The organism is Pseudomonas costantinii (assembly GCF_001870435.1).
In the GTDB taxonomy this organism is placed as follows: Bacteria; Pseudomonadota; Gammaproteobacteria; order Pseudomonadales; family Pseudomonadaceae; genus Aquipseudomonas; species Aquipseudomonas costantinii.
Window position 1 is genome coordinate 1 of sequence record NZ_MDDR01000015.1, and the last position, 56,944, is coordinate 56,944.

General features: G+C 59.0%; 52 protein-coding genes and 2 pseudogenes (1 of these 54 cut by a window edge). 21 read left to right on the plus strand and 33 right to left on the minus strand.

Annotated elements, in window-relative coordinates:
- Both BFL40_RS07985 and BFL40_RS07990 read left to right on the plus strand, forming a co-directional pair.
- On the plus strand, window positions 1-1,668 hold a 1,668-nt coding region (locus BFL40_RS07985; RefSeq protein ID WP_256254395.1), incomplete at its 5' end, for an RHS repeat domain-containing protein.
- A gap of 1 nt (window position 1,669) precedes the next feature.
- Entirely contained in the window at window positions 1,670-1,984 is a 315-nt protein-coding gene (locus BFL40_RS07990) for a hypothetical protein (protein ID WP_071483452.1), read from the plus strand.
- A gap of 111 nt (window positions 1,985-2,095) precedes the next feature.
- Here BFL40_RS07990 and hemB read toward each other — a convergent pair whose 3' ends face one another.
- From hemB to BFL40_RS08005, 3 genes are all read right to left on the minus strand, one after another.
- Window positions 2,096-3,070: a porphobilinogen synthase gene (gene hemB / locus BFL40_RS07995; protein ID WP_071483453.1), complete on the minus strand. Its 975-nt coding sequence runs from the start codon at window positions 3,068-3,070 to the stop codon at window positions 2,096-2,098.
- A gap of 130 nt (window positions 3,071-3,200) precedes the next feature.
- A complete protein-coding gene (locus BFL40_RS08000; protein ID WP_071483454.1) occupies window positions 3,201-4,043 on the minus strand; it encodes a PhzF family phenazine biosynthesis protein in 843 nt (280 codons plus the stop codon).
- 3 nt (window positions 4,044-4,046) lie between these two features.
- On the minus strand, window positions 4,047-4,745 hold the full coding sequence (locus tag BFL40_RS08005) for a glutathione S-transferase N-terminal domain-containing protein (RefSeq protein WP_071483455.1): 699 nt from the start codon (window positions 4,743-4,745) through the stop codon (window positions 4,047-4,049).
- Between the two features lie 253 nt (window positions 4,746-4,998).
- Here BFL40_RS08005 and BFL40_RS08010 point away from each other — a divergent pair, with 253 nt between their 5' ends.
- Window positions 4,999-5,700, plus strand: coding sequence for a histidine phosphatase family protein (locus BFL40_RS08010; RefSeq protein ID WP_071483456.1), 702 nt, complete (start codon window positions 4,999-5,001; stop codon window positions 5,698-5,700).
- A gap of 58 nt (window positions 5,701-5,758) precedes the next feature.
- Complete coding sequence (locus BFL40_RS08015; RefSeq protein WP_071483457.1) at window positions 5,759-6,814, plus strand: permease; 1,056 nt, start codon at window positions 5,759-5,761, stop codon at window positions 6,812-6,814.
- A 64-nt stretch (window positions 6,815-6,878) separates the two neighbouring features.
- On the opposite strand, the gene mnmH is transcribed toward BFL40_RS08015, so the two are convergent.
- The 4 genes from mnmH to BFL40_RS08035 all read right to left on the minus strand — a co-directional run bounded on the left by mnmH (window position 6,879) and on the right by BFL40_RS08035 (window position 10,144).
- Complete coding sequence (mnmH, locus tag BFL40_RS08020; protein ID WP_071483458.1) at window positions 6,879-7,982, minus strand: tRNA 2-selenouridine(34) synthase MnmH; 1,104 nt, start codon at window positions 7,980-7,982, stop codon at window positions 6,879-6,881.
- Window positions 7,982-9,016 (minus strand): selenide, water dikinase SelD, encoded by a 1,035-nt coding sequence (selD, locus tag BFL40_RS08025; protein WP_071483459.1) that lies wholly within the window; start codon window positions 9,014-9,016, stop codon window positions 7,982-7,984. Before selD ends, mnmH begins: the two co-directional genes overlap by 1 nt.
- A 94-nt stretch (window positions 9,017-9,110) precedes the next feature.
- Window positions 9,111-9,860, minus strand: a complete 750-nt coding sequence (locus BFL40_RS08030) for a TerC family protein (RefSeq protein WP_071483460.1) — start codon at window positions 9,858-9,860, stop codon at window positions 9,111-9,113.
- A gap of 32 nt (window positions 9,861-9,892) precedes the next feature.
- A complete protein-coding gene (locus BFL40_RS08035) occupies window positions 9,893-10,144 on the minus strand; it encodes a hypothetical protein (protein WP_071483461.1) in 252 nt (83 codons plus the stop codon).
- 134 nt (window positions 10,145-10,278) lie between these two features.
- Here BFL40_RS08035 and nhaR point away from each other — a divergent pair, with 134 nt between their 5' ends.
- A complete protein-coding gene (gene nhaR, locus BFL40_RS08040) occupies window positions 10,279-11,181 on the plus strand; it encodes a transcriptional activator NhaR (RefSeq protein ID WP_071483462.1) in 903 nt (300 codons plus the stop codon).
- Window positions 11,182-11,185: 4 nt separating this feature from the next.
- Here the strand turns inward: nhaR and BFL40_RS08045 are convergent, their stop codons facing one another.
- Window positions 11,186-12,343, minus strand: coding sequence for an MFS transporter (locus BFL40_RS08045; RefSeq protein WP_071483463.1), 1,158 nt, complete (start codon window positions 12,341-12,343; stop codon window positions 11,186-11,188).
- A gap of 238 nt (window positions 12,344-12,581) precedes the next feature.
- Between BFL40_RS08045 and sstT the strand changes: the two genes are divergently transcribed.
- Window positions 12,582-13,802 (plus strand): serine/threonine transporter SstT, encoded by a 1,221-nt coding sequence (sstT, locus tag BFL40_RS08050; RefSeq protein ID WP_071483464.1) that lies wholly within the window; start codon window positions 12,582-12,584, stop codon window positions 13,800-13,802.
- Between the two features lie 64 nt (window positions 13,803-13,866).
- Here the strand turns inward: sstT and BFL40_RS08055 are convergent, their stop codons facing one another.
- Complete coding sequence (locus BFL40_RS08055) at window positions 13,867-17,088, minus strand: hypothetical protein (RefSeq protein ID WP_235864755.1); 3,222 nt, start codon at window positions 17,086-17,088, stop codon at window positions 13,867-13,869.
- Window positions 17,089-17,253: 165 nt separating this feature from the next.
- Window positions 17,254-17,763 carry a DUF1993 domain-containing protein gene (locus BFL40_RS08065; protein ID WP_071483466.1) on the minus strand — a complete coding sequence of 170 codons (510 nt, stop codon included), beginning with the start codon at window positions 17,761-17,763 and terminating at the stop codon, window positions 17,254-17,256.
- A gap of 124 nt (window positions 17,764-17,887) precedes the next feature.
- Between BFL40_RS08065 and BFL40_RS08070 the strand changes: the two genes are divergently transcribed.
- On the plus strand, window positions 17,888-18,535 hold the full coding sequence (locus BFL40_RS08070) for a YceH family protein (RefSeq protein WP_071483467.1): 648 nt from the start codon (window positions 17,888-17,890) through the stop codon (window positions 18,533-18,535).
- A 71-nt stretch (window positions 18,536-18,606) separates the two neighbouring features.
- On the opposite strand, the gene BFL40_RS08075 is transcribed toward BFL40_RS08070, so the two are convergent.
- Entirely contained in the window at window positions 18,607-19,425 is an 819-nt protein-coding gene (locus BFL40_RS08075) for a shikimate 5-dehydrogenase (protein WP_071483468.1), read from the minus strand.
- A 156-nt stretch (window positions 19,426-19,581) separates the two neighbouring features.
- Between BFL40_RS08075 and BFL40_RS08080 the strand changes: the two genes are divergently transcribed.
- The 4 genes from BFL40_RS08080 to trhP all read left to right on the plus strand — a co-directional run bounded on the left by BFL40_RS08080 (window position 19,582) and on the right by trhP (window position 22,121).
- Window positions 19,582-19,935, plus strand: coding sequence for a hypothetical protein (locus BFL40_RS08080; RefSeq protein ID WP_053255424.1), 354 nt, complete (start codon window positions 19,582-19,584; stop codon window positions 19,933-19,935).
- Between the two features lie 234 nt (window positions 19,936-20,169).
- Window positions 20,170-20,364 carry a hypothetical protein gene (locus BFL40_RS08085; RefSeq protein ID WP_071483469.1) on the plus strand — a complete coding sequence of 65 codons (195 nt, stop codon included), beginning with the start codon at window positions 20,170-20,172 and terminating at the stop codon, window positions 20,362-20,364.
- 94 nt (window positions 20,365-20,458) lie between these two features.
- Complete coding sequence (locus tag BFL40_RS08090) at window positions 20,459-20,641, plus strand: hypothetical protein (protein WP_071483470.1); 183 nt, start codon at window positions 20,459-20,461, stop codon at window positions 20,639-20,641.
- 160 nt (window positions 20,642-20,801) lie between these two features.
- Entirely contained in the window at window positions 20,802-22,121 is a 1,320-nt protein-coding gene (gene trhP / locus BFL40_RS08095) for a prephenate-dependent tRNA uridine(34) hydroxylase TrhP (protein WP_071483471.1), read from the plus strand.
- On the opposite strand, the gene BFL40_RS08100 is transcribed toward trhP, so the two are convergent.
- The 5 genes from BFL40_RS08100 to BFL40_RS08120 form a co-directional block, all read right to left on the minus strand.
- Window positions 22,118-23,326: a pyridoxal phosphate-dependent aminotransferase gene (locus tag BFL40_RS08100; protein WP_071483472.1), complete on the minus strand. Its 1,209-nt coding sequence runs from the start codon at window positions 23,324-23,326 to the stop codon at window positions 22,118-22,120. The genes trhP and BFL40_RS08100 overlap by 4 nt on opposite strands.
- The gene (locus BFL40_RS08105) at window positions 23,323-23,988 is read right to left on the minus strand and encodes an RraA family protein (RefSeq protein ID WP_071483473.1); all 666 of its coding nucleotides are present in this window, start codon (window positions 23,986-23,988) and stop codon (window positions 23,323-23,325) included. The genes BFL40_RS08100 and BFL40_RS08105 overlap by 4 nt, the downstream gene beginning before the upstream one ends.
- The gene (locus BFL40_RS08110; RefSeq protein WP_071483474.1) at window positions 23,985-24,653 is read right to left on the minus strand and encodes an RraA family protein; all 669 of its coding nucleotides are present in this window, start codon (window positions 24,651-24,653) and stop codon (window positions 23,985-23,987) included. The genes BFL40_RS08105 and BFL40_RS08110 overlap by 4 nt, the downstream gene beginning before the upstream one ends.
- A 103-nt stretch (window positions 24,654-24,756) precedes the next feature.
- Complete coding sequence (gene ctpM, locus BFL40_RS34700; protein WP_071483475.1) at window positions 24,757-26,436, minus strand: methyl-accepting chemotaxis protein CtpM; 1,680 nt, start codon at window positions 26,434-26,436, stop codon at window positions 24,757-24,759.
- Between the two features lie 100 nt (window positions 26,437-26,536).
- Complete coding sequence (locus tag BFL40_RS08120; RefSeq protein WP_162493893.1) at window positions 26,537-27,856, minus strand: Na+/H+ antiporter family protein; 1,320 nt, start codon at window positions 27,854-27,856, stop codon at window positions 26,537-26,539.
- 460 nt (window positions 27,857-28,316) lie between these two features.
- On the opposite strand from BFL40_RS08120, the pseudogene BFL40_RS34570 reads away from it, so the two are divergent.
- Window positions 28,317-29,387: pseudogene (locus BFL40_RS34570) on the plus strand (PDC sensor domain-containing protein); the annotation flags it as partial.
- Between the two features lie 348 nt (window positions 29,388-29,735).
- Window positions 29,736-30,245, plus strand: a pseudogene (locus tag BFL40_RS34575) (methyl-accepting chemotaxis protein); the annotation flags it as partial.
- 111 nt (window positions 30,246-30,356) lie between these two features.
- Here the strand turns inward: BFL40_RS34575 and BFL40_RS08130 are convergent.
- The 4 genes from BFL40_RS08130 to BFL40_RS08145 are packed head-to-tail and all read right to left on the minus strand — an operon-like array spanning window position 30,357 to window position 32,957.
- The gene (locus BFL40_RS08130) at window positions 30,357-31,676 is read right to left on the minus strand and encodes a sensor histidine kinase (RefSeq protein ID WP_071483478.1); all 1,320 of its coding nucleotides are present in this window, start codon (window positions 31,674-31,676) and stop codon (window positions 30,357-30,359) included.
- Window positions 31,673-32,341: a response regulator transcription factor gene (locus BFL40_RS08135; protein WP_071483479.1), complete on the minus strand. Its 669-nt coding sequence runs from the start codon at window positions 32,339-32,341 to the stop codon at window positions 31,673-31,675. Before BFL40_RS08135 ends, BFL40_RS08130 begins: the two co-directional genes overlap by 4 nt.
- The gene (locus BFL40_RS08140; RefSeq protein ID WP_071483480.1) at window positions 32,341-32,655 is read right to left on the minus strand and encodes a PepSY domain-containing protein; all 315 of its coding nucleotides are present in this window, start codon (window positions 32,653-32,655) and stop codon (window positions 32,341-32,343) included. The genes BFL40_RS08135 and BFL40_RS08140 overlap by 1 nt, the downstream gene beginning before the upstream one ends.
- Entirely contained in the window at window positions 32,655-32,957 is a 303-nt protein-coding gene (locus BFL40_RS08145; protein ID WP_071483481.1) for a PepSY domain-containing protein, read from the minus strand. Before BFL40_RS08145 ends, BFL40_RS08140 begins: the two co-directional genes overlap by 1 nt.
- Window positions 32,958-33,117: 160 nt before the next feature.
- Between BFL40_RS08145 and BFL40_RS08150 the strand changes: the two genes are divergently transcribed.
- The 6 genes from BFL40_RS08150 to codA all read left to right on the plus strand — a co-directional run bounded on the left by BFL40_RS08150 (window position 33,118) and on the right by codA (window position 39,310).
- Window positions 33,118-34,197 (plus strand): patatin-like phospholipase domain-containing protein, encoded by a 1,080-nt coding sequence (locus BFL40_RS08150; protein WP_071483482.1) that lies wholly within the window; start codon window positions 33,118-33,120, stop codon window positions 34,195-34,197.
- Between the two features lie 97 nt (window positions 34,198-34,294).
- Window positions 34,295-34,651, plus strand: coding sequence for a 6-carboxytetrahydropterin synthase QueD (gene queD, locus BFL40_RS08155; protein WP_003190259.1), 357 nt, complete (start codon window positions 34,295-34,297; stop codon window positions 34,649-34,651).
- A 98-nt stretch (window positions 34,652-34,749) separates the two neighbouring features.
- The gene (locus tag BFL40_RS08160) at window positions 34,750-35,373 is read left to right on the plus strand and encodes an NUDIX hydrolase (RefSeq protein ID WP_071483483.1); all 624 of its coding nucleotides are present in this window, start codon (window positions 34,750-34,752) and stop codon (window positions 35,371-35,373) included.
- Window positions 35,374-35,564: 191 nt separating this feature from the next.
- Entirely contained in the window at window positions 35,565-36,833 is a 1,269-nt protein-coding gene (gene codB, locus BFL40_RS08165) for a cytosine permease (RefSeq protein WP_071483484.1), read from the plus strand.
- A complete protein-coding gene (locus tag BFL40_RS08170; protein ID WP_071483485.1) occupies window positions 36,830-38,047 on the plus strand; it encodes a PucR family transcriptional regulator in 1,218 nt (405 codons plus the stop codon). The genes codB and BFL40_RS08170 overlap by 4 nt, the downstream gene beginning before the upstream one ends.
- Window positions 38,048-38,074: 27 nt before the next feature.
- Entirely contained in the window at window positions 38,075-39,310 is a 1,236-nt protein-coding gene (codA, locus tag BFL40_RS08175; RefSeq protein ID WP_071483486.1) for a cytosine deaminase, read from the plus strand.
- 9 nt (window positions 39,311-39,319) lie between these two features.
- On the opposite strand, the gene BFL40_RS08180 is transcribed toward codA, so the two are convergent.
- The 5 genes from BFL40_RS08180 to BFL40_RS08200 all read right to left on the minus strand — a co-directional run bounded on the left by BFL40_RS08180 (window position 39,320) and on the right by BFL40_RS08200 (window position 46,405).
- Complete coding sequence (locus tag BFL40_RS08180) at window positions 39,320-41,476, minus strand: lipase family protein (RefSeq protein ID WP_071483487.1); 2,157 nt, start codon at window positions 41,474-41,476, stop codon at window positions 39,320-39,322.
- Window positions 41,477-41,490: 14 nt separating this feature from the next.
- Complete coding sequence (locus BFL40_RS08185) at window positions 41,491-42,270, minus strand: hypothetical protein (RefSeq protein WP_071483488.1); 780 nt, start codon at window positions 42,268-42,270, stop codon at window positions 41,491-41,493.
- The gene (locus BFL40_RS08190; RefSeq protein ID WP_071483489.1) at window positions 42,263-43,099 is read right to left on the minus strand and encodes a DUF4123 domain-containing protein; all 837 of its coding nucleotides are present in this window, start codon (window positions 43,097-43,099) and stop codon (window positions 42,263-42,265) included. Before BFL40_RS08190 ends, BFL40_RS08185 begins: the two co-directional genes overlap by 8 nt.
- Window positions 43,099-45,117: a type VI secretion system Vgr family protein gene (locus BFL40_RS08195; protein ID WP_071483490.1), complete on the minus strand. Its 2,019-nt coding sequence runs from the start codon at window positions 45,115-45,117 to the stop codon at window positions 43,099-43,101. The genes BFL40_RS08190 and BFL40_RS08195 overlap by 1 nt, the downstream gene beginning before the upstream one ends.
- A 301-nt stretch (window positions 45,118-45,418) precedes the next feature.
- Window positions 45,419-46,405 carry a hypothetical protein gene (locus BFL40_RS08200; protein ID WP_071483491.1) on the minus strand — a complete coding sequence of 329 codons (987 nt, stop codon included), beginning with the start codon at window positions 46,403-46,405 and terminating at the stop codon, window positions 45,419-45,421.
- Between the two features lie 343 nt (window positions 46,406-46,748).
- Here BFL40_RS08200 and BFL40_RS08205 point away from each other — a divergent pair, with 343 nt between their 5' ends.
- Window positions 46,749-47,900 carry an MFS transporter gene (locus BFL40_RS08205; RefSeq protein ID WP_071483492.1) on the plus strand — a complete coding sequence of 384 codons (1,152 nt, stop codon included), beginning with the start codon at window positions 46,749-46,751 and terminating at the stop codon, window positions 47,898-47,900.
- Between the two features lie 27 nt (window positions 47,901-47,927).
- Here BFL40_RS08205 and BFL40_RS08210 read toward each other — a convergent pair whose 3' ends face one another.
- The 8 genes from BFL40_RS08210 to BFL40_RS08250 form a co-directional block, all read right to left on the minus strand.
- Entirely contained in the window at window positions 47,928-48,464 is a 537-nt protein-coding gene (locus BFL40_RS08210) for a type III secretion effector protein (protein ID WP_218170212.1), read from the minus strand.
- Between the two features lie 13 nt (window positions 48,465-48,477).
- The gene (locus tag BFL40_RS08215; RefSeq protein ID WP_071483494.1) at window positions 48,478-48,840 is read right to left on the minus strand and encodes a hypothetical protein; all 363 of its coding nucleotides are present in this window, start codon (window positions 48,838-48,840) and stop codon (window positions 48,478-48,480) included.
- An 811-nt stretch (window positions 48,841-49,651) separates the two neighbouring features.
- Window positions 49,652-50,497, minus strand: coding sequence for a type III secretion effector protein (locus tag BFL40_RS34045; RefSeq protein ID WP_235864753.1), 846 nt, complete (start codon window positions 50,495-50,497; stop codon window positions 49,652-49,654).
- Window positions 50,498-50,693: 196 nt separating this feature from the next.
- A complete protein-coding gene (locus tag BFL40_RS08230) occupies window positions 50,694-53,099 on the minus strand; it encodes a TonB-dependent siderophore receptor (protein WP_071483495.1) in 2,406 nt (801 codons plus the stop codon).
- 97 nt (window positions 53,100-53,196) lie between these two features.
- Entirely contained in the window at window positions 53,197-54,150 is a 954-nt protein-coding gene (locus BFL40_RS08235; RefSeq protein ID WP_139213536.1) for a FecR family protein, read from the minus strand.
- A gap of 23 nt (window positions 54,151-54,173) precedes the next feature.
- A complete protein-coding gene (locus BFL40_RS08240) occupies window positions 54,174-54,674 on the minus strand; it encodes a sigma-70 family RNA polymerase sigma factor (RefSeq protein ID WP_071483496.1) in 501 nt (166 codons plus the stop codon).
- A 113-nt stretch (window positions 54,675-54,787) separates the two neighbouring features.
- Window positions 54,788-55,414 carry a hypothetical protein gene (locus BFL40_RS08245; RefSeq protein ID WP_139213535.1) on the minus strand — a complete coding sequence of 209 codons (627 nt, stop codon included), beginning with the start codon at window positions 55,412-55,414 and terminating at the stop codon, window positions 54,788-54,790.
- A complete protein-coding gene (locus tag BFL40_RS08250) occupies window positions 55,362-56,333 on the minus strand; it encodes an alpha/beta hydrolase (RefSeq protein ID WP_071483498.1) in 972 nt (323 codons plus the stop codon). The genes BFL40_RS08245 and BFL40_RS08250 overlap by 53 nt, the downstream gene beginning before the upstream one ends.
- A gap of 82 nt (window positions 56,334-56,415) precedes the next feature.
- Between BFL40_RS08250 and BFL40_RS08255 the strand changes: the two genes are divergently transcribed.
- Window positions 56,416-56,944, plus strand: partial view of a LysR family transcriptional regulator gene (locus BFL40_RS08255; RefSeq protein ID WP_071483526.1) — the 5' portion only. Its footprint extends 374 nt past the window's final position; 529 of the gene's 903 nt are visible here — the first part of the coding sequence; its start codon is at window positions 56,416-56,418; the stop codon falls past the right edge of the window.

Below are 56,944 nucleotides of genomic sequence, written 5' to 3' on the forward strand. Positions count from 1 at the left end.
AAAATCGTCGATTACACCTACGACCGCCGAGGCAACCTCCTGGGCGTCGAAGACGGCCACTGGGCGCTGGCCTACGAATACGACAGCCAAAACCGCCTCACCGCCGAACACCAAGGTTGGGGCACCCTGCGCTACGGCTATGACGCCTGCGGCCATCTTAAAAACCTACGCCTGCCGGACAACAACCGCCTCACGTTCAATCATGGAAAAGGCGGCCATCTCGCCACCGTCGAACTGAACGGTGACACCCTCACCTCCCATCTATTCAAGGCAGGCCGCGAACGCCAGCGCCAACAAGGCCAATTGGTCAGCCACTACCAGTACGACGAACAAAACCGCTTGCACGCCCATGTCGTCAGCCAACAAAAACATGACCTCTACCAACGCCAATACGACTACGACAAAACCGGCAACCTCAGCCGAATCCTCGACACCCGCAAAGGCGAACACCACTACCAGTACGACCCCCTCGCCCGCCTGACCCGCGTCGATCACTCGCAAGACGTGCAAGAACGCTTCGGCCACGACCCCGCTGGCAACCTGTTGATGCAAGACCGCCCTGGCCCGGACATCGTCGCGGGTAACCGCCTGATGATCCAGGGCGATCACCATTACGACTATGACGCCTTCGGCAATCTGATTCGTGAACGGCGTGGCAAAGGCCATCAACTCGTCACCGAATACCGCTACGACTGCCAACACCGGCTGATCGGCATTACCCAACCCAACGGCCAAACCGCCAGCTATCGCTACGACCCATTTGGTCGGCGCATCAGCAAAACCGTCGACAGCAAAACCACGGAGTTTTTCTGGCAAGGCGACAAGCTGATTGCCGAGCACCACGCCGATCGCCACCGCAGCTACCTCTACGAGCCGGACAGCTTCCGCCCGTTAGCTCTGCTGGAAGGTTTTGGTCCAAAAGACACCCAGCCCTTCCACTATCAACTCGACCACCTCGGCACCCCACAAGAGCTGACCGACCGAGACGGCGAAATCGTCTGGTCCGCGCACTACCGCGCCTACGGTGAAATTGCTCGCCTAGACATCAATAAAATCGACAACCCGCTGCGTTTCCAGGGCCAATACTTCGACCCCGAAAGCGGTCTGCACTACAACCGCCATCGCTACTACAATCCGGATATTGGTCGTTACCTGACGCCTGATCCGGTGAAACTGGCGGGTGGGATCAACGCATACCAGTACGTTCCAAACCCTACGGGATGGGTAGACCCCCTAGGATTGAGCGCGTGTCCGGGTAGCGAAGGATGCAAGTCATCACTCGGAATTGATGATCCAGCACGACAACACCGGTTTGAAGAGGGCGCACCGCCTCTACCAGATGCGCACCACCGTTTCCCAAATGACCCGAATGACTTAACAAAAGTCTTAGGTGTAGCCCCTAAAATCTCCAAGACGAAGCACGATACTCAGAGAGTGGAATGGAGGCCAAACAGCGATACTCGAATAAGGTTTGAAAGCCATCCGGGAGACAAAGGCCCCCATGTACCAAGACATCACGGAGAGCATTACCACATAGAACTCAAACCAAATAAGTTGAGTTGGAATCAGGCAGAAAAACAGAAGCTGCTAATGAAGGTAAAACCCGAAAACTATGAGCCCGGTCATGGAACCGGCTTCTTGCCGGGCGAACGACACCCAGGTACCTGACATGACAAAATTCCCCGTTTCTGACGGAACAATTGAAAAAGTAACCTGCTGCCGAAACACATTGTTAATGGAGTTCACAGACTGGCAAGAAAAATCATGGGTGATAACTTTTGAAGGTCTCATCGCATTTCAAGGCATAAGCGCGGTTGGCGCCGAAATATGCGACATGTACGAAGAGGAAAACTCCCCGCTCGCTAAAGAGGCAGAAAGGTTGGAGATAGGCGAAACAGGAACAAGCTATTGCTTCACATCAAGCAACGGTGGAGAGGTTATCTTTGTAGTGGTTGCCGGTAGCTACAGAGCTGAAGAAACGTAAACAAAAAGCGTCCGGAGCCCATCCGGACTCTTTGGACTTCGCATTGCCGTTTCAACAGGCCAGCAAACCTGTGACGAGCAAGTCCGCTCGCCACAGAATTACGAGTGTCTATCAAATCCCCGCCAACGCCAAATCCATTGCAAAGTACGTAAAAATCAAATCCGCCCCAGCACGCTTGATAGACCCCAACGTCTCACGCACCACGCGATCCTCATCAATCGCCCCAGCCTGAGCACCAAACTTGATCATCGCGTACTCACCACTGACCTGGTACGCCGCCACCGGCAAACGCGAGGCTTCGCGGATGTCGCGAATGATGTCGAGGTAAGCACCCGCCGGCTTGACCATCAGCGCGTCCGCGCCTTCCTGTTCGTCCAGCAAGGATTCGCGCACGGCTTCGCGGCGGTTCATTGGGTTCATCTGGTAGCTTTTGCGGTCGCCCTTGAGGGCGCTGCCGCCAGCTTCGCGGAACGGGCCATAGAGGGCCGAGGCGAATTTGGTGGAGTAGGCCATGATCGGGATATGGGTGAAACCGGCGTCATCCAGGGCACGGCGAATCGCCTGGACCTGGCCGTCCATTGCCGCCGACGGCGCGATTACGTCAGCACCGGCGCGGGCTGCGGCCACAGCTTGTTTACCGAGGTTGACCAGAGTGGCGTCGTTGTCGACATGGGCACCGTGCATCACGCCGCAGTGGCCGTGGTCGGTGTATTCGCAGAAGCAGGTGTCGGACATTACGATCATTTCCGGCACAGCGTCCTTGATGATCGAGGACATGCGCGAAACCAGGCCACGTTCTTTCCAGGTATCGCTGCCGCTGGCGTCCAGATGGTGGGACACGCCAAAGGTCATCACCGACTTGATCCCGGCGCGGGCATAACGCTCGATCTCACCGGCCAGTTTCTTCTCTGGGATACGCTGCACCCCCGGCATGCTGGTGATCGGGACGAAGTCGTCGATTTCTTCTTCGACGAAAATCGGCAACACCAGGTCGTTGAGGGTGAATTCGGTTTCCTGGAACAAGCCACGCAGCTCCGGCGAGCGGCGCAGGCGGCGTGGGCGGGTTTGGGGGAACTGGCTGGTCATGGTTTTCCTGACTGGATTCTAAAACAGTAGAGGCGGAAATCTTTGGGGCGAAAGCTTATGCCCACGGCATAAGCAGTACAAACGCCAAGGGGCCAACAGTGTATTGCGAGGCCCGTAACAATTCATTGACCTAGAGCTGTAGACGCCCTTCGATGCACACCGCGACTGCACCGCCGATCCAGATTTCATCACCCTCGCGCTCTACGCGAATACGCCCCGCGCGCCCCATGGCCGTACCTTGGCTGACCATGTAGCGGTCGGGCGCAAAGCCCTCACCCAGCAGCCATTGGGCAACGCCGGCATTCAGGCTGCCGGTGGCCGGATCTTCCGGGGCTCCGTCGCCGGCGATAAAACCGCGCACTTCGAAATGTGTGTCTACATCGTCGCGTGTAGGGTCGCAGGGCGCGATTACGCCCACAGCCAAACCGTGCAGCTGCGAATAGTCCGGCTGCAAGCTCAGCACTTGGTCGCGATCGGCCAGCATCACCGCCAGCCAGCCCGCGCCATTATCGACCCACTGGCTGCGCACAATGGCCCCCGGAGCCAAGCTCAGCGCCAAACGCACGCGCTCCAACAAGGGAGCCTCCACTGAACCCGAACGCAATAACGGCGGAGCAATAAACGCCAACTCATTTCCTTGGCGACGGATACGCACCAAGCCGATTTCGCACTCCTGGATAATCTCCTGGCCTTTCGGGATGCCCCCCGCTTGCAGCCACGCGTGGCAACTGCCCAGCGTCGGGTGCCCGGCAAACGGCAACTCTTCGAGCGTGGTGAAAATTCTTACCCGATAGTCAGCCTGCGGATCGCGCGGCGTCAGCAAAAACGTGGTTTCGCTGAGGTTGGTCCAGTTGGCGAAGTCGGCCATTTGCTGGTCGGTGAGGCTGTCAGCGCCCAGTACTACCGCCAGTGGGTTGCCTTTGAGCGAGACGCTGCTGAATACATCCAGTTGCTTGAAATCGAAAGTCGGCATGCTTTAGCTCGGAATACTCAGGCCACGGATCACCGCCGGACGTGCGACAAAGCCGTCCAGCACGCGCAACACATTAGGGAAATCGGCGATGCCCACCAGGTCGCCGGATTCGTAAAAACCTATCAGGTTGCGAATCCACGGGAAGGTCGCGATGTCGGCGATGCTGTAGTCGTCGCCCATGATCCAGGTACGGCCCAGCAGGCGTTTTTCCAGGACGTCCAGCAAACGCCGGGACTCCGCAGCGTAACGATCACGCGGACGTTTATCTTCGTAGGTCTTACCGGCAAATTTGTTGAAGAACCCCACCTGACCGAACATCGGGCCGATACCGGCCATCTGGAACATCAGCCATTGAATGGTTTCGTAGCGAGTGGCCGGGTCTTCAGAGAGTAATTGGCTGGTTTTTTCCGCCAGGTAAATCAAGATTGCGCCGGACTCGAACAACGCCAACGGCTGACCGCTCGGGCCATTAGGATCGATGATAGCGGGGATCTTGTTGTTGGGGTTCAGGGACAAGAACTCGGGGGACAACTGGTCCTGGGTCTCGAAACTGACCTTGTGTGCTTCATAGGGCAGGCCCAGCTCTTCAAGCATGATCGACACTTTGACGCCATTAGGCGTGGGCAACGAATACAGCTGCAAGCGTTCCGGGTGTTGGGCGGGCCATTTGCTGTTGATCGGGAAAGCGGCGAGTGCGTTCATCGGGAAATCCCTGGACAGAAAGTCCCCATAATAGTCATCTGCCCACCGTCCTGCATGGATCATCATTGCGCAACATAGCCATGCTAGGCTCACGCGCAGGCGAACCAAAGCGCCGGCAGGCACTCTTACGTGCGCCAACACGGTGAAAGAACCCACCTTTTAGCAACGACAGGGAATAACCGCAGGGCGCCGAGCGCGTCACTGGGGCCAGGCTTTTACGCCTTAATCCGAAGCACGAAGACTCGAAACTACAATGACAATCAAGCCTCTGTGCCTTGCGCAACGACTCAAACGCTACACCTACATCCTGCCGTCGCTGCTGTTACTGGGCGGCGCGATCGGTTTGGTCCTCGAATCCCCGCTCAGTAGCGCCGAACCGGTAGACGGTGTGCAAACCCTGGTATTTCTGCGTCACGGCGAAAAACCCGCCGGCGGCCTGGGCCAGCTCAATTGCCAGGGCCTGAACCGCGCGATGAACCTGGCGACGGTGCTGCCGGAAAAATTCGGCAAGGCCAACTACGTGTTTGCCGCCAACCCAACGCGCAACGTTGAAGAAGGTGAGCATGACAATTCTTACAGCTACATTCGGCCGCTGATGACCATCGGCCCCAGCGCCATCAAACTCGGCCTGCCGGTGAACATCAATTTTTCAGCCAACGACACCAATGCCCTCGCCGACGAACTGGTGGAAGACAAGTACCACAACGCGGTCATTTACACCGCCTGGTCCCATGGCTACTTACCGGAGCTGATCAACAAAGTGGCCAGTGAAGCCTCAGGTGAAAAGCACACCCTCACCGAGGACTGGTCCGGCAGCGACTACGACTCGCTGTATGTGCTGACGTTGACCTGGCACAACGGCAAAGCATCGCTGCTGAGTCGCAACTACAAGCAGGGCCTGAACAACGGCCAACAGACTTGCCCGGATGCAACTCAGGTCAGCGCGGATATCTGAAGCCTGAGCGACACAGGCGTATGATGCCCCGCTATTGAACCCTCTGCGGATCTGCACCATGCCCAACCTCATCTCCACCCAGCCCAACCGGGGCTGGTCATTCTGGTGGAAGCCAGCACTGTTCGTGCTGGTTGCCTGCATCGGCCTCTACTACGTGAAGTGGTCGCCCTACTACCTCAAGGCATTTGTCGCCGCTGATAACCACAGCATCGGCGCTTCTATTCTCAACGATCAGCAAAGTTCGCCACTGGCCGCGGCGCTGGCCTATGCCCAAGTGTATTTCCTGGCGATCTGGAAGGCGGCTGTGCTGGCGGTGATTCTGGGTTCGCTGCTGCAAGTGTTGATCCCCCGCGACTGGCTACTGCGCCTGTTTGGCCGTGCCGGGCTGGGTTCGACCGTGCGCGGCGGGCTGTTCGCCTTGCCGGGGATGATGTGCAGTTGCTGCGCAGCACCGGTGGCAGCCGGCATGCGCCGTCAGCAGGTGTCAGTGGGTGCTGCGCTGGCGTTCTGGATTGCCAACCCAGTGTTGAACCCGGCAACGCTGGTGTTCATGGGGTTTGTGCTGGGTTGGGGCTTTACCGCGCTGCGACTGGTCGCGGGGGTTGTGCTGGTGGTGGGCGTGTCGCTGGTGGCGCAGCGAGTTGCCCGCCCTGACCAAGTACCCGAAGCTGCGCTGGACGCGGTGGCCGATGTCAGCCAGACCGAGTCGCAAGCGTTTCTGAGCCGTTGGTTGCGTACCCTTTGGCAGCTGTTCTGGAGCACGATCCCAATCTATATCGTCGCCGTGCTGGCATTGGGCGCGGCGCGGGTGTGGCTGTTCCCCCATGTCGACGGGGCCATGGCCAACAGCTTGGTGTGGCTGGTACCGCTGGCGATCGTCGGAACACTGTTCGTGATTCCTACAGCAGCCGAGATTCCTATCGTACAAACCATGATGACCTTGGGCATGGGCACCGGCCCGGCCGTGGCCTTGCTGATGACCCTGCCCAGCGTGAGCCTGCCGTCACTGCTGATGCTGCGTAAGGATTTCGACGCGCGGGTGCTGGTGACAGTGGCCGGGCTGACGATGCTGGTGGGTGTGGTGTGTGGCTTGATCGGGGCGGTGATTCTTTAGTTTTGGGTAAGGTTGATGCCCCTTTCGCGAGCAAGCCTGCGAAGGGGCTCTTATATCCACCCCATTATTCCCGTCTGGCAGTCCGCTCGCGCAGGTACTCAACCACTGCGCCCTGCTCCCCCGCAAACTCGATCCGTGTGCCTTTGCTTTCACGCTGGAAGGCGTACATCGGGTCGTAATACTCGCGCAGCAACCCTTCAATCCACTCCCGATGCAGGTCCACCGCTGCGCTGCGCGCCTGTTCCGCCAGAGCATCCTGCAAAATTGCCTGCAGCCGCTGGAAGCGCTCGCCGCCCAAACGCTTGTGGATATTGGCCAGGCTCTGGGTCAGGCGCTCGGCGAACAAGCCCTGACCGGTTTCGCCAAATACCGCGATAAACTCGGCGCAGAGGTCGACCACGTAATCACGCAGGATCCGTTCGACCCGGCTTTCAACACTGTCTTGCAGCCACACCATCGGGGACGTCTGCATGCCCTTGTGCAGCGGCAATGGCAGCGCGCAGCTTCCAATCATGCGACTTTCGTCTTCGATGACAAACTGCTCGATACCGCCCGCGCGTTTTTTCAGCAGGTCCACCGCCAGGCGGTTTTCGAAGTCGATGTTGGACGGTTGCGCCGTGGCGCGCTTGCCGAAGCTGGAGCCCCGGTGATTGGCATGGCCTTCAAGGTCCAGGGCGTTGCGCAACTGGCCCAGCACCTCAGTTTTGCCGGTGCCGGTCATGCCTCCAAGCAATACGAAGTCACACTCGACAGTCGCTTGCTCCACGGTGTCCAACAGAAAGGTACGCATGGCCTTGTAGCCACCGCCGACACGGGGATAGTCGATGCCCGCCTCGGTCTTCAACCACTGCTGCACAATCTGCGAACGCAGCCCGCCGCGAAAGCAGTACAGGTAACCGCCAGGATTGGCTTGGGCGAACCGCGCCCACTGCTCGATACGATCTGCCTTGATCGCCCCCGACACCAGTTCATGCCCGAGCACGATGGCGGCTTGCTGACCCTGCTGCTTATAGCAGGTCCCGACCCGCTGGCGTTCGTCGTCGGTCATCAGCGGCAGGTTGATCACCCCGGGAAACGCGCCCTTGGTGAACTCGATCGGTGCACGGGTATCCATCATCGGCCGATCGTTGAGGAAGATGTCGCGGTAGTCGGTGATATCAATTGCCATCAGAACACCTCTACCGCGTAAGTCTGTCGCTCAACCAGTTCGCCGATCGGCTCAAGGCTCAGGCCCAGTTCGGCGGCCACCGTGTGGAATTCGGCGTCGCCGTCCGGGGTGACGGCGATCAGCAGGCCACCGCTGGTCTGCGGGTCACACAGCACGCGTTTGTGCAGTTCCTGCAGGCGCCCGAGCTTGCTCGAATAGCTGTCGAAGTTGCGCAAGGTGCCACCGGGCATGCAGCCCTGGTCCAGGTAGTCCTCGATCCCCGCCAGGCGCGGGACCTTCTGGTATTCGATACGCGCAGTAAGCCCACTGCCGTCAGCCATTTCCACCAGATGGCCCAACAGGCCGAAGCCGGTGACATCCGTCATGGCCGTCACGCCCGGCAATTTGCCGAAACGGCTACCGGGCTTATTGAGCGTGCACATCCAGTCGCGGGCCAGACCGATATCCGCCTCGCGCAATTTGCCCTTTTTTTCGGCAGTGGTGAGGATGCCAATGCCCAGCGGTTTGGTCAGGTACAACTTGCAGCCGGCGGTGGCCGTGTCGTTACGTTTCATATGGCGCTTTTGCACGATGCCGGTCACGGCCAAGCCGAAGATCGGCTCCGGCGCGTCGATGGAGTGCCCGCCCGCCAGCGGGATACCAGCGGCGTCGCACACCGAGCGGCCGCCACGGATGACTTCGCGAGCCACTTCGGGTGCCAGTACATTCACCGGCCAGCCCAGTATGGCGATGGCCATCAACGGATCACCGCCCATGGCATAGATGTCGCTGATCGCGTTGGTGGCGGCAATACGGCCGAAGTCGAACGGATCATCGACAATCGGCATGAAAAAATCGGTGGTGGAGACCACACCACGCTCGTCGTCAATGGCGTACACCGCCGCATCGTCACGCGAGGCGTTGCCCACCCACAGGTTGGGGTCGAGGTTCTGTGCGCCGCTGCCGGCGAGGATCACTTCCAGCACCTGGGGCGAAATCTTGCAGCCGCAACCCGCGCCGTGGCTGTACTGGGTGAGGCGAATCGGCTCGTTCATGGTGGACCTCAAGGTAACAAGTGGGCGGATTCTATCAGACGAAAAAAAGCCGGCTGGGCTCTTTAGAGCGCAGCCGGCCTTTGGGTTTCAGCCGTTATTGCCGGGCAGCGAGCAATCGCTTGTGGCGGTTACGCCGCGCGATATTCAGGCATTCGATCACCGCGGAGAACGCCATGGCCGCGTACACATAGCCTTTTGGCACGTGAGCGCCGAAGCCTTCGGCAATCAACGTCATACCGATCATGATCAAGAAGCCCAGGGCCAACATCACCACAGTCGGGTTGTCGTTGATGAACTTGGCCAGCGGTTCAGCCGCCACCAGCATCACGATCACCGAGGTCACCACGGCAATGATCATGATCGGCAGGTGCTCGGTCATGCCCACGGCAGTGATGATGCTGTCGATGGAGAACACCAGGTCGAGCAACAAGATCTGGCCAATCGCCGCAGCAAAGCCGATAGACACAACAGCACCGGTGCTGGCCTTCTCCTCAGGTTCCGGGTCCATGCTGTGATGGATTTCGGTCGTGGCCTTCCACACCAGGAACAGACCACCGGCGATCAGGATCATGTCTTTCCACGAAAACGCCTGGCCGAATATTTCGAACACCGGCGCCGTCAATTGCACGATAAACGCGATGGTGCTCAACAGGCCCAAGCGCAATACCAACGCCATGCTGATACCGATGCGCCGCGCCTTGGCCCGGTGCTTCTCCGGCAATTTGTTGGTGAGGATCGAGATAAAGATCAGGTTATCAATGCCCAGCACGATTTCCATGACGATCAAAGTGGCCAGTGCGACCCAGGCAGTGGGGCTGGCGGCCAGTTGTAAAAGGTAATCCATAGGTCAGTCCTGACGTGGTGATGCTGGGGGAGTTAGGTTTCTTTGCTATCGGAATCAGAAGCTTTTTCTTCATCTTTTTCTTGTTTGCCAGGCTTTATCAAGCCCTGGGTCGCCTCACTCAGCGCCTGTTCGGCGGCCTTGTGGGTGTCATCAATCGCTTGCTTGGCAGATTCGGTGGCTTTGCCCATCACTTGCTGCGCGCTCTTTTCAACCTGATCACAGCCGCTGACCATCACCAATGAAAGCGCAAGCAACGATGCCGCGCCCAGGGAATTGAGTTTCATGATGTATTCCTCGTTAGAACCATTGGGTCCAAATAGTGGCCCCTCGATAGCGAGGCATTCTATGCAGATGAATACTTCAGAAAAATTCGTATTTTCCTCGCGTATACTTCGATTTTTACGAAGTGTAGGCCATCATGCTGAATTATCGACAACTGCACTACTTCTGGGTGGTGGCCAAGACCGGCAGCATCGTGCGCGCCTGCGAGCAATTGAACCTCACCCCCCAGACTATCAGCGGGCAGATCAGCCTGCTGGAGCAAACCTTCGGTATCGCGTTGTTTCAGCGAGTCGGCCGCCAGTTGGAACTCACCGAAGCCGGGCGACAGGCCCTGCCCTACGCCGAACAGATGTTCCAGACAGGCAATGAACTGGAGGCCATGTTGCGCGCCCAGCCCGATGAGCAGCAGATCCTGTTTCGGGTCGGGGTGGCGGACGTGGTGCCAAAATCCATCGTCTATCGGCTGATTGCTCCGACCATGGAGTTAAGCGAATCAATCCGCATCACTTGCCGTGAGGACAAACTCGAACGCTTATTGGCCGATCTGGCGATCCAACGCCTGGACCTGGTGATCTCCGACAGCCCCATGCCCACACACCTGGACATCAAGGGCTACAGCCAAAAACTGGGGGAATGCGGCATCAGTTTTTTCGCCACCCAGGCATTGGCTGACAGGTACGCTGGCGATTTCCCGCAATGTTTGCAGGGCGCACCGCTATTAATCCCAGGCGCGGAGACCGTGGTGCGTAGCCGTTTGCAGCGTTGGTTCGCCGAGCAGCAGATTCAACCGAAGATCATCGGCGAGTTCGACGACAGCGCCTTAATGCAGGCATTTGGTCAATCCGGCAGCGGGATTTTCATCGCCCCCAGCGTGATCGCCGAGGAAGTGGCGCGCCAGTACGGCGTAGCGCTGATCGGCCAGACCGATGCGGTCACCGAGTCGTTCTACGCGATCTCGGTGGAACGTAAGGTCAAGCACCCCGGCATCGTGGCGATTACCGAAGGTGCAAGGCGCGAGCTGTTTACCGCCCTGCCCTGACCGCTCAGGCGCTGGCGGCGACGGGTTGTTTGGCAGTCATCAGCCACAGAGCCAGCAGGATCGACACCAAAATAAACCCGGAAGCGGCAAAGCCCAGGCTGCCAAGGCCCAGGGTGTCGATCACATGCCCACCGACCATCGCCCCCAGACCAATCCCCAGATTGCCCCCGGCAATATTCAAGGACGCTGCAAACGCTGGCGCATGGGGCGCGGCCTTCATCAGCCGCACATGGCTGACCAGGAACATCGCAGCCTGGGTCACGCCCCATACGGCCATCGCCGCCGCCAGGCCAACCGTGGAGTGAATCGCCGGGACCAATGCCACCATGCCCGCGATCATAAAGCCGCAGAACACCATTGAAGCGATCAACGGGTGGCGATCCACAGCGCGCCCGCCAAGGGAGTTGCCGATCAGGCCGACTGCGCCAAAGCCCATCAGGCACCAGCCCACCAGCGTACCGTCGAACCCGGCCAGGCGCTCAAGGATGTCCGCCAGGTAGGTATAGGCGGTGAACATGCCGCTGAACACCAGGACCGATAACAGGATATGGCCCTGCATCAACGGGTTGCGCAGGATCTTGAACTGCGAGCGCAGCGTCACCTGATCGTTCTTCGGCGCTGTCACCGGCAGGTAGATGAACAGCAGCAAGGCCTTGGCCAACGCCACCACTGCGAGGACGGCAAATGCGGTGCGCCAGCCGAACATGTCAGAAATCAAGGTCCCCACGGGAATGCCGAACACCGTGGCGCAAACGATCCCGAAGCCGATTTTCTCGATAGCGCGCCCGGCGTATTCCGGGCCGACGATGTCCACCGCGGTTTCACTGGCCAAGGCCCAGAACACCGGCAAGCCCAACGCGGGGATCAAGCGAGCCAAGGCCATCACCCAGATATTCGGCGCCAGCGCCGCCACGGTATTGGCCACGGCGAACAGGATCAGGATGGTGATAAACAGGCGCTTACGCGGGAACCGTGCAAAGTACGCCGTCAGGAAAGGACCGAACGCCGCCACGGTAAAGGCGAACAACGTCACCAGCAGCCCAGCCTGAGACACGCTGACATTCAGGTCCCGGGCAATGGACGGCAACAGCCCGACGATAACGAATTCTGTGGTCAGCACGGTAAAGCCGGCGGCCGACAGCAGCAGGATGGGAAACAGCATGAAAACTCCAGAAACGACGACATCAACGACAGCCCGAAGGGCCCGCTGACGGAGAGGAAAGATGAGAGGAGAGAATCTTAACAGAGTATGTCTGGATTTGGCGAAAGCCCACAGTCGCGGGTGACGCAATGACGCACCGCCAGGGACGTCGACAACAGCATGCTAGACTTCGCGACCCGCGTCCTACAGCCCTTTCTGCATGCGCCGCTGTGCCTTCAAAAAATAGAGACAAGTGTTTATGACTGCTGCTCCTTCCCTCCTGCAACGACTGGCGCGTGTCAGCCTGGTTACGCAAATTATCCTCGGCCTGGTTGCCGGCATTCTCTTGGCGCTGCTTGCTCCCGAGGCGGCCAAGGCCAGCGGGTTTATCGGCAAGGTATTTGTCGCCGCACTCAAGGGCGTGGCGCCAATCCTGGTGTTTGTGCTGGTGATGGCGTCGATCGCCAACCATAAACATGGCCAGCAAACCCATATCAAGCCGATCCTGTTCCTGTACCTGCTAGGCACCTTTGCCGCCGCCGTGGTCGCCGTGATTGCCAGCGCGTTATTTCCCTCGACGCTGGTGCTCGCCACCCATGACGCCAGCGTCAGCGCCCCCGGCGGTATCGGCGAGGTCCTGCAAAGCCTGCTGCTCAGCGTGGTGGATAACCCCGTCAGCGCCCTGATGAATGCCAACTTTATCGGCATTCTGGCCTGGGCCATCGGTATGGGCATTGCCATTCGCCATGCCAGCGAAACCACCCGGATGGTGCTCGACGACCTGTCCAACGGCGTGACGCTGATCGTGCGCGTGGTCATCCGCTTTGCGCCCCTGGGCATCTTCGGCCTGGTCGCCTCGACCCTCGCCACCTCCGGCTTTGGTGCACTGCTCGGCTACGCCCACCTGCTGGTGGTGCTGATCGGCTGCATGCTGTTCGTGGCGCTGGTGGTCAACCCGGCCATCGTGTTCTGGACGCTGCGTCGCAACCCCTACCCACTGGTGCTGATGTGCCTGCGCGAAAGCGGCATCACCGCATTTTTCACCCGCAGCTCGGCGGCAAACATCCCGGTGAACCTGGCGTTGAGCAAGCGCCTGGGCCTGCATGAAGACACCTACTCGGTGTCGATCCCGCTGGGCGCCACCATCAATATGGCCGGTGCCGCGATCACCATCACCGTGCTGACCCTGGCGGCCGTGCACACCTTGGGCATCGCCGTGGACCTGCCCACTGCCGTGCTGCTCAGCGTGGTCGCGGCCATCTGCGCGTGCGGTGCTTCAGGAGTGGCCGGTGGTTCACTGCTGTTGATTCCCCTGGCGTGCAGCCTGTTTGGGATTCCCAGCGAGATCGCCATGCAGGTGGTGGCGGTAGGCTTCATCATCGGTGTGCTACAAGATTCGGCCGAAACGGCGCTGAACTCGTCCACCGATGTGCTGTTTACCGCGGCGGCCTGCCTGGGCAAAGAAGAACAGACAGCCTGAACCCTATGCAATAAGCCCGTCTCTCGCGAGCCGGGCTTTCTTAGGTGCCTGAACTTACATTCTCTCAAGTGGCAGCGTTTTGGACCTCAAAGCCATCAAGCGGCGTGCCATATCGCTTGTTGGTTTTGTAGTCATATCGGTACCATTTTTCGGTGACCGGATCCTGTTGAGCGATGACATTCACCTCACCGGTACCACCCTCGGTGCCAGCAACAATGTCCTTTGGTTTGCCCTGATAAACCCGGTCAACACTGCGATTAGTTGAAATGATCTTCCAGGAAAAAGTCCCTTTGCCCAATGCTGAAATGTGCAGAGGCAAGCCTCTGGTCACGATGGCCTTGCCCCCTGCAAATGGGTTGGCGGCGCTGAGCAACCCCCGAGCCAGTCTGCCCGCCTTTCCACCGACCGAACCACCTACTTTCACCACCTTCGAGATTCTATTGAGTGCTCCCACACCGCCCACTACAAAACCGAATATGTCGAACGCCAGGAAAATGAGCCCCTGACCGATCTTCCCCTTTTGGAAACTGTCGATGGCCGACGCAAAAGGTATCAACGCACGGGTCACGGCCTGAATCTGTTCGAACACCGTCACTTCAGTATCGAAGGTTGTGACCCCGCGAGCGGCTTCGATCAAGTTTTCACGTTCACTGCGCGTGAACATTTGATTAGCGACTGTATCCGCAATGTACTGCGTTCTAGGGGAGTTGAACGTTGGTACAGGCGATGAAGAATCACGCTTCGCTCGCCGCTTGGCCTTGTCCTCTGTACCCTCGGCTTGAACTTCAGTAATCATTACGTTGGACTTAGATTCGAATGCCCCTGTTGATAACGGTAAACCCTGCCATGTACCTAACCCCGTTTTCACCCCCTCCGCCAGGTCCTCTTGTAAACGGAGGGTACCCTCTTGGGTACTGACCTCGTAGACTCTCTTCTTGCCCTTGTAGGTCGTTTCTATCAGCACAGATTTGCCATTAGGTTCATCGGCTTCAGAGGTATAAAAATCCAGAGTTTCGCCATGAAGTGTCGTAGTCCGGGTGAACGCTTCCTTGGTGTAGAACTTCAACTCACCGTTTTCCAGCGCCGCCCTATCGTCCGCGGGCAATGTCGATATCAGTTGTCTGACAGAAACGTCCAACGCCCCCTTGAACCCGTCTGCAAAGTCAGTAACGTTTTTCTCAAACAGTTCATTAACCGGAGGCAGTGAACGAAGTGTATGAGATAACGACCCAACATTGATGGAGGGATCATTGGATTCCCATACGGTGTGCTGCTGGGGATTCAGATAGATATCCAGTATCGAATACGGGCCTTTCAAGTCCCGTTCTGCTACCGAAGGCATCAGGAATTTTTTCTCGAGATCGATGTTCCCAAGCGTTTTCGACAAATGCTCTTTCAGCAGGCTGAGCGCCAACTCCTTGCGGCTGGGAACAGAGGCACGCTGCGCCTGTGAGGCGTTCATCAGGGTATCGAAACGTTCATTGGCTAGGACGCCAGCACGTTCAACCTCGTCATCCGTGTAGTTGTTATCCGATCGCTTTGCAATGGCGCCATCCGCCACCGCCCAATGAATCAAGCCCTCCCGCCCTGCCTGCGCCTCAACTTCCTTTTCCGCCGCAGTAATGGGTTTGAGATCCTCGTTCAGCAACTGCTCATAGGTTTTGGCCACGGCCAGGCCCGGTGCGCGCATCTCGGCTTTGGCGACGATGGATTTCAGGCTGACCCAAGCGGGCGAACCGTAGGTCACACTATCCGGTATATCGTTGACCAGCAGCTCTGGGGCGTGGTGCGACAATAGCAGGTAGGCCGCAACCGGCGCGTTATCGCCATACGTCTTGCGCAGATGCTCGGTCAACCCCTTGACGACTGAAGACAGCGGTTTCCCCCAATTTTCGCGCGCCGACAGATCATAGCCGGCCACCTTGTTCTTTTCGTGAGGCTTCAACAGAGCATGATAGTCAAGGCCTATCTGGAGAGCCGAAAGCGCCCAGTCATCGCCGCTGCCCGTCCCTTCAAATTCGTTACGCAGGGCTTCACCCAGGGCTTTTGCAGCAGGGCTGTTCAGGAGATGCAAGGCAGCTTGGCGCGGGTTCTTCAGTTCATCTTCAGTCCATTTCACGGTTTGAGTCAGGTAACCAAAGGCATCCTGGCTCAGTTTCAATTTGTCGAACCCGGGCACTTTTAATGAGTTATAGGCAACGGCGTTGTAGATGTCCTGTTGCATCTGCGCATCAAGAGGGACGGGCCACGATAACCCACCACCGAAATCACCATGACGTTGCCGGGGCTCCACAGAACGGAACAGCTCCCTACACAGGTTATCAAGTTCGTCTTCATTGGCCGGGTGCTCCCAGCCATTGCCGGTCATGAACTGCAACAGGTTTACGGACTTGCCGGCCATTGGCTGATTATTCAGGTGAAAGCCAGAGTCAGGATCCAGCCTGATCTGTTGCGATTGCAGAAAGGACTGCAATCCTGCATCAACATCGTATGAAGGCGGATTCGGCACATTGAGATAGCGGTAAGCATGCAAACTCGCCTGTTCCTTCAGATAATCCGGTGCATCCACCAAAGCGTTGACCAGGGTCTCTCTGAAGATGAGCAAATCTCGCTTGCTGCCAAGCTGAGCTTTTTGAGCCACCAACGCCGCTTCAGATCGCTCGTTACCTACGCCAACCGTCGCAAATGCGTTGCTCCTGCGCACCTCTTGAGAACGTTGTCGGTCTTTGGTCGTGTCGTTATGAATTTCTTCTCCATAGAATTGAGCGACCTGGGTGAGAGGCACGCTGTCGGCGTACAGGGCCGAATGGGTGATTCCGTTGGGCGCGTAGGCACTGGCGGCAGCCAGAATGGGGCCCGCGAAAGTCGCCCAGGCAGAATTGTCCTTCAAGGTGAAACGTGTACGCCCGCGACTGTTGCGTGCACTCAGAGAACCATACTCTGGGAGGAGTTCGATGCTGGAGGGGTCGTACCCTTCCTTCTGGAGCCACGCCAAGAAGTCTCTGTCTTCAAGTGCACTGCGCAACTGTGATCGCCATTGGCCAAACGTTGAGTCGGGCGCAATGTTCGAGATGACAGTCGCTTCACCGGGGAAGCGCTTTTCAAGCGCCTCGCCATACTGAGTCGCCAGCTCACTGTTGCCTTTATCGCGCTCTGACCGCAAAGGCTCAACGTCATTGCTCGGCACTTCGCGCCGAGTTCGAGACATCGCCGTTGTGTTGGGTACACCGGGCATCGAACCGGAATGAAAGCTTCCAGTGCTCATGGGGAAGGAGGATATGTTCACGTTGGTAGGCTCCAAGGCTTTCACAAGTAAGGCTGATCGAAATCCTTTATTGCGTTTCCCCATGCATTCGGTTGCATCGACTTATGTAACAAAGCAAACAGCAGGCATAAAAAAGCCCGGAGGGTCATTCAAGAACCGCCCCGGGCTGGTGGTGCAGGCTTGGGCTTAGAACGCGCCCATGTAATCTCGCTTGCCTACTTCTACACCGTTGTGACGCAGCAAAGCGTAAGCAGTGGTGACGTGGAAGAAAAACTGCGGCAGGCCGTAGGTCAGCAGGTAGGACTGGCCGCTGAAGCGCTTCTCTTTCGGCGTGCCTGGGCGAGTGATGATCTCGATGCCTTCCTTGCCGTCGACTTGCTCAGGCTTGATGGTGTCGACAAACGCCAGGACCTTGGCGATCAGTGCTTGCAGGTCGGCGAAGGTCACTTCGGTATCTTCATATTTCGGTACTTCGATCTCGGCCAGGCGCGCGGAAACGCCTTTGGCGAAGTCGACAGCGATCTGCACCTGGCGCACCAGTTGGAACATATCGGGGAACAGACGCGCTTGCAGCAGTGCATTCGGCTCAATGTTTTTGGCGGTGGCGTGGGCTTCGGCTTTGTTCAGCACATCACTCAGGGCGGTGAGCATTTGCTTGAAGACCGGGATGGAGGCGGCGTACAGGGAAATAGTCATGACAGTCTCGCGGTAATGGCAGGGTTGGAACCAGCCGCGATTATAGACCCGCCAGCGCTGCTAGCAGCTTGTCTTTTATTTTTTCAGGATTAGGCTAGTGGGCTCACTGCATAGGGAAAGCGCGATGACCGCCGAGCACGACACCGACACCCCTGAGCCGCGCCTGAACAGCACGGAAATCCGCATCCTGGGCTGCCTGATCGAAAAACAGGCAACCAACCCGGAAACCTACCCCCTGACCCTCAACGCCCTGGTGCTGGCCTGCAACCAGAAGACCAGCCGCGAACCGGTGACGAACCTTAGCCAAGGCCAGGTCGGCCAGAGCCTGCGTGTGCTGGAAGGCCAAGGCTTTACCCGCCTGGTCATGGGCAGCCGTGCCGATCGCTGGGAACATCGGGTGGACAAGGCACTGGAGCTGGTACCGGCACAAGTCATCCTGATCGGGCTGCTGTTCCTGCGTGGGCCGCAAACCGTCAACGAACTGCTGACCCGCAGCGGGCGCATGCATGATTTTGAAGATGCCGAGCAGGTGGTGCACCAGCTGGAACGCTTGATCGCACGGGGTTTGGCGCTGCTGGTGCCGCGTCAGGCGGGGCAGCGCGAGGACCGTTATACCCATGCGCTGGGAGATCCGGCGGATATCGAGGTGATACTGGCGGCGCGCGGAAATCCGGTGGAACGTGGAACCGGGGTTTCTGTGGATCGTATTGAAGAGCTGGAAGCGCGAATTGCGGCGCTGGAAGAGCGCTTGGCGCAGTTGGAACAGGCCTAACGCGATCTAAATGTGGGAGCGGCGGTGCGACGATTTACTTGCTCGCTCCCACATTGGCCCCTGACAAGACTTCAGCCTCGGGCAAAGGCCACTGCCGCCTCAAACTGCTCCTGCGTCGGCCGCACACCGGTGTAGAGCACAAACTGCTCCAACGCCTGGATCGCGATCACTTCCAATCCGGTAATCACCCGCTTGCCTTTAGCACGTCCACGTACGATCAGCGGCGTTTCGGCGGGGATCGCCACTACATCGAAGACAGTGTCCGCAGCATCGATGGCACCCGCTTCAAACGCCAACTCATTCGCCTGCGCCCCACCGGTCATGCCGATCGGCGTCACGTTGACCAACATCTGCGGGCGCAAGCCACCCAGTTCCGCCTGCCATTCAAACCCCAGGCTCTGCGCCAACGCCCGGCCCGCCGCTTCGTTGCGCGCCACAACCACGCCGTTGGCGTAACCACCGTCGCGCAAGGCACTGGCCACGGCCTTGGCCATACCGCCGCTGCCACGCAGGGCAAATGAATAGTCTTTCGGCACTTCGTGCTTTTTCAGCAGTTGCTCAATGGCAATGTAGTCGGTGTTATAGGCCTTGAGATGACCAGCCGTGTTGACGATGGTATTGAGGGAGGCGATGGCCTTGACCGAGTCGTCCAGCTCATCAACCAGAGCGATGCTGGCCTCCTTGAACGGCATGGACACGCCGCAACCACGAATGCCCAATGCCCGAATACCGCCGATCGCGCCGGGTAAATCCTGGCTGCTGAAAGCTTTATAGTAGAAGTTCAACCCCAACTGTTCGTACAGATGGTTGTGAAACCGCAAGCCAAAATTCCCGGGGCGCGCCGACAATGACATGCACAGTTGGGTGTCCTTGTTGGGGTGCATCTGCATGGGTAACTCCTTGAAGGAAGCAAATCGGTACAGACCTTACACAACCTTTACCTATCGGCCGTGCTGTTTTTCAGAAATACGTTGTCTTAAAAGTATCCCCGCGACAATCCTTGAGTCTATCGATCGCAGACCACAAGCGCAGGGGCTAACCGAGGAATGACCATGATTCGTAAAATCCCCAAAATCGCCTTGCTTATTGGCGCGCTCGCTATGGCAGGCCAAGCCTCCGCCCACGGTGGTGGTTGGGGTGGCCCGGCCGTATTGGGTGCTTTAGTCGGCGCAGCTGTCGTTGGCTCTGTGGTTGCAAGCCAATCGCAGCCGGTTTATGTGCAGCAACCGGTGTATGTCCAACCGCAACCGGTCTATGCCGCGCCTCCACCGGTCTACTACGCACCGCCGCCCCCGGTGTATGTGCAACAACAGGTTTATTACCGCCCGGCGCCGGTCTACTACGGCCCACCGCGCGGTTATTACGGCCCTCCCCACGGCTACTACGGCCGCGGCTGGTAACGCTGAATCGACATGATCGGTACAGGCCTCGCCCACACGCGGGGCCTTTTTTTGCCTGAAAAGTCCGAATTCGTCCTGCCAAGGTCGCTGTGAGGACAATGCCAGGGCGGGAATCCCACATCATGAAGGTCGAATGTCTACTTGCTAGACCGAGGCTCGTACTGTCATGTTTGTGTCACGAAACAGTCTCACTATCGACCCAGTCCACTCAATAACAATTAAGGACGATTGACCATGCCCACGCAAAACCCGCACCGCACCGCTGGCCTGTGTACGTCCAGCAAGGTCTACAGCGCCCTGACCGAACTCAAGCACCTCGAAGGCCACCGCAGCGCGAAATTCCTGGCGTTACTGGCGGAAAACCTGGTGCGCAAAGGCCTGCTCAGTGAACAGGAAGTAGTGATCATGCTGGATCAAGTCGTGGATTGACGCCTGGCGTTGATGTCGACTATCGAGACAGGTGATTTTTCCTCAGAACCTGCAGCCCGTAAGGTGATCTCCATAGCAATTGGAGGTACTTATTATGGCCACTGTTCAGATCATGTCGGTAATCGGCAGCGCGGTCCCCGCCCCTCTCCGGGAGCTTGGGTTGCTGGCCTGTTGGTATTTGGTCCGTGATGGCGAGCCCATCAGCGGCCCGCTCACGTCGTTATCCGCCGCAGAAAAACAGCTGCAACAAACGTCGAACTTCAAGCTTCACGCCTGAGTCTTGCGTGCATTACCACCAGAAAATCAAACGTGGCATCGCCAAAGCTGAACCCCTGGGATGGGATAAACGCGTGACTGAACGGCACTGCATTTAGATCTGGATCAATAAACTTCCGTGGAAGCTCGGCTACCTTCGCGACCTTTTGCGATCCGAACCCATGCCTCCCATCCTCGCCCCCGAACTGCTCGCCCCCGCCGGCACCCTGAAAAACATGCGCTACGCCTTTGCCTACGGCGCCGATGCGGTGTACGCGGGCCAGCCGCGCTACAGCCTGCGAGTGCGCAATAACGAGTTCGACCACGCCAACCTGGCGCTCGGTATCCAGGAAGCTCATATACTGGGCAAGCGCTTCTACGTGGTGGTGAACATCGCGCCGCACAACGCCAAGCTGAAAACCTTCCTAAAGGACTTGGCCCCGGTGATCGCCATGAACCCGGACGCACTGATCATGTCCGACCCCGGGCTGATCATGCTGGTGCGCCGGCACTTCCCGCAGATGCCCATTCACTTGTCGGTGCAGGCCAACACGGTGAACTGGGCCAGTGTGGAGTTCTGGCAGCAGCAAGGGATTTGCCGGGTAATTCTGTCTCGGGAACTGTCGCTGGAAGAGATCGGTGAAATCCGCCAGCAAGTGCCGACCATGGAGCTGGAAGTGTTTGTACACGGCGCCTTGTGCATGGCCTATTCCGGGCGCTGTTTGCTGTCCGGCTATATGAACAAACGCGACGCCAACCAAGGCAGTTGCACCAATGCCTGCCGCTGGAAATACCAGGCCACGCCGGCGGTGGAAAACGCCACTGGTGATATCGTTCAGGAATATCAGCCGGAGCCAACCCTGGGGATCGGCACGCCGACCGACCAGGTATTCCTGTTGCAGGAAGCCAACCGCCCCGACGAACAAATGCCCGCCTTCGAGGACGAACACGGCACCTACATCATGAACGCCAAGGACCTGCGCGCAGTACAGCATGTGGAACGTTTGGCTCACATGGGCGTGCATTCGCTGAAGATTGAAGGCCGCACCAAATCCCACTTCTACTGCGCTCGCACCACCCAGGTGTATCGCCAGGCAATCGATGATGCGGTGGCCGGTCGCGCCTTTGACCGCAACTTGATGACCGACCTGGAATCCCTCGCCCAGCGCGGTTACACCGAAGGTTTCCTGCGCCGCCACGTGCACGACGAATACCAGAACTACCAGAACGGCAGCTCGGTGTCGGAACGTCAGCAGTTCGTGGGGGAGCTGACCGGCGAACGCCGAGGCGAGTTGGCCGAGGTCAAAGTGAAGAACCGCTTTGTCGTAGGCAATCACCTGGAATTGATGACGCCCGCCGGCAACTTCCACTTTGATCTGGCCACATTGCACAACGCCAAGGGCAAAGCCATCGAGGTCGCGCCGGGGGATGGGCACACGGTGTATGTGCCGCTCCCGGCCGAGATGGACCTGCGGTTTGGTTTGCTGATGCGCGATCTTTAACGGGTCGCCATGCAGAAACGGCGAATCGCTTCGCACGCCTGCCGCAACGATTCGTCATCCAGGGCATAGGCAATGCGCAGGTACGGCGCCAACCCGAATGCGCTGCCATGCACCACAGCCACGCTGGCTTCCTCAAGCAAGGCGTGCGCCACGTCTTCATCGGTTTGCAGCAGCTTGCCGGCGGGCGTGGTGCGCCCCAGCAAACCGGCGCAGGAGGCAAAGGCGTAAAACGCGCCGGACGGGTTCGTGCACGCCAACCCCGGCGTGGTATTCAGGAAGGCCACGACCCAGTCGCGACGTTTCTCGAACACGGCCCGTGACGCTCGGACAAACGCCTGCGGCCCGGTCAGTGCCGCAATGGCAGCCTGTTGCGAAATCGCACTGGCGCCTGATGTCTGCTGGCCCTGGAGCTTTTCCATGGCCTCCAGCAGCCAGCGTGGCCCGGTGGCAAAACCGATGCGCCAGCCGGTCATGGCGTAAGCTTTGGACACACCGTTCATGGTCAACACGCGCGGCGCCAACCGAGGATCTACTTGCGCCAGGGTATGGAAGGTTTGCCCGTCGAACAGCAAGTGTTCGTAGATATCGTCCGCCAACACCAGCACGTGGGGATGCTCCAACAGCACGTTGGCCAGGGCGCGCAGTTCCTGCTGGCTGTACACGGCACCAGTGGGGTTGGACGGCGAGTTGAGGATCAACCAGCGCGTGTTGGGGTTAATTGCCTGGTCCAAGGCGGCGGGCGTCAACTTGAAACCGTCCTCGGCGCGGCACAGCAAAATCCTTGAGGTACCACCGCACAACTCGACCATTTCCGGGTAGCTGACCCAGTACGGCGCGGGCACGATCACTTCGTCACCGTCATTCAACGTCGCCGCCAGCGCGTTGTAGATCACATGCTTGCCGCCGCTGCTGACAAGGGTGTCTTGCCAGGTGACATCCAGGCCGTTTTCACGGCGAAACTTCTCGGCCACGGCTTCACGCAAGGCACGAACCCCGGCAACTTGGGTGTAGCGCGTGTGACCGTTGCGGATCGCGTCGATACCCGCTTGGCGGATATGTTCCGGGGTGTCGAAATCCGGCTCACCCGCGCATAGAGAGATGATTTTCGCGCCTTCGGCACGGCGTGCGGCCACGCGGTCGATGATGCGGTAGGTGGCGGAGGGTTGCGCCTGGGCCAGGCGCTTATTCAGTCGTTCGAGGTTCATGAACCCTTCCTTTGCAACGTGTGATAGCCCAGGGATTCGCGGGCCTGTTTGAGGGTTTTGCCGCCCTCGATCTGCGCGCGTATTTGCGCCTCCACCGCCTCAATCTGCCGCGCCACGCTCGCCACTTCGGCGGCACGGGCACGAGGCACCACCAACACGCCATTGGCGTCAGCGACCACAATGTCACGGGCGCATACCCGGGCACCGCTGATCGCCACCGGCTGGTTCACCGACAGCACTTCCACGCGGTCCTTGCCGGTGCGCATGTAACGGCCTTTGGTAAACAACGGATACCCATCGCCGAGGGCTTTGCTGACGTCACGGCACACGCCATCGATCACAGTAGCGGCGATCCCGCGAGTTCCCGAGTATTGGGTCATGATGTCGCCCCATACGGTGCAATCGGTGCGACCGGCGTTGGCGATGACCACCACATCACCCGGCAACACGTCATCGATAAAATCGCCCACCGACCCCGGCGGCATGCCGGCAGGCGCGTACTGCACGGTAAATGCGGGGCCCACCACGGCGCCACGGTAATTATCCAGCGGCGCGATACCCAGGCATTGGCCGGGGATGCCCAGCTTGTCCATGGCATCCGAGACGCCGGGAGTGTCCAGCCCTTCGAACAGGGCGACGAGTTGCTGGTCTTCGGCGCTCATCGGGCTGGCTCCACACGGATGGCTTCGAATTGGCTGTCGTGCATCACATCGGCAACCGAGCGGCCACTGCGCACGGCGTCGACCATCCCAGCCTCACGAGCAGCGATGCGTTCGCCGAGGTCCAGCACCTGCTCGATCACAGCCGCCGAGATGAATACGCTGCCGCAGCGGTCGGCGATGACGAAGTCGTCTTCCGACACATCGACTCCCCCCACGCTGATGGTCACGCCGGAATCGACCTGCACCACGCGGTTACGCGCGCTGATCATGGTCACGCCACGGCCGTACACCGGATAACCGATGGAAGCGCTGCCGTCGATATCCCGGCTGAAACCGTCGATCACCGAACCGCGAATTTTCTTGGCCACCGCGGCGTTGGCGATGATGTCGCCCCAACACGAGATACCCTCGATGCCCCCGGCGATGACCAGCACGCGGTCATTCGTGGTGATCGCATCGATCACCGGGGAAATCAGGTGCACGGTGGGCGTGGTATCGGTCTTGGGTGCCAACTTGACCGTGCTGGCGCGGCCCACCACCTTGGGGCAGTCCCACAACGGGCGAATGCCCACGACGGCGCCAGGCAGTTGCAGAAAATCCAGCGCGTCGGAGACTGTGTTGGTGTCGAGTTCAGCCAGGCGCTGAAGCGGGTCGGGAAGTGGCATTGAGATGAGCCCCTGTTGTGGTTGGGGCTCAAGTCTCACTGAGGGGCTGTGATAGGTATATTCGTATTAACGTTAGGCAAACATACGCTCAAGCTATGGCTAATCAGATTCTGAACTGTCCGACCAATTGCCCCAACCGCTGACCCAGGTCCGCCAGGCTGCGGGAGGTCTGGGCACCCAATTGGGTTTCATCGGCCACGCTGTCCACCGCCACGGCGATCTGATGCACGCTGCGGTTGATCTCTTCGGCCACGGCGGTCTGCTCCTCGGCGGCGCTGGCAATCTGCGCGTTCATCGCGTTAATGGTCCCGATCAACTGGGCCATGGTATCCAGCGACGCCCCGGCTTCGTTGGCCTGGGCCGAGGTGCCATCGCCGGCATCGCTGGAACGGCGCATCGCATCCACGGCGGCTTCGGTGCCTTTTTGCAGACGGTCGATCATGCCTTGGATTTCCTGAGTGCTGGTCTGGGTACGGCTGGCCAGGGCGCGCACTTCGTCGGCGACCACGGCAAAACCACGCCCGGCCTCCCCTGCCCGCGCGGCTTCAATCGCCGCGTTGAGCGCCAGCAGGTTGGTTTGTTCGGCGATGGAGCGGATCACACTGAGTACGCTGACAATCGACGATACATCCTGCTGCAAGCTGTCGAGGGACACGCCGCTGTTGCGGATATCGTTCACCAGTGCATGAATCTGCGCGATGCTGCCGTCCACCACACGTTTGGCGGCTTGGCCTTCGGCGTCGGTCTGTTGCGCGGCGACGGCGGCGCCCTGGGCACTGCGCGCCACTTCATGGGCGGCGGACGACATCTGGTTGATCGCGGTGGCCACCTGGTCGGTTTCATGGCGCTGGCGCTCCATGGCCAGCTCGGAACGCTGGGCCTGATCGGACACCTGGCTGACCAGACCTGTGAGTTGGGTCGTCATCTCAGTGATCTGTCGCACCAGCCCGTGGATCTTGTCGACAAAGCGGTTGAACGCCCCGGCCAGGTCACCCAGTTCATCCTGACTGGTGATGGCCAGACGGCGGGTCAAATCACCTTCGCCGGCGGCGATGTCATCGAGGTTAGCTTTCATCAAGTTCAGTGGGCGCAGGATGGTATTGGCCACCACCATGCCGACCGCGGCAATCACCAGCAGCACCACCACGGCCACGCCGAGGATGCTCAGCAATACGCCCTCCATGCGTTTCTCAACCTTGGCTTCGACCACCGCCACCTGCGCTTCAATGCCATCCAGGTTCACCGACGTACCAATCACCATGTCCCATTTAGGCAGGTATTCGGTGTAGCCGAGCTTGGGCACCAGTTCGGTCTGCCCCGGTTGGGTCGAGCTGTATTGCAGGTAGTGGGTACCGTCCTTGCCGACCTTGACCAGGTCGCGGTTGACGTAGACCCCGTTGGGGTCACGGTTGTCTTTGAAGCTTTTGCCCACGCCGTCTGAGCTGTTGCCCTTGAACAGGCGGATGGTCTCGGAGTCGTAGCCGAAGAAATAACCGTCCTTGCCGTAGCTGGTATTGGACAGCAGCTTGACCACCTCTGCCCGAGCTGCTGTGTCGCCGGGGGCGGCGGCGTCGTACAGAGGCTTGATGGTGGTCATGGCCACTTCCACATAACTTTGCAGAGTGGCCTTGGCGTCGTTGAGCAAGCGCTGGCGGGTTTCATCCACCTCGTTGCGCGCTTGGCCTTGGAGGATCCATACCGTGGTCAGGCTGATGACCACAGCGAACAGCAACACCGGCACTACGGCGAGGGACAGGACTTTAGCCTTCAGGCTCAGACGCATGGCTTTTCTCTCTAATTAGTGACGACTTGAGAGGTTAACGGCCGATTGCGGGATATCTGTAGGCGTTGGTTGTGGCGGGGCCGATGAGTAAAGGGGACGATCAAAGGGTCATAGCGGCCAGCCAGCCAAATACTAATAAAGGAATGTTGTAGTGCAGAAAGGTCGGCACCACGGTGTCCCAGATATGGTGGTGCTGGCCGTCAATATTCAGTCCGGAGGTCGGCCCAAGGGTCGAGTCCGACGCGGGCGAACCGGCATCACCCAAGGCACCCGCCGTACCAACAATGCAAACAATGGCCAGCGGGCTGAACCCCAGTTGCACACACAACGGCACGAAAATCGCGGCGAGAATCGGCACCGTGGAAAACGACGAGCCGATGCCCATGGTGACCAGCAGCCCCACCAGCAACATCAGCAGCGCGCCCACCCCACGGCTATGGCCGATAAACGCCGCCGACGTTTCCACCAGCGAACGCACGTCGCCGGTGGCCTTGAGCACTTCGGCAAAGCCTGAGGAGGCGATCATGATAAAGCCGATCATCGCCATCATCTTCATGCCCTCGGTGAATAAGTCATCGGTCTCACGCCAGCGCACGATGCCCGACACCGAAAAAATCAGGAACCCGGCCAGGGCGCCAATGATCATCGAGTCCAACCACAGCTGAATGATGAACGCCGAGGCAATCGCCAGCCCGGCCACCAACAAGGTCAACGGGTTGTACTGCACCGTCACTTGCTCGACCCGCTCGATTTTCTCCAGGTCATACACGCGCTTTTTGCGGTAACTGATAAACACCGCCACCAGCAGGCCGACCACCATGCCCAACGCCGGCAGGCCCATGGCGTGGGTGACGTTGACCTGGCTGATATCCACCCCGCTCTTGGCCACGTTGGCCAGCAGGATCTGATTGAGGAAGATATTGCCGAAGCCCACCGGCAGGAACATGTACGGGGTGATCAGGCCGAAGGTCATGACGCAGGCGATCAGACGGCGGTCCAACTGAAGCTTGGTCAGCACATACAGCAGCGGCGGCACCAGCAGCGGGATAAACGCGATGTGGATTGGCAGGATGTTCTGCGAAGCGATCGCCACCACCCACAGCAGGCCAATCAGCAGCCATTTGACGTGGCTGCCGCCAGTGGCTTCCTGACGATCTACCAACATCAGCGCTTTGTCCGCCAGGGCGTGAGCCAGGCCGGACTTGGCAATCGCCACCGCGAAAGCGCCGAGCAATGCGTAGGACAACGCCACGGTCGCGCCACCGCCCAAGCCGCCGTTGAAAGCCTTGAGCGTGGCCTCGATGCCCAGGCCACCGGTCAAGCCGCCTACCAGGGCGCCGACGATAATGGCGATGACCACATGCACGCGGGACAGACTGAGCACCAGCATGGTGCCAACCGCGGCGATGACTGCGTTAATCATGGTTACCTCAAGACAAAAACATAAAAAACAGGCATGCCCGCGCCCGGGCGGCCATTGAGTGGCTGCCAGCGTGCAGGCTTGAAGAGGTCTTATTAGAGGGCGCGCACTTTGCAGCAGGCGGGACCGCATGTCAAAAAACGGCGCCGCTTTCGACTTTAAATTGAACGTTTGAATAAAGAACCATAAAAAGCGGCCGATAGCCTGACTCTCTGTGTTTTCAGATTAAGGATGCTCCTAGATGTCCGTCAGACAGCTCTCCATTCAATGGAAAATCACCCTGCTCGCCGGCCTATGCCTGTTGGGGATCGTGACCCTGCTAGTGGGTCTGTCGTTGTATCGCATGGAGCAGAGCTCGCAGCAGGTCAAAGCGTCCAGCATGCAAATGCTCGATGAAGCCGCCCAAGCGCGCATCGAAGCCCAAGGGGAAGTGCAGGCGCTGGGCATTCGCCAGCAATTTATGGACGCCTACCAGTATGGTCATGGGTTTTCCCGCCAAGTGCTGTTCCTTCGCGAGCAGGCGGAAAAGCGCTTTCTCGACGCCTTCGACACGCGCGAAGACCTGACCCGTCAGGTCAAGGCCGCCTTGCAGGCCAACCCGGACTTGCTCGGTTTGTCGCTGGTGTTCGAAGCCAATGCCCTGGATGGCAAGGATGAGTTGTTCGCTAACCAGGCGGAACTGGGCAGCAACGACAAAGGCCGCTTCGCCCTGTACTGGTCGCAGCCGACGCCCGGCAAAATTACCTCCATGTCGCTGCCCGAAAGCGACATGTCCGACACGAGCATCGGCCCCAGCGGTGAAAAGGCCAACGCCTGGTTCACCTGCCCACGCACCACCCTGAAACCGTGCGTGATCGAACCCTACTTTTATGTGATCGACGGGCAAAACGTGCTGATGACCAGCATCGTTTTCCCGCTGATGGTCAATGGCAAAGTCATCGCCTCGCTGTCGGTGGACATCAACCTCAACAGCCTGCAGGCCGTAAGCCAACAGGCGAGCCAGAAGCTGTATGACGGCCAGACCCAAGTCAGCATCCTCAGCGCCACCGGCTTACTCGCCGGCTACAGCCCGGACGCCAGCAAGCTCAGCCAGCGCCTGGACCGGGTCGACACGGCCAGCGGCGCGCAATTGATCAGCGCCCTGGCCAGCAGCACGCAGACCCGCAGCCTGCGCACCGACCATCAACTCAAAGTACTCGCGCCCTTCACGCCGATTCCCGGTGGCAAACCATGGGGTGTACTCCTGGATGTGCCGGAAAAAGTGCTGGTAGGTCCCGCCGAAGCACTGAAGGCAGAACTCGATGCAGATAACACCCGTGGCACGTTGCTGGAACTGAGCCTGGGCCTGTTGGCCGCCGTGGTCGGTCTGATCCTGGTGTGGTTGATGGCGCGCAGCGTGACCCGGCCGATCCTCGGTGTGGCGCGCATGCTGGAGGACATCGCCAGCGGCGAAGGCGACCTGACCCGCCGCCTGGCCTACGACAAAAAGGATGAACTGGGCCAACTGGCCAGCTGGTTCAACCGCTTCCTCGACAAGCTGCAACCCATCATTGCGCAAGTGAAACGCTCGGTGCAGGACGCCCGTGGCACCGCCGACCAATCTGCCGCGATCGCCAGTGAAACCAGTGCCGGCATGGAGCAGCAGTATCGCCAGGTCGACCAAGTGGCCACCGCCTCCCACGAGATGAGCGCCACCGCCCAGGACGTGGCCCGTAGCGCCGCCCAAGCCGCTCAAGCCGCGCGCGATGCCGACCAGGCCACACGCGAAGGCTTGACCGTGATCGACCGCACCACCACCAATATCGGGCACCTTGCAGCAGATATGAGCACGGCCATGGCCCAGGTCGAAGGCTTGGCGGCTAACAGCGAAAAAATCGGTTCGGTACTGGAAGTGATTCGCGGCATCGCCGAGCAAACCAACCTGCTGGCGCTCAACGCCGCGATCGAAGCCGCCCGCGCCGGTGAGGCCGGCCGTGGCTTTGCGGTGGTCGCCGATGAAGTGCGCAACCTGGCGCGCCGCACCCAGGAGTCGGTGGAAGAAACTCGCCTGGTGATCGAACATTTGCAAAGCGGCACTGAAGAGGTGGTCAGTTCCATGGGCAACAGCTATCGCCAGGCCCAGGGCAGTGTCGAACAGGTCGGTCAGGCCGTGACGGCCTTGCGTCAGATTGGCGATGCGGTCACGGTGATCAGCGACATGAACCTGCAAATCGCCAGCGCCGCCGAAGAGCAAAGCGCGGTGGCCGAGGAGATCAACAGCAACGTGTCGACGATTCGGGATGTGACTGAATCGCTGTCGGAGCAGGCCAATGAATCAGCGCGGGTAAGCCAGGCGTTGAACAGCCTGGCGAATCAGCAGCAGGGGTTGATGGATCAGTTTCGTGTCTGACTTGAGCTATACGTAGCAGCTGTCGAGCCCTGGCGAGGCTGCGTCGGCGGTGTATCTGACACACCGCCGACGCAGCCTCGCCAGGGCTCGACAGCTGCTACGGGGGTATTTTCAGAGCTGGCGCCGCGGTAGCTCAATCAGCACTTTCAACCCGCCCAACTCGCTCTCCTGCAACTGCAACACCCCGCCCCACACCTCGACAATATCCCGCACGATCCCCAACCCCAGGCCATGCCCATCAATCTGTTCATCCAGGCGCGTGCCACGGCTGAACACTTGGGCGCGCTGGGTTTCGGGGATGCCGGGGCCGTCGTCTTCGACGGACAATAGATAGCTCTGCAGCGTTTCGCTGACACTCAAGCGTATTTCGGCATCCGCCCATTTGCAGGCGTTGTCCAGCAGGTTGCCCAACAGCTCCAGCAAGTCCTCGCGGTCCCAGGGCAATTGCAGGCTGGGCGTGACATGGCAGCTCAAGTCCAGGTGCTCACCGTGGATCATGCTCAACGTGGCCAACAGGCCAGGCAGCTCTTTTTCACAGTTGAACAAGGCCCCCGGCAGGGTTTCGCCGGCCAGGCGGGCGCGGTTGAGTTCACGGTTGAGACGTTGCTGCACCTGCTCCAGCTGTTCACGCAACAGTTTGCTCAGTTGCGGATGATCCTTGAGCTGTTCGCTGGACGCCACACTCAACAGCACTGCCAAGGGTGTTTTCAAGGCGTGTCCCAAGTTACCCAGCGCATTGCGCGAACGCTTGAGGCTGTCTTCGGTGTGAGCCAGCAGGTGGTTGATCTGCGCCACCAGAGGCTCAAGCTCCAGCGGTACCTGGGTATCAAGTTGCGAGCGTTTGCCCTGTTGCAACTGGGCGATTTGTTCTCGGGCGGTTTCCAATGGGCGCAAGGCGCGGCGCACGGTGACCCGTTGCAGGATCAACACCAGAAGCAATGCCGCCAGCCCCAACACCAGGCCGATCTGGCGCATCAGGCGAAAGCTTTCCCGAACCGGGGTGTAGTCCTGGGCCACACTGATAGAAATCGACTGGCCGAAGCGCTTGTAGTCCGAACGTAGTATCAGCAGTTGCTGGCCTTCCGGCCCCAGCTGCAGGTTGCCTTTGAGCCCTGCCTCGGGCAGACGCGGCAGTTCCTGGTCCCAAAGCGAACGGGAACGCCAATGTGTGTCGGCAAAATCAATACGAAAATAGTGCCCGGAGAATGGCCGTAGGTAGGCAGGAGACAGGCGTTGTTCATCCAACTGCACACCGTTCGGCCCGCGCACCAGCGCTACCAGCAGGTTCTCGCTGTCGTTGCGCAACCCCGCTTCCAGGTAGCGCTGCAAACCCGCCTCGAACAACCACAAACTGGTTTGCGCCAGCACCACGCCGACGACCACCATCACGCTGATCAGCCCCAGGCTCAGTCGCCGCTGAATGGACTTCATGCCGGGACGGCACCAAATCGGTAACCCTGGCCGCGTCGGGTTTCAATCACGCTGCGGCCCAATTTGCGGCGCAGATGGTTGACGTGAACTTCCAGCACGTTGGAGTCGCGCTCGGTCTCGCCGTCGTAAAGATGCTCGGCCAGGTGGCTTTTCGAGAGGATCTGTTCGGGGTGCAACATGAAGTAGCGCAGCAGGCGGAATTCAGCGGCGGTCAGTTGGATTTCGTCGCCATCGCGCAGCACGCACTGGCGCCCTTCATCCAGGTGCAGCCCCGCGGCTTGCAAGGTGGGCTGGTTGGCCTGGCCGTGGGAGCGGCGCAGCAACGCCTGGATCCGCAGGTGCAGCTCTTCAGGGTGAAACGGCTTGCTCAGGTAATCGTCGGCTCCGGCCTTGAGCCCTTCGATGCGCTCGGCCCAGGAGTCGCGAGCGGTAAGAACCAACACCGGAGTGGCCAGGGAGGCAGCGCGCCATTGCGCCAAGACCTCCAGCCCCGGCAAACCGGGCAGGCCAAGGTCGAGGATGATCAGGTCATAGGGCTCGCTGCGGCCTTGATACACCGCATCACGCCCATCGGCCAGCCAGTCGACGGCGTAGCCCTGTCGCTGCAGGCCGGCCAACAGTTCATCGGCCAGCGGTACGTTGTCTTCCACCAGAAGCAGGCGCATCAGTCGTCTTCCTTATCTTGGAGTAACACACCGGTCGCCGCATCCAGCTTGATCTCGCGCACCACACCCTCAGTGGTCACCAGCTCAACTTCATAGGCATATTGGCCGTGTTTTTTCTCAAGCTCGGCTTCCAGCAGCCGGGAGCCGGGATACCGCGCCATGGCTTGCTGCAACAGTTGTTCCAGCGGCAGGATCACGCCCTGCTGGCGCAGCGCCAAGGCTTCATCCTGATTGAGGTCGCGGGCTGCCAGGCTTGAACAGAACGCCATGAACACCAACGCCACGCCACTGCTGGCGCGTAAATTTACCTTCATTACGTATCCTGATGATTCTTGAGAACGCGCCCTGTGAGCGCGTCCAATTCGACTTCCCACTCGATGCCGTCGGCATCTTCCAGTTCGACTTGATACAGGTACTTGCCGTAAGCCTCGTCCAGGTCGGTGTCCAGCAAGGTCGAGCCGGGATGCAACGCCAGGGCGGTGGCTTCCAATTGTTCGAAGGCAACAATAGTAACAGTGCCGGGTATTTTCAGCGGCTTGTCGGGGTCCACTGCTCGGGCCTGTGCCGCCGTGGAAGCGATGATACCGGCGGCGACCAGCGCTGTGAGGCGCTTCATGGTGAATCTCCGTTTCAGGATGTTTTTCCTACGCAGGCCACGGTACGCGTCGCAACTTAACTGAAACTGAATTGCCACCATGGCAATTTCCTATAGGCATCTTTACCTATCACCGTGCGAGTTTTCCTATACTGCCCTGCTTGCTTCAAAAGAGACCGGTATGACAGCCATCCACATCAAGTTTCCCGCCCTGACGCTCAAGGCCGGCAAACGCGCCTTTACGCGCATTCGCGAACAGGGCCTCGCGCCTGCGGATGTCGGTATTCTCCCCGGCGCGGCCGGTGGCCCCAAGGCGCTGGGCATCCAAGGCCTGGACCTCGCGCTGTTCGGCGATTGGCTGCCGCGCGCGCCACGCGAACGTGCACTGATCGGCGCGTCCATTGGCTCCTGGCGGTTTGCCAGCGCTTGCCTGCCCGACCCGGTGCAAGGCCTGCTCGATCTCGGTCGCCTGTACAACGAACAGCGCTTTGCCAAAGGCGTGACCATGGCCGAGGTCAGCCAGAGCTGCCGGCGCATGCTGGATGACCTGCTGGCCGGTCGCGATGCGCGGGTCTTGGACAACCCCGACTATCGCCTGAACATCATGGTGGTCAAGAGTCACGGCCTGCTCGCCGATGACCACCGTGGGCGGCTGGGCCTGGGCCTGTCGTCGGTGATTGCCGACAACTTGCGGGGTCGCGCGCGGCTGTCGCGACATTTTGAACGGCTGATCATCCACGACCCGCGCCAGGCACCACCGGTGCACCCGCTGAAGGATTTTCCGTCGCGCTTCCTGGACCTGGAACTGGGTAACTTGCGCCAGGCGTTGCTGGCATCCGGCTCGATTCCCATGGTGATGCAAGGCGTGCGCGACCTGCCCGGCGCAGGCAAAGGCACTTACCGCGACGGTGGCTTGCTGGATTACCACCTCGACCTGCCCTACCACGGCGACGACATCGTGCTGTATCCGCACTTCACCGACCGAGTCATCCCCGGCTGGTTCGACAAGGGCCTGCCGTGGCGGCGTAGCAATCAACAGGGCTTGCAGGATGTATTGCTGCTGGCGCCGTCGAAGGACTACCTGGCCCGTCTGCCCCACGGCAAACTGCCAGACCGCAGCGACTTCAAGCGTTTCATGGGTGATGACCCGAGCCGCAACAAGTACTGGCAAACGGCGATGAGCGAGAGCCGGCGGCTGGGGGACGAGTTTCTGGCGTTGGCGGATAACGGCCAATTGGGCGAGCACTTGCAGGCCCTTTGACGCCACGCAGTGCTCCTGCGGAGGGACGGTATGCCCGGCGAGGGATCAAGCTGTTAAACTCGCCGCCTGCCAGATACCTGACCGAGCTGAAAATACCGTGGAAATCTTCAAAGAGTTTACCTTCGAGTCCGCCCACCGCCTGCCCCACGTACCGGAAGGCCATAAATGCGGCCGCCTGCATGGGCATTCGTTCAAGGTGGCGATCCACCTGAGCGGCGACCTGGATCCCCATACCGGCTGGATTCGCGATTTCTCGGAGATCAAGGCGATTTTCAAGCCGCTCTATGAACGCCTCGACCACAACTACCTCAATGACATCCCAGGCCTGGAAAACCCGACCAGCGAAGTGCTGGCCAAGTGGATCTGGAATGAGTTGAAGCCATTGTTGCCGGAACTCAGCGCGATTCGCATCCATGAGACCTGCACCAGCGGCTGCATCTATCGCGGCGAGTAAGCCTGCGATATTAAAAAACCACCCCAGCGGTGGTTTTTTTATGCCTGACGTAGCACCCTTCCACCCGAACATTCCGCTCGGCAAACACGGAGCCTCTAATGGAAAACACCTGGTTGGCCCAGGCCAAACGCTTGCAGGCATTGGCATCCACAGGCTTGCACTTTTGCACCGATGATTTCGAGCGAGAGCGCCTTGAGGAAATCGCCGAGATTGCCCACAGCATGCTGGCGCAACTGGCGGACGTGCCGTTGGAGCGCATCACCGGGCTGGTGCCGGACTTTGCCAAGCGCTATTCAACACCGATGATTGACGTGCGCGGCGCGGTGATCGAGGGCGACCGTATTCTGCTGGTACGTGAGTTGACCGACGGCTGCTGGGCGCTGCCTGGGGGGTATGCCGATATCGGTTTGTCGGCGGCGGAAAACATCATCAAGGAGATCCGCGAGGAAGCCGGACTGACCGTCACGGCGAGGACGCTGTATAGCGTTACCCACAAGGCCAAGGGCTTGTATCGCCCGGATGTGCGGGACTTCTACAAGCTGTATTTTTTGTGTGACCGGGTGGATCAACTCGCGCCCATGGCCGGGTTCGAAACCACCGAGGTGGGCTTTTTTGCCTTGGACAACCTGCCACCGCTGTCCCGTGGGCGGACCATCGAAAGCGATCTCGAGGCAGCTTTTGCGTTTCATCGCGGTGAGATCACTCAGACGCTGTTCGACTGATCCAATTTGTATCACCGCTGCACTGCTTTCGTGCCTGACTGGGCACAAAGAACACCCCTTCCGGCAATTCGTCCCTGTTTGGCTATAAATACTGTGCACGGTGCACAGCGCCTACCGTGCGCCCGTCACTGCCGCTGATTTGGCACGCGCGGTGCAATAGGCCTGCGTCACTCACTCAGGGAGCAAGGCACATGACGCAGCAAGAACCGGGCAATGATTACCCACTCAGTGAAGTCCCCTTGCATGCGCGCAAGGGTCTGGCGTCCACCGCAATGGTGCTGCTGGGGTTTACGTTTTTTACCGCGACTATGTTTGCCGGCGGCAAGCTGGGAGTGGCGTTCAGTTTCACCGACATGCTCGGCGTCGTGGCCTTGGGTAACCTGTTGTTGGGCATATACGCCGCAGGCTTGGGTTACATCGCCTTCAAGAGCGGCCTGAACTCGGTATTGATGGGCCGCTTCTGCTTTGGCGAAGTTGGCAGCAAGCTCAGTGACTTGATCCTCGGCTTCACCCAGATCGGTTGGTACGCCTGGGGCACGGCGACCGCCGCCGTGGTGCTGGGCAAGTACTTCGAACTGAGCCAAGGCAGCGTGCTGGTTTTAATGGTGGTGTTCGGCCTGGTGTTCTGCGCCACAGCGTACGTGGGGTATCGCGGGCTGGAGATCCTGTCCTACATCGCGGTGCCGGCCATGGGTATCTTGCTGTTTCTGTCGATGTGGGTCGCCACCGTGACAGTCGGCGGCTTGGATGGCCTGCTGGCGGTGGTACCGTCGGGCGAGTTGGACTTGTCCACCGCGATCACCTTGGTGTTCGGCACCTTTGTCAGCGGCGCAACCCAGGCGACCAACTGGACACGGTTTTCCCGCTCGGCCAAGGTCGCAGTGCTGGCCAGCCTGATTGGATTTTTCATTGGCAATGGCTTGATGGTGTTGATCGGGGCCTATGGTGCCATCGTCTATCAACAACCGGATGTGGTGGAAGTGTTGCTGCTGCAAGGCTTCGCCATGGCGGCGATGGCCATGTTGCTGCTTAACATCTGGAGCACCCAGGACAACACCATCTACAACTTCGCCGTCGCCGGCTGCAATTTGCTGCGCACCCAACGCCGCAAGACCGTAACCCTGGCGGGTGCGGTGATCGGCACCCTGCTGGCGTTACTCGGCATGTACGACATGCTGGTGCCCTACCTCATTCTGCTGGGCACGGTGATCCCGCCGATTGGTGGGGTAATCATGGCGGACTTCTTCTACCGCTATCGCGGCCAGTACCCGCGCCTGGCGGATGCACGTCTACCGGCGTTCAATTGGCCAGGGCTGGTGGCGTATGCCGTGGGCACCGTGCTGGCGTTCCACTCGCCGTGGGTAGCGCCGTTGGTGGGGATTGTTGCCGCATCGCTGACTTACATCGTGCTGACTGCAGTGCTGCGCGTGCGGGCACCGCTGACTGACGCGCCGGCATGAATCTGACCGTCGCCGATGTGCTGGCTCTGCCAGGTTTAGAGTCCATGCGCCTGCGCGCCGGGGAAGCGGGCCTGGAGAACGGCGTGCGCTGGCCCTATGTCGCGGAAAACAGCGGAATCGCCGAGTGGGTGCTGGGGGGCGAGTTGGTGTTCGTCACCGGGATCAATCACCCGCGTAATGAAGCCAACCTGTTGCAACTGCTGGAAGAAGCCTGTCAGCGCCAGGTCGCCGGGCTGGTAATCCTTACGGGGCCCACGTATATCCGGACGATTCCCCAACGTTTGTTGGAGGCGGCTGAAGCCGTCGGCATGCCGTTGATCGAGCAACCGTACTCACTGAAAATGGTGCTGGTGACACAGGCGATTGGCTCAGCATTGATCCAGTCTGAGCAACTGGGCCGCTCGCGGCATGATGTACTGGAGCGTTTGCTGGCCGGTGATTATCAATCCCTGGATTTGTTGCTCCGCCGGGCCGCGCAACTGGGCATGTCGCTGGCGGGGCATTGGCAGATTGTGCAATTGCAACTGGACGGTGAGGAGTCGCTGTTTGCCCAAGGCGATGCGGCGCATGTGGAAGTGCAGTTGGCCCGTCAACATGAGCATATCAACCGCCGTCTGCGGCAGTTTTCGGCGCAGCATTATGCATCACTGCCCGTGTTGGGGCGGGCTGGACAATGGACGTTACTGCTGCCGGCCAACGATGCCGTTGCGGCATTGGCCCATCGCCAGCAATTGGCCAACTGGCTGACCCCCTTAAACCTGCGGCTGGCACCCTTGAAGCTGTTTATCGGCCTGAGCGCCGCCGCGCACCCGCCTGCACGCTTGGCTCAAGCGCACGACGAAGCACGGCAGGCACTGGCGGCAGCGCGGCGTTTCAGCGACCGCGCCGGGCTGTGTGTTTATGACGAACTGGGCGTCTTGAAACTGCTCAGCGGGGTGCGTGATCGCGCCCTGCTCGATCAGTTTCTCAATGAACGCCTGGGCCCGCTGCTGCGCCACGACTTGCACCATGGCCCGAGCCTGATGCCGACCCTGGAAGCCTGGTTTCACGAGAATGGTAACCTTGTGGCCGCCGCCCAGCGCCTGGCCGTACACCGCAACACCCTGACGCACCGTGTCCAGCGTATCGAAGCCCTGTGCGGGCTGACGCTAGATAACGCTTATGACCGCCTGGACATCGGAATAGCCCTGATGATCTGGCGGCTGTCTGCCTGATTGTCTTTAGCCAAGAGGAACTTGCCCATGCATATCATCAACGCCCGCCTGCGCAACCGTGAAGGCCTGCATGATCTGCACCTGGAACACGGCCGGATCGCCAGCATCACCCCACAAACAGCGGCACGGACGTTAGCCATCGACGACCTGGACGCCGCCGGCAACCTGGTGATACCGCCCTTCGTCGAGCCACATATTCACCTCGACGCCACATTGACCGCCGGTGAACCGCGCTGGAACATGAGTGGCACACTGTTCGAAGGCATCGAGTGCTGGGGTGAGCGCAAAGCCACCATCACCCAAGCAGACACCAAGACCCGCGCCAAGAAAACCATCCAGGCCCTGGCCGCCCACGGCATCCAGCATGTGCGCACCCATGTCGACGTCACCGATCCGGGCCTCACCGCGCTGAAAGCCATGCTGGAGGTGCGCGAAGAAAGCACGCACTTGATCGACCTGCAAATCGTCGCCTTTCCCCAGGAAGGCATCGAGTCCTACCGCAATGGCCGCGAACTGATGGAAGAGGCCATTCGCCTGGGCGCCGACGTGGTGGGCGGCATCCCCCACTTCGAGTACACCCGCGACCAAGGCGTGAACTCGGTGAAGTTCCTCATGGACCTGGCCGAGCGCACCGGCTGCCTGGTGGACGTGCACTGCGACGAAACTGATGACCCACACTCGCGTTTTCTTGAAGTACTCGCCGAAGAGGCCCGCAGCCGTGGCATGGGCGCGCGCGTCACCGCCAGCCACACCACGGCCATGGGCTCGTACGACAATGCCTACTGCGCCAAGCTGTTTCGCCTGTTGGGGCACTCGGGCATCAGCTTCGTCTCCTGCCCCACCGAAAGCATCCACCTGCAAGGCCGCTTCGACAACTTCCCGAAACGCCGAGGCGTGACCCGCGTCAACGAACTGCTCGAAGCCGGCATGAACGTGTGCTTCGGCCAGGACTCCATCGTCGACCCCTGGTACCCCCTGGGCAACGGCAACATCCTGCGGGTGCTCGAGGCCGGTTTGCACATCTGCCACATGCTCGGCTACCGCAACCTGCAAAGCGCACTGGACTTGGTCACAGACAACAGCGCCAAGGCGATGGCCTTGGGTGACCGCTATGGCCTGGAGCCAGGTCGCCCGGCCAACCTGTTGATCCTGTCGGCAGACAGCGACTACGAGGTGATTCGCAGCCAAGGCCTGCCGCTGTACTCGATCCGCAATGGCAAGGTGCTGATGAAACGGCAACCGGCGCAGGTAGAGTTTTTGTAAGAGGTTTGGTTAAACAATCGAATCGATGTCCAGTGGTTGCACCCTCCCCCGATCATTGTGGGAGGGTGGCGGGATACTGGCGACTTGGGAGATCTCGCGGTTTTCACGGTGGCTGAACCAACGTTTGAGGCTGGCTTGCAGGTTGGCGGAACGAGCATGACTGCCGTATACGTCGCGTGCTTCAAGACGACGCCAGCGTAGAGATTCCAAACGCTGGCGACTGGTGCGCAATCGATCGATTTCGGCGTTCAACGCCTGGTTATGTTCGTGCGCATAGCCACGCTGGTTCGGGGGGCGACGATGTTCAAGTTCACGATTTTTGTCACGCAGTTGTTGAGTCATGGTCTCAAGCGCATGGTCGAGTAACTCAAACTCTCTTGGTGTGACCAAAGGCCCTTGGTTTTCCACCGTTTGTTGCCAGCGTCGCAAGGTGGCCCAGGCCGCTGGGATGTAGCTGGCGGTCATAAAGTGCTGGTTGGCTTGGAACAGCTGTCTCAGCAGGTTCTCGCGGTCGGGCATATCGCCATGGAGTTGTATCGCACGGTTGCAGCCTGCCTCCAGGATCGACTCACAGCCGGGCTTCCATAGCACCGAGGATTGGGTGCCATCCGGGAGTTTGATCGGCATGAAATGCTGCTGTTCACCGTGATGCTGGTACGGATTGCCACCGACGCGCACCAGACCAGCGGCGAACAAAAGGCCAGCCGGGGCGGGGGCGCTGAATAGCATCACGGCTCCTGGAACCCAGAGTTTCGCAGTGGTGTTCATCCACGGGGCTGGGACGCTGGGGACGGGGTCGTTGTGGTTGACGATGCGGTGGTGGACCAGGGATGAGGCGCCGTCGGTGAATTCCGAGTCGGCGGCGCGGGGGGCGCCATAGGTGTAGAGGAGGATGTTGTAGTCACGATCAGGAGTGCGGCGTAGTCCTTCCGCCAAGAGCAACGCGATTGCGCCGCCCAGGCTGTGGCCGCAAATCACGATGCGTTGGCCAGTGTGGAACTGATCGAGGTAATGCAGCACGAATGTGCGCATCGCTTGATAAGCCAGGTAAAAACCCTCATGCGCCTGACCGACACCATCGGCAAAATCCACCTGATGGGCATTTGCGTCACGCAAGATATCGGCACCACTGACCGTACCCCGCACAGAGATCAGGATGACTTCATCGTGGTGAGTGATGAATGCCTGAGTGTCAGTACCGAACTTTTCATCGTCGAAAAAGTGCAGGCTCGCGGGATGCTCCTGTTGCTTCTCCAGTTGCGGACGATTTTGTGGGTACCGTTCAGGATCAAAGGGAAGGATCTCAAAACGCAGGGAGTAAGGAACCTCCTCGTAGAGCGGATAAAAACGCTGCACTTGCTCGGGGTCAACTCGCCAGGCGTCCTCAAATCCCGACAGTTTTTCAGCAAACAGATTTCCAACCGTTGGGTCCAGCGGGAACGTCACTTGGTCAACCGGTTTCTTGGGTGGTTGCTGGCCAAAATCGCAGTAACTCAAGGCAGACATCAGGGCCAACTGATACAGGTTCAAGGCACAGAACTGGTCTTCAGTGGAGAGCATCGGGCGTAAGGCGCGTAAAGGTCGCACTTCCAATACGCTATGTTGATTGGGGAATAACACGACCCCTGTCAGGCTAGGTTGGGGAGGGCCAAACCCCAGGTCGGCCATCATTTTTAACGCATGACGTTGAGGGCTATTCGGTCTGATCAATTGCGGTGGTAGGTGGGCAACATGGCGGACCAGATCCCGGACTTCAACTTGATAAAACCGGTCTGCTTGCGACTGTGCGGGATTGCCTTCAATACGCTGGCCATCTTCGGTAGAGAACCGGGTTTGTTCGGCGCGAATTTGAAGTTCGGTGATAGGTAACGGGTACGTCCGGCGAATACGCAATCGGCTATATGGTTCTTCCGATCCGGAATACAGGCTATCTAACTGAAGAACGACCGGACCGCAGTAAAACCCTTGTAACTTGGCGAATCCGTCCCCATTCAATCGACCATCGTACTGTCGCCCCGTACTGTCGTGGATAGTGTACGGGAGACCGCCGTAAGCCTTTCCACTGCCAGCTTCATCGACCAGGCAGAAGCTCGCCCAATGTCCTTTCAACGCGCAAGCAGGCATCTTGCTGCTAAAAAAAGGTTGCTTCCAAACGTCCTGTTTCATAAGTTCGCTCCCTGTCATTTACACGTTGGATAAACGTCACAAATGCGCCCATCCGGCATTTTTATCGGCTTGAAGTCTGTGGTATTGCTACCGCAGTAGGCGGACAGATCTTCAAAGCTCTTACCTCTACAACGTTTCCAGCCTCCCGGAACTGCTATCCAACTGTTGCCAAAAGCAGGTAACTCCTCCTCAATAACATTCAGTACCAGCCTGAGTATTTTCCCCTTCAACTGATCTCGTTGAGCACCACCACCCGCTTTATATTTTTCCGGTTTCCCCAGTTCATCCAACGAATTGCACTCCAGCATTTTGGTAATCGCATGTGAGCGACCTACCGTGCGGAAATACCATCGACATTGCCCTCGCAACTCCTGTACCCCCGACTCAGGCATTTCCGGAAAACCGTCCGGCAAGCGATCTGGAATACCAATGCTCGCTTTGTCCCCTCCTACGTCCGAATTACGCTTTCCCCACTTCGCATAAAACTCAAACTGCACACTGCTCAACACCGAAGGGCACCCCTCAATGGTTTCACTTAACGGCAACTCATAACTCACCCGGTTGGCCACAGGATTGAATTCCGTAAAAAACAGCTTCCGTTCTGGTCTCTTGCCCCGGCGTACCGGCAAGGTGCAGGTCTCACCCGTAGCGGGACGGTAGTTAGCAGCCGTTTTGAGTTCAAAATCCGGCGGCAAATCCACCTCCAGCGTAAAGCGATCAACCGGCCCCACCGCACACCCTGAAAGCCATCCCGTTCCAAGTGCTACTAACGCCCCAAGTGTTCGCCTACTCATACTTTCCCCCCAACCTGCGCCACTGTTCCGACACCCGTTCAAAATGATCCCCCGGCGTCTCCCCTTCTATTGGCTGCCACCGAATGACACTGGCTCGCGTCGCCTCCTCCATCCGACGTACCACCAGGAATTCAAGCTGCTGCGGCCCACGCCACTGCCAGGCACGGGCTTGTTCCAGCACCTGCGCCAGCCAGACTCTGGGGTCCTGGAACTCGACCAAAGCAGCGAGGCATTCGCTGTGCTCGGTCAGCAGGTAGCGCAGGATATTGGCGTGCAGGATGGCTGCAGCCTGGGGATTGGGAGTGTTCAACCAGGGCGCGGGAACAGGCACCGGATACTCACCTGGGGCAGGATTTTCGCTCTGGCACCAGTGGTCCTCATGCCAGTAACACACGCTGATCAGCGGGCCGAGGAATACCGGCAAATGCTCGTTCGCAAGATGAGCCAACGCCCGAGCCAGGGTGCGGTTATCGTGAAAGCGATACACGGATTGGCTTCCCGCTGGCCCGACCAGCAGGCGCTCGCGCCAGTGCCGAACCACGTCAGCCAAGTCTTCGTCGGGCAGACTGCCCAACCAGCCCCAGTTCGCTTGGGGGGTTTGCAGCAAATCGACCAGCGCAGGTTCGCCTACCTGATCCAATAGCAGGATCAACGGCCCCGCCGTTGCCAGCTCGACCACGGCGGTCTCATTGTAGAAACGGCAATACTGCGACAGCGTACGGACAGCCAACAGCGCTTGATGCGCGTCGTGTTTACCGTCAAGGATCAGGCAGAGTCGACGCCCCGCCTGTTGCTGTTGGGCCATCCACCGGCCTGGCATGCTCTCCATCAAGCAGCCCTCCCAATGATGTTGCACTGGCCTTCGCGGCATGGCTCGCACACCGGACAAAAGTCGGCGCCCAACTGCCGGGCGACATCCATGAGTGCATCCTGCGCGGCAGATATTTTCGGGCGCTCCGTTACCGACAGTGGGTTTGCCAACCGAGTAACAGGCGGCAATCCGCCGACGGTGATGGGCCTGCTGCTGAAAATCGCGCCCGCCTGGATCAGCAGGTGCTCTCCTCCAGCCTTGAGGCTCAGTTGCGCGCCCGCGTCGATAACCAGGCTGGCACCGGCCTTGAGGTAGACCTGTTGCCCAGCTTCGATGATCAGGGACTGGCCAACGTGGGTCTGGCTATCACCTTGTATGTTCAGATGATCGTTCGCGTTGAGCACGACCTTGCGATCGCCCGTCACCTGATGATGTTCCCCGCCAGCCAAGTGAACCGTGCTTAGCCCCCGAATGTTTTCTCGGCGCTCGCCAGCCACCTCCAAGCGGCTGTCATGCCCCACCCGCTGCTCCAGATCACGCTGGGCGCGCAGGTAGATAAGCTCCTCGCCACGGCGGTCTTCAAGGTGCAGCTCGTTGGCGCCCGCGCCGCCAAGGGAACTGCGGCTACGCAATACGCTACGCGTCTTGTGTTGCGGCAAAGGATAAGTAGGCATGTGCAGTGCATTGGGTAGGCAACCGTTGATCAACGGCCGGTCGGGGTCGCCTTCCAGAAAGGTCACCAGCACTTCCATGCCCACTCGCGGAATCAACGTCGCGCCAAAGCCATCGCCCGCCCAACCGGATGCCACACGTACCCAGCAACTGCTTTTTTCATCGGTGTTGTCCAGGCGGTCCCAATGAAAACGGACCTTCACCCGGCCATAGGCATCGCAATGCACCTCCTCGCCTGGCGGCCCCGTCACCGTGGCGGTCTGGCTGCCATTGATGGTTGGCTTAGGGTGCTTGAGAGACGGTCGATACACTGCACGCCATGGCGTTGCAGTGAATCGGTTGCGATACCCCTGGAATACGCCCACCTCATACACCGCCTCCTCCAGCACTTGCGGTTGATAACCCTCATGACGCACCGAGGTGATCAACCACAGATCGTTACAAGCCGGGTCCGGGTGGTCACACAGTTCGAGAAAGTGACCGCTGCTCAAAGCCGGTTGATCACTTTTACCTAATGCACGATGACGGTCGCCCTGATGTCGCTCCAACCCCCTGCGCGCCAATTGCCGACCCCGCGCATGGTCAGTGAAACCGGCAGGGTAACGGTAGTCTTCCAGGGATTGCGCCGATGGAGGGCCGGCCTTGTCTTGAAGGCGCAACGAAGGGTGTTCGAAGTCATAGTCACGGCGCTCCGTTTGCCGGCTGCGGGTTTCCAGGCGTACATCGAAACGACGGATCACTCTCGTTCCGACCGCCTGGTCGCCCACTGAGCAGTAACGTTGCGCAGGCAAGCGTCGAAACACCGTCTGGTCATCACCAAACACCAATAGATGATTATTTGGACGATGGCGAAAGTGGTAGTGAATGCCCTCCTCCTCACACAACCGCTGGATGAAGTGCAGGTCGGTTTCCGCGTACTGCACGCAGAACGTGCGTGGCGGATAGACCACTGGGCCGAGTTCAAAGGCATAGGCGTCGGCAAGGATGCCGTGGTGTTCGAGTACCGAGGCGATAATCTGCGGCACACTGCGCTGTTGGAAAATCCGCTGGTCACGCCGGAGGGCAAGACACGCCAGGCGGGGCGCCAGGGTGAGGTGATACCGGGTGAGCCGCCCCCCCGGATCATCCCGACCGATGGCGTAAACCTGCCCATGGAGCCCGGCATCCGCTTCGCCAAAATCAAGATAGGCAGGCTGGTGGAGCAGCGCCTCCAGATCAAGGGATGGGTTTTCGCTGACTAACTCCAGTTGAATGAAATAGGGCTGATCAAGAACTTCACTGCCTTTGAAAGCCAGCACCTGAAAGTCACTGACTACCTCTGTAAGGATCAACTTAAAACGTGACGAAACAAACTCACCCACCATCCGTAGTTACCCATCATCAGTTATTTTACTGAAAGGCTTTCTCCCGGAGGATGTTGATTTAACGGCTGGGAAAAAGCGCCTGAACGCAGTGAAGCTTAGCGATTTCAGGCGAAATTAAGCTCCCTGAAAATAAAAAAGAAGTTTCATACGAAGTGGTCGGAAGAGTCTTTTACAGAATAAGACAAAGAAATATTCAAATAACCTGCAACAACAAGAAAACTCTTACACTCGCCTTACAAACATAACTAATAGATAAAGAAACAGCTGACACTTATTAAAGATATCAGCCGTTCTTCCAATCTCAGGTTTGCGGCCGTGCAGTCCCGAACAAACTGACGCTCAGCAATGTTTCACCCTGACTTTGCAACCGCACCGGCGCCGTGCCGCCCGGCATGACCACAGCCACTTCCCCGCTCTCGACCCAACCCGCCCGCCACGATGCGCAAGCCACTGCACTGGCGCTGGTCCCTGAGGACGCGGTAGGCCCCTCTCCTCGCTCAAACACCCGTGCGATAACCCGATTGCCCACAGACCTGGCGGCCCATTGCAGATTGACCCCAGCAGCACAAAGCTGGCCGCGACCGACTGGGGGTGCAAAGGCAATCGCCTGCAATAGATCAAGCAGCGCAGGTTGATGCATCGACTGATTGTCAGGTAATGCCCCCTCTTGCTCGACGAGTGTCACGCAATGGGGATTGCCCACACGAACAAACTGACTACATACCCATTGCGGGTTGATCGCAGCCAGCGCAGCCACATGACTGAACTCACGATGCCTCACTGCAACCGTATCAACCCCGTCAGCGCCTACCGCTGATGGCCCGAACGCCGGTTGCCCCAGGGCCAGCCAGAACCCTGCGACGTGTTCGTAGACCGCAGGTTCCGCGTACGTTGCAACCGGTGATGCCGCATCAGACTTGTCGTGATGGACCCGCAACTCACACCCCTGAGTCATCAAGCCCTGATCGGTCAGTGCCTGAGCAAAAATCGTCAAACCGTTGCCACTGCGTTCGGCGAGTGTGCCATCTGTATTGACGATCAACAGGTCAAACGGCGGCGTAGCCTGGAACGGTCCGACCAACAAGCCATCGCAGCGGTGTGCCTTGGCATCGACCGCATGCGGTAACGCGCCCCATCCACATTCGGCGGCGATAGCCGACGATGCCCAATCCTTGCGCGCGTTCGCAGCCAGGTCGGCGTGTTCGGGCACTTCAATGCCTTGATTTCGTAAATAGACCGGGCTGACCACCCCGTAGATATTGCCCCGCGCGTCGTAGAACAGGGTCATGTTGCCACCTGCCTGAGAATCTTCATCGTCTCGTCCGTCCAGTTACCTACACACTGGGGCAACAGCGTATTACAGAACAGCCCGCTGCCGGGAGGAGGACTGGAAGGTGGTAATCCACCGCGAGAAACCCGGGGCTCAGCATTTTTCGCGAGAATTACGCACCTTCCAGGCCACCGCCTGCAGGTTCGATTGCTCCTGTGTGGCCACTAACGTCCAGCACGTTCCCGATGTGTAAAAATAAAAGTCGTGACCTGCAAACGGAACCCAACTCGCTCGACAGGGCCTGATATGCAAGGATGTCGCGCCGGACATCGTTCGTTGAACGCGCAACCAAGGATTTTTCATGACTGCCATCCCCACCTCAGCGCCCGTGGTTCCCGGGCGGCTGGAACAAATGTCGACCCGCATCGCTTTTTTCATCGCTGGTTTCGGCATCGCGGCCTGGGCACCACTGGTGCCCTATGCCAAAGCGCGAGCGCAACTCAACGAGGGCACGCTTGGCCTGCTGCTGTTGTGCCTGGGGGTGGGGTCAATCATTGCCATGCCGGTGGCGGGCGCACTGGCATCGCGCTATGGCTGCCGACGCGTGCTGACTGCTGGCACGATCATTATCTGCGTGGCCCTGCCGATGCTCGCCACTGTCAGTTCGATTCCGTTGCTGATGGCTGGGCTGTTCTTGTTTGGCGCAGGCCTGGGTACCGTGGACTCGACGGTCAACCTGCAAGCGGTGATCGTTGAGCGAGCCAGTGGAAAAACCATGATGTCGGGCTTCCATGGTTTGTTCAGCCTGGGTGGCATAGTCGGCGCCGCGGGTGTTGCCGGATTGTTGGGGCTGGGCCTGTCGCCGCTGCAGGCGACCCTGGTGGTGATTGTCATCATGGCAATCGCGCTGCTCAAAGCTGGCCCGCACCTGCTGCCCTACGGCAGCGAAAGTTCAGGCCCGGCGTTCGCCGTGCCTCACGGCGTGGTGCTGTTTATCGGCTGCCTGTGTTTTATCGTATTTTTAGCTGAAGGTGCCGTGCTGGATTGGAGTGCTGTGTTCCTCAGCGCCGAGCGTGGCCTCGATGAGGCTTACGCCGGCCTTGGCTACGCGGCCTTTGCCTTGACTATGACCGCTGGGCGCCTGACCGGTGATGCCATTGTTCGACGCCTTGGCGCCACCCGGGTGATCGTGATCGGTGGCACGCTGGCCACCGCTGGCCTGTTGCTCGCCACACTATTGCCAGCTTGGGAAACGGCGCTGCTGGGGTATGCACTGGTGGGTGCCGGCTGTTCGAATATCGTACCGGTGCTGTACACCGCCGTTGGTAAACAAAAGGTCATGCCGGAACATATCGCAGTGCCGGCCATCACCACCCTGGGTTATGCCGGCATTCTCGCCGGCCCTGCAGTGATTGGCTTCATCGCCCACGGCAGCAGTTTGAGCACCGCCTTTGTGCTGATCGCAGTGTTACTGGCGGGTGTGGCCATCAGCGGTAAAATTCTCAAGGTGTAATACCGCTCATCTCACAAGGCCAGGATGCTACCTGGCTTTGTACATCTCTTGCTGTTCCAGCCAGCGCTCCAGGCTTCTGTTGCAAAGCCACCCGTCGTGCTTGGGACGACCAAACAAGCGCATGTTATTGGCACGCTCCAATGAACGTAGTAAGCCCGGACGCTCAATGACGTTTTTTGCCGTGTACACACAGTGTTCGCTGTACTTCTTCCTGGGTAGCCCAGTAGCGGGCTCCAGAATGGGCATCCCCTGTGAATCGGTGTCATCGGGGTCATTCATCACGGCTTTGAGCAGCGCAATTTCCAAGTATTCAAGCGCTTCAAAAAAAACCGTTCGATCTTTGGGTTTGTCCCTCAGTTGTTTGAAATAGCCTTGCAGAGCCTGAACAACCTTGGCATTGCCTTGGCCATGAAAAGGGTCCGGGCTGAAGCCTCCGGGGGAGCTGTTACCCAGCAAGGCTGCGGCGACGGCGCTCAGGCTGTCACGGGTGATATACCCCTCGCAATCGATGATCGAGTCATTCAAAAGCGGGCGTTTGAGAATTTCCCTGGCCACCAGGATCATGCGGTCCCGCACATTAGTCTCCCAGCAGCGTTTCAGCTGCCAATTGCCGCAGAGATGACTGCGTCAATCGCCCGTCCTTGAAAAAAGAGTGCAACTCGCCGAAGTTTCTCTCCAACTCGCCCGCCAACTGGCTATCGGTGGAGTTCGGACCGGGGGGGGCGGTGTTCGCGCGAGTAGCCGGTGCGTTCTGCAACGCCTGGTAGCGCAGCGAGGACAAGGTTCCTCGCAACAGCGCGGGCCGCCGCGGCGGCACATCCTGCCGGGCGTATTGATCATCGCTGGGCGGGTAAACAACGGGCGGCGGCGAAGCCCAACGGACCTCTACCCCGTCCATGGTCGTTGGCTGCCCGCGCGGTATTGCACCCTCAATTTTCATGCGTCATCTCCCACCTTTTCCAGATCTGCGCTTGCCTGAAAGCCACCACAGAGGTGCCCCGAATCATCGAATTGATTCCAGAGCAGCAAGCAACCGATGTGTGGTTAGCTGAACGCAATAGTTCCGGGCGGCGTGTGAATACCAATAACAGCGTGTAAAAAAGTGAGGCGCGGGATCAACCTGGTTTTTGCCCACACCACCAACGTGTGAGGCCCTTGATCAGCGCCGCCCATGCGCATACTAACTTGGCGTCAGTCTGGCTTTCCTGCCCAGGCTCAAGCATACCGCGGGTGAAATCATCGGCGACCGGCGCGTGGAATTTGCATTGGACCGCAAAGGCTTTCATACGCAGCCTTTCTGCGGCGTATCCGTTTGATAGGGGCACTGGGGCGACGCCTGTCGATGCCCCCTCGGCGTTTACCGGGGTTGACCGATCTACGTCATGCACATTGTGAAAGGCCTCACCGCCAACGGTTTGGCTGGATTGAAACGCAGTTGAAGTCATGTCTGGGCCCTGATTCAGTGTCTGAAAAGCGGCCGTTTTCGTTAAAGCCGCTAGGGTTGTATGCCCTGAGTGGCGAATGGATAGAAATAGTTCCTGACACAATCCAAAGCCCGAGGCGCCGCAAACATTCGCAACGCCTGACTGCACTCCGCTCTTTCAGCTAGCGGGATAATATTTGGAGTGCATGTTTGCTGATTCGGCCATCTGCGTCTCTGCTCGCGAGATTGTCCATTTTTGTCAGTAAATCACTGCGTTTGAGGACCGCCTGAGCCAATTGAATTAGGTGGTCCCTTGGAGAGTCGCCCGTCAGGGGTTTAGCGGCCAGTTTTTCAGGTCTCTGATATTAATTTCGCGTCCTCCAAAACCCTCTTTCAATTGATTGAAATGGCTGAGCATCTCCTGACCTATTTCCTTGTCAGTCTTGTATTTGAAGAGGTTATCGTCGCGAATGACACTGCCCAATTGCCGCTTATCGATCTGACCGTCCAGCGCCCCCGTCCCACTGTTTCGGTCAAAGGCGGCGATCACCTCGGGACGCCGCATAAGCTCTCTGGCCAGTTGAATATTTTGATTCATAACGGGGTTCCTACCCAGAGGTCTTCCCGCCATCTCTTTAATAGCGCTGGTATTCATGGTCATCGATTGACTCGACCCTGAAAACGCCTTGAAGTTGTCCAGCAGCGCCTGCCCCAATTGCTCATTACTTTTCGTTGAGTAGTTGGGGCCTGGTTTAACCGGCAGGTGCGGGTGCGGGTGCGGGTGCGGCTTGCCAATGCTGGGATCAGGCCTTGGCGGCGCACTGTCGCAATGTGAATGCATAGGGGGACGCTGCCCGACAAACCATTGCCCCAACCACTGCTGGAGCTGCTGCAGGAGCCCCTGGGGTAAGGCCGGCGTCATTGCAGAAGTGTTTTGGTGATGGGCAAAGTGATTGTGATCACTGTGACGATGAGTCGGAGGATGACGATCGCCAAACATTGGTCCGGCCTGGTTTTCTCGCGAAAAATTGACGCCTCCGGTGTTGTTGCCGCCGTCGTAGGACGGTGCGGCAGGTGCCGGACGGCTGGCCTTGGCATCGGGTTTAGGGTTGAACTGAGAAGTGTCAGTGGTAGATGAAACAGATACAGGTGTATCGAGAGTCGATATCGACATAGGTGCCTCCAGTACAATAATGTTAGATCTTTAACCTGTCGCTCCACCGTTACGTCGAGGACAATCGGGTCTCCACTTGTGTGGCGCATCTGTCGGAATAGGTTCCTGATCAAGCAGTAAGCTGGTTAAAAAGGCGTAGGAAACAGGCAAAAAAAATCGCAGCCCTTGAGCTGCGATTTTTCGTCTCACCGGCAGGTCAGAACCCGACGCTTGCCTGTACGAAGAACGTACGTGGCTCACCCAGATACAACCCGGCATTGTTGTCACTGGAGCGCGTGTAGTGCTGTTGGTCGAAGACGTTTTTCACGCCCACGCCCAGTTTCAGATTCGACAGCTGCGCACCGAAGTCATAACCGCTGCGCACGTTGACTGAGACATAACCCGGAATGTCACCGTACTGACCATCGGCTGTGCCCTGAGTGATATAGGTGGTGCCGGTGCCTGGCGCACGTTGACCGGACTGAGCGTAAACGTCCAGGTTGTGGGTCCAGTGGTTCACGCCATAGCGCAGTCCCAAAGTGGCCACTTCACGGGAGTACAGCGGCAGGTCGCGGCCCTTGAAGGGTACATCGCCCTCGGAGGTGGCCTTGGTGTAGGTGAAACCGGCGCTAGCGGTCAGGCCGTCCAGACGCGGGTCCAGGTTCGACAGGTCATAGTGGGCCGATGTTTCAATACCTTGGTGCTTGGTGGCGCCCAGATTGGTCCAGCCCACATCGTTGCTGACGTATTGCAACTCATCCGAGAAGTCGATGTAGAACAGCGTTACCTCACCGCCCCAGACGCTATCGTTGTAGCGCGTACCAATCTCGTAGGTCTTGGCTTTTTCCGGGTTCAGGCCGTTGGCGGTCTGGTCGCCGGTGCCACCCTGGCCGAGTTGGAAGTACTGCAGGCTGCCGAAAGACGTTTCGTAGTTGGCGAACAGTTTCCAGGCGTCGGATACGTGGTACATCACGCTCAAGGCCGGTAGCGGTTCGTTGTTGCTGACCTCGCGATTTTTCTCCTGGGTGCGCACACCGTTCAAGGCGACTACCGGGCGGTCATGCCAGGTGGTCTTGATGTCTTCGAAGCGTATGCCCGGAGTAATGGTCCACTTGCCGATATCGACCTTGTTATCGATATAGAAGGCGTTGGCCTCGGTACCGCCAGTCCGGTCCTGGTAGACATGACCGTCGCTCTGCCCGCCCGGTGTTGGTACGTTGTTGACCAGGTTCAGGCTGGTCGCCTGCTCGTGCATGCCTTCTTTGAGATAGCGATAACCGAGGCTAACTTCCTGGGTGCTCGGACCCACGTCGAACACATGGGAGACCCGCGGCTCGATGCCGAAAGTGTAGTAGGTGCGCGGGTAGGAACCGAGGGTCTTCAGGTCACGGTTGGCGATGTTGCTGCCACGGAAGCTGTCGGAATAGTAGGTCAGCACTTCGGCCTGGGTACGGTCGTCAATCTGGCGGATGTATTTGAAAGACACGTCCTTGCGGCGGCCGCTGAAGTTGTCCCAGTCACGCACCGATTGGTACGGATTGGCGCTGAACTGCTTCTGGGTCAGGCCGCCGGGCATATCGGCGCTGGCGTCGTAGTAGTGGAAGTTCAGCGAGAAATCGTCTTGATCGGTCGGCGCCCAGTGAGTCTTGAAGATGACGTCGTCGATGTCGTTGGAATTGTTGCTGTTGCGGTAGCCATCGCCCTTGACCCCGGAATACAGCAACGCAGCTCCGATGCCGTTGTCCGCCGTACCGCCGACGAAAGCGTTTTCAATGTGTTTCCAACCGCCGTGGGCCGAGGTTTCCAGGGTAGTACCGACGTCGCCGGAAAACTTCTCCGGAATCGCACGGGTCACGAAGTTGATCACACCGCCGACGTTCTGTGGCCCATAACGCACGGAACCGGCGCCGCGTACCACGTCGATGCTGTCCAGGTTCCCGGCGGAGATCGGTGCCATCGACAGTTGTGGTTGACCGTACGGGGCAAACGCCGCCGGCACGCCGTCGATCAGCACCGTGGAGCGCGGCGACAGGCGTGAGGTCAGGCCACGCACACCCACGTTCAGGGAAATATCGCTGCCGCCGGTACCGTTGGATTCCTGCACCTGCACCCCAGGGACACGACGCAGCACGTCACCGACATTCATTGCGCCCTGCTCCACCATGGCTTCGCGACGGATGACCGTGCGCGCGCCAGGGTGGTTCTGCACCACTGCGGCGTTGGCATCGCCGAGCCAGTCACCGACCACCTTGATGTCGGTGACGCCCAGTTCCAGAGGCGAGCCGGCTTCACCAGTGCCACTGCTCAGCGGGCGTAGAGTCACGGAGCCGGCGTCGATCTGGTAATCCAGGCCACTGCCTTGCAACAACTGGCGCAGGGCTTGTTCCGGTGAAACGTTGCCGTCGACCGCTGGTGCTTGCTTGCCCGCGACCATGTCGGGACTGAAAAACACTTGCAGAGAAGTCTGCTGGCCCAATTGGCTCAGCGCCGCGCCCAGGGGTTGGGCGCGGATATGAATGCCGTCCGCAGCGTAGGCCGCTGGCAGCGCGACACTGACAGCAAGCGCCAGGGCCAGGGGCACCCAGCGGGAGATTTTATTGTTGTTCACGGCGAGTTTTTTCACGTCGAACTTAGTCCTGTAATCGCAAGAGTATGCGGCTGTTAATGCAAACCAGTTGCAGTTACAAAGGAAGACGAAGAACTCGAAAAAAACCTGAATATCAACGTGAAATAATTTCCTGGCTGCCGTCCGGCAAGGTTCGCAAGGCGACCGGCAGGATGTGCGGCAAGGCTTTGAGCAAGGCATCGGTGTCGCTGGATTTGAACACGCTGGTCAAGCGCAGGTTGCCCACCGCAGCCGTACTGACCCGCAAGGGTTGCTCGCGGTAACGCGACACTTCCCGGGCTACTTCGCCGAGTGTGGCGTTGTTGAACACCAGCTTGCCGCTGCGCCAGGCCGTCAGTTCATCGGTATTCACCGCATAGGCTGCTGCGACTTGCCCAAGCGAATCGACATGCGTACCCCGGCCGGCCGTAAGCATCACACTCTGATCCGACGAACGCCCCTGCACCTTGACCGTACCGGCCTCGACCGCCACACGGGTCTGGTCGTCATCACGGCGTACATCAAACCGCGTACCGGTGACCGTCACCTGCCCTGCCCCGGCGGCCACGACAAACGGTCGGCTGATGTCATGCTCGACGCTGAACATCGCTTCGCCCTGCTTGAGCTCCACACCGCGCCGGCCTTTTTCATAGTGCACCGCGACCACACTGCGGCTGTTCAGGTCCATCACCGAACCGTCGGGCAAGGCCACCTGGCGATGCTCACCCAATCGGGTACTGAACTCGGCATTGTAGGGTTTTGGATGATCAAGCCCGCTGAACAACCCCAGCCCCAAGGCGACCGTCACCACACTCGCGGCAACCGCATAACGCAATACGGCGCGACGCTTGGGACGCTCGAGCGGCGCATCGCATAGCGCCTGCAAGCGAGCTTTGGGCAGCAGGTCGGTGGCGCTCCACAGCCCTTGCAACACATCGAATTCATATTGGTGCTCCGGCTGCTCTGCACGCCAGGTGTCGAAACGCTGCCGCTCTTCGACGCTCAACTCGGCGTCTTGCAGGCGTACAAACCATTGCGCGGCTTCGTCGCGAGCACGGCTATCCATCATGGAAGATCCTGTTTCAAAGCGGGTCATGGGGCCATCGCATCCAGGCGGTCACGCAAATGCCGCAGGGTGCGGATCATATACTTTTCCACCATGTTTTTAGACAAGCCCAGGCGTACGGCGATTTCCTGCTGAGTGAGGCCCTCGATTTTCTGCCAGATGAAAATCTTGCGACAGTTGAGCGGCAGCTCGGCCAAAGCCCGCTCGATGGAGTCCGCCAACTGGATCGCGTGCATGAAATGCTCCGGGTCGCCGCTGTCGGGCGAACTCTGATCAAAGGCTTTCAGCGCCAGCGACTCGCGACGGTCTTCGCGGCGGTAGGCGTCAACGGCGATATTGCGCGCCGTTTGATGCAGGTAGGCGCGCGGCTGCTCAACCTCGCTCGAACGGGACTCAAGCACCCTGACAAAGGTGTCGTGCGCCAGGTCTTCGGCCTGCTGACGGTTTCTCAGGCGACGTGTCCAGGTTCCGATCAACTCTTCGTAGTGCTCGAAAAAACCTGTTCTGCGGGGCGGCGGAGGAATCATCGCGAGAGCACTGGGGAGGCGGGGTGTGAATAGTAATGCTTCCTATTAAGCCGGGCAATTGCTTCCCGTCGCTCAGACTGTCGGTGTAGTCATTCAAAAAGATGAGACTTCTTTCAAATGACTGGAAGAAAGGGCTTTTCCAGAACGCCGTAACTCACTAGCCATGCAAGGTAGATGTTCGCGCGCTTCTCAGAAAAATAATCCAGCAGCAGTATCATCGCCACCTGCCACGCCACACCGGCTCCAAAACCTTCCCAAACACTACTATGAGCCGCCAGCCCGAGCAGAAACACAGCCATGACAAACAATATTATTTCGGTCCTGCGACTGATTGAAAGCCCATTCAACACCGCTTTTACACGAGGGATTTCCTCTTGCACGATTCGCTCCGGTGCATACACAAGCATATGCTCCACTCGCGCAATGTCTTTAGGGCTGCGGATCCAGACCGTAAGTCCCACCACGATCTGGATCAGTGCTAAAACGACGAGTGAATACCCGGCACCGTGCCAGAATGGCCCGCTGTAGCAACTGGCAACTGCCACTCCTACAGCGACAAGACCCAGGATCACGAACAACAAACCTGCTTTACGCTCAGCATCAAAGTAAGCTTCGACAGCGTTGCCTGCGTCCCCTCCTCCACCCTCATGACGTGACACTGTTTTGATACCTTGTGACTGATTACAACTAATGCTCTTGAAACCAGCTAGCAACATGACCAACTGCACGATCGACCACATCAGGCTGTTCGTAATACTGGAAGTGATTGGTTCCGTTTTCCCAAATAAGCTTTTTATCTGCGCCAGGAATTGAATCGAAATGACGACGGGCCGCCGCCGGATTCATACAGGTGTCCGAATGCACGATAAGTGCCGGTTTTTTTAGCTGGGCCACTCCTGGCACCGTCGTGTAATCAAAATGGTCCAGATCACTCATGATTGCGTAACGGTTTTCCCAGCCCTTCAGCGTCCAAGGGCCATACCAGCTCCAAACCAAAGGCCCTGGCAGCCCCGCACTCGATCCGAGTATCGGGTCGCCCAATTGCGCGTCCACAAGAGGCTGGTACACGACTTCGCCGGTTGCTTCATAGCGGGCCTTTGCATCCCTTGCGCGCTCTAGACGAGCGGCGAGCAAAGCTTCCAACTGCTCAGTCGTCGGAGCTGTCGCGGGATCAAACGGGTTTTCACTGACGCCGGCAGCAAGCATGAACAGATCAGTTTCGCGGTCACGGTAATATCCGGTAACCGACGCAACAGCGCCCACCCGATCATCGTATGAAGCGATGTCCAGCATCTCGGGGCCTCCCTGGCAAATACCCAGCAGGAATACTCGCGTCCGGTCGATATCCTGCCGTGTCAGCAGATGATCCAGCGCCGAGACAACGTCCTCATTCTTCATTCTCGGATTTTCCAAGCGCCGCGGCATACCGCCACTTTCACCCACTGTGCGCGGGTCGAACGCCAGCGCGGCGAACCCCTCATCGGCCAGTCGGGTCGCGTATTGGGTGGGTGCTTGTTCCTTGGAAAACGAATAAGGGCCCAGCACTACAACCACCGGGAAAGGCCCCTTTCCTTGCGGCCGATAAAGCACGCCGACCACCTCGTCGCCATGGGAGTCAAAAGCGATTTTTTCAGCTGTGTAATTACCGTGTGCGGACATATTTACGCCTCCAACGTCTTGAGTTCACCGAGCTTATGGGATACTCACTGACGCGAATATGGCCACAATACTTGATAAATACATGAACAATACTCACCAGTTAAAAGGCATGGATTTCTTCACTCTGAGCGTGTTTCTTGCGGCGGCAAGGCACCTTAACTTCCGTGCAACGGCATTGGACCTGGATATCACGCCCTCAGCTGTCAGCCATTCGGTAAAGGCGCTTGAGCAGAAACTGGGTGTGCGCCTGTTCAATCGAACAACGCGCAGTGTGTCGCTGACCCACGCGGGTGAGCGGCTGGCCAAGAAGCTGACCCCCGCAATGACTTCGATTGCCGATGCGATGCAGGAGGCGGATGACACTCGCTCGGTCCCCAGCGGCACGATCAGGATCAATGCCAGTGAGGGCGCTGTGCGCATGATTTTTCGCCCCGTGCTTGCTCGCTTCTTGCGGGAGCACCCATCGATACATCTGGACGTGGTGACCGATGGCAAGCTCAGTGACGTCACCGCAGACGGATTCGACGCCGGCATCCGGCTGGCGGAGGCCGTGCCGCAAGACATGATTGCTATCCGCCTGACGGACGACATACGTTTTGCCGCCGTGGGAT

Excerpts from the sequence above, each read along its gene's own strand:
- BFL40_RS08190 (WP_071483489.1), bottom strand. The coding sequence starts at position 43,099 with ATGGAGAGCATGCCAGGCCGGTGGATGGCCCAACAGCAACAGGCGGGG.
- BFL40_RS08090 (WP_071483470.1), top strand. The coding sequence starts at position 20,459 with ATGGCCACTGTTCAGATCATGTCGGTAATCGGCAGCGCGGTCCCCGCC.
- BFL40_RS08035 (WP_071483461.1), bottom strand. The coding sequence starts at position 10,144 with ATGAAACTCAATTCCCTGGGCGCGGCATCGTTGCTTGCGCTTTCATTG.
- BFL40_RS08135 (WP_071483479.1), bottom strand. The coding sequence starts at position 32,341 with ATGCGCCTGCTTCTGGTGGAAGACAACGTACCGCTGGCCGATGAACTG.
- BFL40_RS07990 (WP_071483452.1), top strand. The coding sequence starts at position 1,670 with ATGACAAAATTCCCCGTTTCTGACGGAACAATTGAAAAAGTAACCTGC.
- BFL40_RS08080 (WP_053255424.1), top strand. The coding sequence starts at position 19,582 with ATGACCATGATTCGTAAAATCCCCAAAATCGCCTTGCTTATTGGCGCG.
- BFL40_RS08130 (WP_071483478.1), bottom strand. The coding sequence starts at position 31,676 with ATGAAGTCCATTCAGCGGCGACTGAGCCTGGGGCTGATCAGCGTGATG.
- codA (WP_071483486.1), top strand. The coding sequence starts at position 38,075 with ATGCATATCATCAACGCCCGCCTGCGCAACCGTGAAGGCCTGCATGAT.
- BFL40_RS08010 (WP_071483456.1), top strand. The coding sequence starts at position 4,999 with ATGACAATCAAGCCTCTGTGCCTTGCGCAACGACTCAAACGCTACACC.
- BFL40_RS08140 (WP_071483480.1), bottom strand. The coding sequence starts at position 32,655 with ATGAAGGTAAATTTACGCGCCAGCAGTGGCGTGGCGTTGGTGTTCATG.
- BFL40_RS08215 (WP_071483494.1), bottom strand. The coding sequence starts at position 48,840 with ATGAAAATTGAGGGTGCAATACCGCGCGGGCAGCCAACGACCATGGAC.
- mnmH (WP_071483458.1), bottom strand. The coding sequence starts at position 7,982 with ATGGCAATTGATATCACCGACTACCGCGACATCTTCCTCAACGATCGG.
- BFL40_RS08180 (WP_071483487.1), bottom strand. The coding sequence starts at position 41,476 with ATGAAACAGGACGTTTGGAAGCAACCTTTTTTTAGCAGCAAGATGCCT.
- selD (WP_071483459.1), bottom strand. The coding sequence starts at position 9,016 with ATGAACGAGCCGATTCGCCTCACCCAGTACAGCCACGGCGCGGGTTGC.
- BFL40_RS08070 (WP_071483467.1), top strand. The coding sequence starts at position 17,888 with ATGACCGCCGAGCACGACACCGACACCCCTGAGCCGCGCCTGAACAGC.
- BFL40_RS08205 (WP_071483492.1), top strand. The coding sequence starts at position 46,749 with ATGACTGCCATCCCCACCTCAGCGCCCGTGGTTCCCGGGCGGCTGGAA.
- BFL40_RS08105 (WP_071483473.1), bottom strand. The coding sequence starts at position 23,988 with ATGAGCGCCGAAGACCAGCAACTCGTCGCCCTGTTCGAAGGGCTGGAC.
- BFL40_RS08145 (WP_071483481.1), bottom strand. The coding sequence starts at position 32,957 with ATGAAGCGCCTCACAGCGCTGGTCGCCGCCGGTATCATCGCTTCCACG.
- BFL40_RS08065 (WP_071483466.1), bottom strand. The coding sequence starts at position 17,763 with ATGACTATTTCCCTGTACGCCGCCTCCATCCCGGTCTTCAAGCAAATG.
- BFL40_RS08160 (WP_071483483.1), top strand. The coding sequence starts at position 34,750 with ATGGAAAACACCTGGTTGGCCCAGGCCAAACGCTTGCAGGCATTGGCA.
- BFL40_RS08195 (WP_071483490.1), bottom strand. The coding sequence starts at position 45,117 with ATGGTGGGTGAGTTTGTTTCGTCACGTTTTAAGTTGATCCTTACAGAG.
- BFL40_RS08200 (WP_071483491.1), bottom strand. The coding sequence starts at position 46,405 with ATGACCCTGTTCTACGACGCGCGGGGCAATATCTACGGGGTGGTCAGC.
- BFL40_RS08150 (WP_071483482.1), top strand. The coding sequence starts at position 33,118 with ATGACAGCCATCCACATCAAGTTTCCCGCCCTGACGCTCAAGGCCGGC.
- sstT (WP_071483464.1), top strand. The coding sequence starts at position 12,582 with ATGACTGCTGCTCCTTCCCTCCTGCAACGACTGGCGCGTGTCAGCCTG.
- BFL40_RS08075 (WP_071483468.1), bottom strand. The coding sequence starts at position 19,425 with ATGCAGATGCACCCCAACAAGGACACCCAACTGTGCATGTCATTGTCG.
- BFL40_RS08005 (WP_071483455.1), bottom strand. The coding sequence starts at position 4,745 with ATGAACGCACTCGCCGCTTTCCCGATCAACAGCAAATGGCCCGCCCAA.
- BFL40_RS08240 (WP_071483496.1), bottom strand. The coding sequence starts at position 54,674 with ATGATTCCTCCGCCGCCCCGCAGAACAGGTTTTTTCGAGCACTACGAA.
- BFL40_RS08085 (WP_071483469.1), top strand. The coding sequence starts at position 20,170 with ATGCCCACGCAAAACCCGCACCGCACCGCTGGCCTGTGTACGTCCAGC.
- BFL40_RS08185 (WP_071483488.1), bottom strand. The coding sequence starts at position 42,270 with ATGAGTAGGCGAACACTTGGGGCGTTAGTAGCACTTGGAACGGGATGG.
- BFL40_RS08235 (WP_139213536.1), bottom strand. The coding sequence starts at position 54,150 with ATGATGGATAGCCGTGCTCGCGACGAAGCCGCGCAATGGTTTGTACGC.
- BFL40_RS08030 (WP_071483460.1), bottom strand. The coding sequence starts at position 9,860 with ATGGATTACCTTTTACAACTGGCCGCCAGCCCCACTGCCTGGGTCGCA.
- BFL40_RS08245 (WP_139213535.1), bottom strand. The coding sequence starts at position 55,414 with ATGTGGTCGATCGTGCAGTTGGTCATGTTGCTAGCTGGTTTCAAGAGC.
- BFL40_RS08250 (WP_071483498.1), bottom strand. The coding sequence starts at position 56,333 with ATGTCCGCACACGGTAATTACACAGCTGAAAAAATCGCTTTTGACTCC.
- BFL40_RS08015 (WP_071483457.1), top strand. The coding sequence starts at position 5,759 with ATGCCCAACCTCATCTCCACCCAGCCCAACCGGGGCTGGTCATTCTGG.
- trhP (WP_071483471.1), top strand. The coding sequence starts at position 20,802 with ATGCCTCCCATCCTCGCCCCCGAACTGCTCGCCCCCGCCGGCACCCTG.
- BFL40_RS08210 (WP_218170212.1), bottom strand. The coding sequence starts at position 48,464 with ATGATCCTGGTGGCCAGGGAAATTCTCAAACGCCCGCTTTTGAATGAC.
- BFL40_RS08110 (WP_071483474.1), bottom strand. The coding sequence starts at position 24,653 with ATGCCACTTCCCGACCCGCTTCAGCGCCTGGCTGAACTCGACACCAAC.
- BFL40_RS08170 (WP_071483485.1), top strand. The coding sequence starts at position 36,830 with ATGAATCTGACCGTCGCCGATGTGCTGGCTCTGCCAGGTTTAGAGTCC.
- ctpM (WP_071483475.1), bottom strand. The coding sequence starts at position 26,436 with ATGCGTCTGAGCCTGAAGGCTAAAGTCCTGTCCCTCGCCGTAGTGCCG.
- nhaR (WP_071483462.1), top strand. The coding sequence starts at position 10,279 with ATGCTGAATTATCGACAACTGCACTACTTCTGGGTGGTGGCCAAGACC.
- BFL40_RS34045 (WP_235864753.1), bottom strand. The coding sequence starts at position 50,497 with ATGTCGATATCGACTCTCGATACACCTGTATCTGTTTCATCTACCACT.
- codB (WP_071483484.1), top strand. The coding sequence starts at position 35,565 with ATGACGCAGCAAGAACCGGGCAATGATTACCCACTCAGTGAAGTCCCC.
- hemB (WP_071483453.1), bottom strand. The coding sequence starts at position 3,070 with ATGACCAGCCAGTTCCCCCAAACCCGCCCACGCCGCCTGCGCCGCTCG.
- BFL40_RS08045 (WP_071483463.1), bottom strand. The coding sequence starts at position 12,343 with ATGCTGTTTCCCATCCTGCTGCTGTCGGCCGCCGGCTTTACCGTGCTG.
- BFL40_RS08000 (WP_071483454.1), bottom strand. The coding sequence starts at position 4,043 with ATGCCGACTTTCGATTTCAAGCAACTGGATGTATTCAGCAGCGTCTCG.
- BFL40_RS08100 (WP_071483472.1), bottom strand. The coding sequence starts at position 23,326 with ATGAACCTCGAACGACTGAATAAGCGCCTGGCCCAGGCGCAACCCTCC.